This window comes from Alloprevotella tannerae ATCC 51259, from assembly GCF_000159995.1.
GTDB classification, from domain to species: Bacteria; Bacteroidota; Bacteroidia; order Bacteroidales; family Bacteroidaceae; genus Alloprevotella; species Alloprevotella tannerae.
This window is the reverse complement of record NZ_GG700642.1, coordinates 192,376-236,728: the sequence shown is the minus strand read 5'-3', so window position 1 is coordinate 236,728 and position 44,353 is coordinate 192,376. Positions and strand designations below refer to the sequence as shown.

29 protein-coding genes, 1 tRNA gene and 2 pseudogenes are annotated in these 44,353 nt (G+C 46.9%); 18 read left to right on the top strand and 14 right to left on the bottom strand.

The genetic code is table 11. The features are described 5' to 3' along the window. Together GCWU000325_RS00980 and GCWU000325_RS00975 are read right to left on the bottom strand one after the other, a co-directional pair. Nucleotides 1–840, bottom strand: an 840-nt coding sequence (locus GCWU000325_RS00980; RefSeq protein WP_040598724.1) for a DUF4372 domain-containing protein, incomplete at its 3' end; no start/stop codon positions are given. A gap of 186 nt (nucleotides 841–1,026) precedes the next feature. Then, entirely contained in the window at nucleotides 1,027–2,256 is a 1,230-nt protein-coding gene (locus tag GCWU000325_RS00975) for a site-specific integrase (RefSeq protein ID WP_006254035.1), read from the bottom strand. A gap of 284 nt (nucleotides 2,257–2,540) precedes the next feature. On the opposite strand from GCWU000325_RS00975, the pseudogene GCWU000325_RS12605 reads away from it, so the two are divergent. Next, nucleotides 2,541–2,648 (top strand): annotated as a pseudogene (locus GCWU000325_RS12605) (tyrosine-type recombinase/integrase); the annotation flags it as partial. Between the two features lie 33 nt (nucleotides 2,649–2,681). On the opposite strand, the gene GCWU000325_RS00970 reads toward GCWU000325_RS12605, so the two are convergent. After that, on the bottom strand, nucleotides 2,682–3,584 hold the full coding sequence (locus tag GCWU000325_RS00970; protein WP_006254032.1) for a DUF6268 family outer membrane beta-barrel protein: 903 nt from the start codon (nucleotides 3,582–3,584) through the stop codon (nucleotides 2,682–2,684). A 142-nt stretch (nucleotides 3,585–3,726) separates the two neighbouring features. Here GCWU000325_RS00970 and GCWU000325_RS00965 point away from each other — a divergent pair, with 142 nt between their 5' ends. The 3 genes from GCWU000325_RS00965 (at nucleotide 3,727) to GCWU000325_RS00955 (ending at nucleotide 8,925) form a co-directional block, all read left to right on the top strand. Beyond that, nucleotides 3,727–4,752 carry a sensor histidine kinase gene (locus GCWU000325_RS00965; RefSeq protein ID WP_006254031.1) on the top strand — a complete coding sequence of 342 codons (1,026 nt, stop codon included), beginning with the start codon at nucleotides 3,727–3,729 and terminating at the stop codon, nucleotides 4,750–4,752. A 4-nt stretch (nucleotides 4,753–4,756) separates the two neighbouring features. Then, nucleotides 4,757–5,497: a LytR/AlgR family response regulator transcription factor gene (locus GCWU000325_RS00960; protein WP_006254030.1), complete on the top strand. Its 741-nt coding sequence runs from the start codon at nucleotides 4,757–4,759 to the stop codon at nucleotides 5,495–5,497. A gap of 701 nt (nucleotides 5,498–6,198) precedes the next feature. After that, on the top strand, nucleotides 6,199–8,925 hold the full coding sequence (locus tag GCWU000325_RS00955) for a KAP family P-loop NTPase fold protein (protein ID WP_006254028.1): 2,727 nt from the start codon (nucleotides 6,199–6,201) through the stop codon (nucleotides 8,923–8,925). A gap of 96 nt (nucleotides 8,926–9,021) precedes the next feature. Here the strand turns inward: GCWU000325_RS00955 and sufB are convergent, their stop codons facing one another. The 5 genes from sufB to rimP all read right to left on the bottom strand — a co-directional run bounded on the left by sufB (nucleotide 9,022) and on the right by rimP (nucleotide 15,927). Continuing rightward, nucleotides 9,022–10,461 (bottom strand): Fe-S cluster assembly protein SufB, encoded by a 1,440-nt coding sequence (gene sufB, locus GCWU000325_RS00950; protein WP_040598721.1) that lies wholly within the window; start codon nucleotides 10,459–10,461, stop codon nucleotides 9,022–9,024. A gap of 4 nt (nucleotides 10,462–10,465) precedes the next feature. Beyond that, the gene (locus GCWU000325_RS00945) at nucleotides 10,466–11,023 is read right to left on the bottom strand and encodes a CvpA family protein (protein WP_169303805.1); all 558 of its coding nucleotides are present in this window, start codon (nucleotides 11,021–11,023) and stop codon (nucleotides 10,466–10,468) included. A gap of 204 nt (nucleotides 11,024–11,227) precedes the next feature. Continuing rightward, the gene (infB, locus tag GCWU000325_RS00940) at nucleotides 11,228–14,086 is read right to left on the bottom strand and encodes a translation initiation factor IF-2 (RefSeq protein WP_006254025.1); all 2,859 of its coding nucleotides are present in this window, start codon (nucleotides 14,084–14,086) and stop codon (nucleotides 11,228–11,230) included. 38 nt (nucleotides 14,087–14,124) lie between these two features. Then, nucleotides 14,125–15,384: a transcription termination factor NusA gene (nusA, locus tag GCWU000325_RS00935; protein ID WP_006254024.1), complete on the bottom strand. Its 1,260-nt coding sequence runs from the start codon at nucleotides 15,382–15,384 to the stop codon at nucleotides 14,125–14,127. A 75-nt stretch (nucleotides 15,385–15,459) separates the two neighbouring features. Then, on the bottom strand, nucleotides 15,460–15,927 hold the full coding sequence (gene rimP / locus GCWU000325_RS00930; protein ID WP_006254023.1) for a ribosome assembly cofactor RimP: 468 nt from the start codon (nucleotides 15,925–15,927) through the stop codon (nucleotides 15,460–15,462). A 286-nt stretch (nucleotides 15,928–16,213) separates the two neighbouring features. On the opposite strand from rimP, the gene GCWU000325_RS00925 reads away from it, so the two are divergent. Further along, nucleotides 16,214–16,287: transfer RNA gene (locus GCWU000325_RS00925), tRNA-Arg, on the top strand. 627 nt (nucleotides 16,288–16,914) lie between these two features. On the opposite strand, the gene GCWU000325_RS00920 is transcribed toward GCWU000325_RS00925, so the two are convergent. Beyond that, the gene (locus GCWU000325_RS00920; RefSeq protein ID WP_006254020.1) at nucleotides 16,915–18,600 is read right to left on the bottom strand and encodes a putative transporter; all 1,686 of its coding nucleotides are present in this window, start codon (nucleotides 18,598–18,600) and stop codon (nucleotides 16,915–16,917) included. 278 nt (nucleotides 18,601–18,878) lie between these two features. Between GCWU000325_RS00920 and GCWU000325_RS00915 the strand changes: the two genes are divergently transcribed. Next, the gene (locus tag GCWU000325_RS00915) at nucleotides 18,879–19,349 is read left to right on the top strand and encodes a hypothetical protein (protein WP_006254018.1); all 471 of its coding nucleotides are present in this window, start codon (nucleotides 18,879–18,881) and stop codon (nucleotides 19,347–19,349) included. Nucleotides 19,350–19,567: 218 nt separating this feature from the next. Here GCWU000325_RS00915 and GCWU000325_RS00905 read toward each other — a convergent pair whose 3' ends face one another. Beyond that, nucleotides 19,568–20,122, bottom strand: coding sequence for an outer membrane beta-barrel protein (locus tag GCWU000325_RS00905; protein WP_006254016.1), 555 nt, complete (start codon nucleotides 20,120–20,122; stop codon nucleotides 19,568–19,570). A 2,099-nt stretch (nucleotides 20,123–22,221) separates the two neighbouring features. On the opposite strand from GCWU000325_RS00905, the gene GCWU000325_RS00895 reads away from it, so the two are divergent. Together GCWU000325_RS00895 and GCWU000325_RS00890 are read left to right on the top strand one after the other, a co-directional pair. After that, nucleotides 22,222–22,632, top strand: coding sequence for an HU family DNA-binding protein (locus GCWU000325_RS00895; protein WP_006254013.1), 411 nt, complete (start codon nucleotides 22,222–22,224; stop codon nucleotides 22,630–22,632). Between the two features lie 334 nt (nucleotides 22,633–22,966). Then, a complete protein-coding gene (locus tag GCWU000325_RS00890) occupies nucleotides 22,967–23,221 on the top strand; it encodes a hypothetical protein (protein ID WP_006254010.1) in 255 nt (84 codons plus the stop codon). Nucleotides 23,222–23,243: 22 nt separating this feature from the next. Here the strand turns inward: GCWU000325_RS00890 and GCWU000325_RS00885 are convergent, their stop codons facing one another. After that, nucleotides 23,244–26,036 (bottom strand): M16 family metallopeptidase, encoded by a 2,793-nt coding sequence (locus GCWU000325_RS00885; RefSeq protein ID WP_006254009.1) that lies wholly within the window; start codon nucleotides 26,034–26,036, stop codon nucleotides 23,244–23,246. A gap of 583 nt (nucleotides 26,037–26,619) precedes the next feature. After that, the gene (locus tag GCWU000325_RS00875; protein ID WP_006254006.1) at nucleotides 26,620–26,925 is read right to left on the bottom strand and encodes a hypothetical protein; all 306 of its coding nucleotides are present in this window, start codon (nucleotides 26,923–26,925) and stop codon (nucleotides 26,620–26,622) included. 321 nt (nucleotides 26,926–27,246) lie between these two features. On the opposite strand from GCWU000325_RS00875, the gene GCWU000325_RS00870 reads away from it, so the two are divergent. The 10 genes from GCWU000325_RS00870 (at nucleotide 27,247) to GCWU000325_RS00820 (ending at nucleotide 43,510) form a co-directional block, all read left to right on the top strand. Continuing rightward, nucleotides 27,247–28,422, top strand: coding sequence for a T9SS type A sorting domain-containing protein (locus tag GCWU000325_RS00870; RefSeq protein WP_006254005.1), 1,176 nt, complete (start codon nucleotides 27,247–27,249; stop codon nucleotides 28,420–28,422). Nucleotides 28,423–28,665: 243 nt separating this feature from the next. Next, entirely contained in the window at nucleotides 28,666–29,883 is a 1,218-nt protein-coding gene (locus GCWU000325_RS00865; protein ID WP_006254003.1) for a T9SS type A sorting domain-containing protein, read from the top strand. Nucleotides 29,884–30,038: 155 nt separating this feature from the next. Next, entirely contained in the window at nucleotides 30,039–32,267 is a 2,229-nt protein-coding gene (locus GCWU000325_RS00860; protein WP_006254002.1) for a TonB-dependent receptor, read from the top strand. A gap of 12 nt (nucleotides 32,268–32,279) precedes the next feature. After that, on the top strand, nucleotides 32,280–36,911 hold the full coding sequence (locus tag GCWU000325_RS00855; RefSeq protein ID WP_006254001.1) for a cobaltochelatase subunit CobN: 4,632 nt from the start codon (nucleotides 32,280–32,282) through the stop codon (nucleotides 36,909–36,911). A 12-nt stretch (nucleotides 36,912–36,923) separates the two neighbouring features. Further along, a complete protein-coding gene (locus GCWU000325_RS00850; protein ID WP_006254000.1) occupies nucleotides 36,924–37,631 on the top strand; it encodes an NfeD family protein in 708 nt (235 codons plus the stop codon). A gap of 8 nt (nucleotides 37,632–37,639) precedes the next feature. Then, on the top strand, nucleotides 37,640–38,239 hold the full coding sequence (locus GCWU000325_RS00845; protein ID WP_006253999.1) for a MotA/TolQ/ExbB proton channel family protein: 600 nt from the start codon (nucleotides 37,640–37,642) through the stop codon (nucleotides 38,237–38,239). Continuing rightward, nucleotides 38,236–38,568, top strand: coding sequence for a DUF2149 domain-containing protein (locus GCWU000325_RS00840; RefSeq protein WP_006253998.1), 333 nt, complete (start codon nucleotides 38,236–38,238; stop codon nucleotides 38,566–38,568). The genes GCWU000325_RS00845 and GCWU000325_RS00840 overlap by 4 nt, the downstream gene beginning before the upstream one ends. Nucleotides 38,569–39,336: 768 nt before the next feature. Then, nucleotides 39,337–39,768, top strand: coding sequence for a helix-turn-helix domain-containing protein (locus GCWU000325_RS00830; protein WP_006253995.1), 432 nt, complete (start codon nucleotides 39,337–39,339; stop codon nucleotides 39,766–39,768). Between the two features lie 70 nt (nucleotides 39,769–39,838). Next, nucleotides 39,839–41,131 (top strand): L-cysteine desulfidase family protein, encoded by a 1,293-nt coding sequence (locus tag GCWU000325_RS00825; RefSeq protein ID WP_006253994.1) that lies wholly within the window; start codon nucleotides 39,839–39,841, stop codon nucleotides 41,129–41,131. A gap of 198 nt (nucleotides 41,132–41,329) precedes the next feature. After that, on the top strand, nucleotides 41,330–43,510 hold the full coding sequence (locus GCWU000325_RS00820) for a S8 family peptidase (protein ID WP_006253993.1): 2,181 nt from the start codon (nucleotides 41,330–41,332) through the stop codon (nucleotides 43,508–43,510). A 261-nt stretch (nucleotides 43,511–43,771) separates the two neighbouring features. Here the strand turns inward: GCWU000325_RS00820 and GCWU000325_RS12485 are convergent, their stop codons facing one another. Beyond that, complete coding sequence (locus GCWU000325_RS12485; protein WP_262480462.1) at nucleotides 43,772–43,900, bottom strand: hypothetical protein; 129 nt, start codon at nucleotides 43,898–43,900, stop codon at nucleotides 43,772–43,774. A 299-nt stretch (nucleotides 43,901–44,199) separates the two neighbouring features. Beyond that, a pseudogene (locus GCWU000325_RS12310) lies at nucleotides 44,200–44,353 on the bottom strand (IS4 family transposase); the annotation flags it as partial.

Below are 44,353 nucleotides of genomic sequence, written 5' to 3'. Positions count from 1 at the left end.
GACGATGCGTGCGTGATGGACAATGCTGGAACCGCCCTTGAGTTTCTTTCGGAAAGTAACCCGTTGTACACGAACCTGCATCACCCCTTCCGGCGTTTGACACATGACGTCCTCCTCTATCGTGTATTGCAGGTTCTTCTTCATCTTCGTGACATAGACGACGCCGCGCTCCGTCATCTGCTGAAACTTCGCATAGTCGATGTAGGCACGATCCAAGGCAATGATATCCCCCCTGTTCAACGTGGCCGGCAAGAGCATAAAAGAGTCGTTGGTGGCTGCGGAAGTGAAGCGGATGTCCGATGGAACTCCCTCGTTGGCTTGGATTATACTGTGCACTTTGATACCCCCTTTCTTTTTACCTGTTTTGGGATGTCTGCCCACGCCTTTGAAGAGCAGGTTGGAGAAGAGGGTAATCGTTGTGGAGTCAATTATCTTCAGCCGTTTCATCCATTTCGGTTCATTTTTTCTTGTGCACAGCCGGCTGTCCGAAGAAAGAAGATGACGATGCTTGGCGTATAAATCCCTATAAACGGCCTCAAAGACCGCCTCCGAACGCCTTTTGTTTCCATCCGCCAAAGTGCTCCTTGAAGTCATCATGAAGATGCCGAGATGGCGCAGCTTACAGGCCTCGGCCTGAAGGGACGCGGTGATTTCACGTAGAGAGTCGAAACGCATGATGACGGCATAAAGCATCACAAGCAGATGAGTCCAAGCGTCAAAGCTCTTGACATAGCGTTCTGCGCCCTGTTCGCTGCTTATGCGGAGGATTTCGGACTTGTTCAACAATTTTATGATCTGAGAATAGAGCGGCTGTCCGCTAAAATGTGTACTTTTACCCATGGTTAAATGTTTTTTTGTCGAATACAAATTAACCATTAAGGGCTGACTTTACAAAACGAAATCAGCCCTTTACTTTTTGCCCTCTCCAAAAGAACGGCATATCAATCAAAAAACTTTTATCGGACAGCAATAATAGAGTAATAAAGAGAATGTGCTACGCATAATTCATTCGTTATTTATGGGTGTTTATAATATGAGTTTCAAATCCTTTGTCGCTTCGATATATTTGTCCATATCCTCGAAGAGTTTCTTGGGAGTTACCTTCGCATATACCTGCGTAGTTTGCAGGTTTGAGTGTCCCAGCATCTTGCAGATAGTCTCTATGGGTACTCCGACTTCCAGAGTGATCAACGAAGCGAAGGAATGCCTGCCGGCATGGTAGGTCAGGTCTTCCTTGATGTCGGCAAGAACTGCAAGGCTTTTCATCAGGCGACGTAGATTGGGGTGGTACAGCATTGGAAAGAGTGTCGGACGCTCATCATCCCTGTACTTCTCTATCAGGGTAAGAGCTTCGGGCAGCAGCTTGACACAGGCACGAAGCTCGTTTTTCTTGCGGCGGTATTTGAGCCATAGACTTCCTTCATCATTGGTGAAGAGATTGTTTCGTGTAACCGATACCGCATCAGCATAGGAAGTTCCCGTATAGCAGGCAAAGAGGAAGAGGTCTCTTGCCAAGATATGGGAGGTACGATGTTCGGGAATAACCAAGTCACGGATTTTCTCAAAGGATTCCCGGCTTAGGGCTTTTGGTGTATTTTCCTTTTGTTTGGGAAGACTGAAGTGTGCGAAGAAGCATCTGTCGGCATAACCTTCCTTGTAGGCTCTACGGCATACCTTCTTGACGATAGCCAAATAGTGTCGGCAGGTCTCTATGGCAAGTCCTTTATCGTCCAAGATGAAACTCTGATAGTCGTGAATGAACTGCTCCGTCATCTGACCGAAGACAATGTCTTTGGTGCGAAACTCCTTTTCGATGAACTCTGCCAAGGTTCTTCGGGTATAAATATAGGCAGGGTAGGTTCCCTTTGCCCGGTTTATCCCGATACGCTTCCTCAAATCTTCACAGACCACATCCGTCATTCCAAGCAATGTTACCTGTGTTTCGAGGCTTCCCTGAAACAAATTCTTGACCGCTTCTGCATCAAAATCCATCTTGCGTTCCACCAAGGTGTCGAATGCCGCATGAATGGAAAGCAACAGTTTGTCCAATTTGGCATTGACCTCCACGGCTTCATTGCTCTTGCCGTTCAATCGACTCTCACGAGGATTCCATAAATCGGGGATGCAGGAGATTTTGCAACTGAACTGCACCATTGAACGATTGACGGTGATACGCCCCATGATCGGAGCCTTGCCCGACTTGTCGGGTCTGCTCTTTTTCAGGTAGAGCAACACCTTGAATTTCTCTATCTTCATACGCTTTAATTTTATGGGCAAAATTATTCCTTATCAAAGCGTTCTTTGATAAGCAAAACATTGATAAACAGACAGAAAGAAACGAGATGAGAAAATTCTTCCAATAATCGTCACCTCAGTTTGTTCGGGAAACAACAGGATAACGATTTGGTAACTGAAAGGTCTCAATATCCCATACTGTTTTGCCTATCTCTATCTGTCGCAGAATATGGAAAAACGACTAATTCACAACCGGTTACCATATTTTCACCTATGTTCCTCTTACGCCTGCTTAGGCTTGTATTTACCACCTGGCGCGCCATACATTCGGTACGCTTGCTTTGAGTGCGGAAATTCCTATTGAGAGTATCGCCAAGATGATGGGACACGCTTCAATCGCTAGCACACAGATATAATTGCATAGAAAGGCAACTTCTTATCATCGGCTAAAATTCGATATTCAAACCGGCAGAAGCATAAGGAGATACTTGGAAATAGCATGACCTGTCCCGAAACATACTCTTTAAGCTCCTGTCAGTGATTTCCGCAGGGCGTATGACATGAATGCCGGCCGTGAGGGGAATAGAGATGCGTTTGCCGAGTTTTATTTCGGGGCGGAAGCCAGCGATAATGTATTGGTGGGAGAAGATTTTGTCTTTTCCGTCCTGCACTATCAGCGCCATTTGTCCCTTCATTTCCGCCACGATGTTCAGACTTAAATGCCTGTTCGCATTATATCCCGCCGACATTTCCACACCGTCCATCATCGAGATTTTTACGGTATATTTTCCAGCCGTCGCCCAGTTCAGGTAAAAGGCGGGGAACAGCATCGGATAGCCGAAGGAGTTATTCAAAACAATCCCCCCGCCCAATTCAAGATTCGGTTTCAGATGATAGATGAAAACCACTCCCACACTGCCCAAAACGTTCTTGAACCTGATTTTGGAAAGCTTAGTGCTCGGCATATAAATGCCGCCTCCGACGGTGGCGAGCATCGACCATCTGTCATTCAAAGGCCTTAAATGATTCAGGCTCAGGCCGAGGTTCATTATCTCGTCGATGACCAAAGGCTCCGTGAAACCTTTGTTATCGAGCCTTACATATGCTCCTCCCACACTGAGTGCCCACATGGTAGGGCGTTTGTTTTCATCGAGTTTCATCGACAGCGGAATATTGACACCGCCCTGATAAACAACCGCCGAACCTTTGCTGTTTCCCACTTTCCTGTCCGTATCGCCTTCTGTCATTCGATAATCCGATTCTCCGAAATATTCGGTTTTGAACATGATTTGGGCATTTAAGCCCGTGCAGGCAGCCATCATTAATTCTAAAAGCAATATTTTTTTCATCTTGGTATTTATGAATGAATAATAATAATCTGCCACAAAGTTATATGTCCGACCGCCATTTGCCAAAATCTCTTTGACGAATCACAGCCTTACCTTTGACGAATAATAATATATCTTTCATTTAATCCGTTAACTTTGCAGTATGAATATCGACTTGATAAAAAAAGACCGATACATTATTATCCCATTTTGGATATTGATGTTTTTTATTTTCTGGCTTCAGGTGATGCCGCAAACGGCGTCGGCACTCGAATCGGTGCTGTTTGCTGCACTTCTGATCATTACGATGTGCCCTGTTGCCAACTACCTGAGCGGACCTTTGCTGCTGCGAGCCATGAAACAGAAAGAAGCAGGGCGGTTTGCCGGGCAGTTTGTCGCGTTATCGCTGGTTGTGGGACTTGTCTTTGTGAGCTGCATCGAACTGTTTTCCGGTTTGGAAAAGGCGGGAGTGTTTCTCGTGTCAGGCTGTTTCAACTTGTCAGCAACGCAACCTTACGCCTTTTTCGTACCTGTTTCGGCGGGTGTTATCATCAATATCGCCATTTGTGGACTGCGTTTCTTTTTGGAATATGTCAGGTCGCAGCAGCGGCTTGCCGAATATCGGTTGTGCACGCTCAGGCATCAAATGACGCCTCACTTCATGTTCAACGTGCTGAACGACATACACGTGCTGATGCAGACCGATGTGGAACTGGCGTCGGAACTGCTGATAAGGTATTCCGAGATATTGCGTTATCAGCTGTATAGCGGAGACAGGCAAAGCGTAACGCTCGGCGAGGACGTGCAATTCCTGAAAGATTTCATTGCCGTGGAGCAGTTGCGCCGGGACGACAAGCTCACGTTGTCGTGTTCGTGGGAGATTGAAAACGCACAGGTGGAAATCCCGGCATTGCTCTTCATTGCGTTTGTGGAAAATGCGTTCAAGCATGTTGCCGGTGCTGATATGGAAAAGGGATATATCGATATTTGTCTGCGGCAGGCGGGCAGTACCATCTTTCTTGAAGTAAAAAACTCTAAACCGGCATTGCCTGCAAGAAGAACAGATACGGGAGGGAGGGGACTTAAAAACATAAAAGAGCGGTTGGATATACTCTGTTTCGGAAAATATGACTTGACAATCGATGAAACGGAAAACTGCTATCATACAAAACTTGTAATTGATTTCTAAACCGATGGTGGAAATGATATTGAAAACGAACCCGTACAGGATGAAATGTTTGGTGGTGGACGACGAGTCAATTGCCGTAAAAGGAATTGCGAACTATATCGGAAAGTTGGATTTTCTGGAAGTTGCCGCTTCCTGTTCGTCGGCGTCGGAGGCTGCCGAAATCCTCCGAAACAAAGAGATTGATCTGATGTTTCTGGATATTAACATGCCCCGTCTTTCAGGATTGGACTTTTTGGAGTCGTTGGATAAACCGCCATTGACCATCATCACCACGGCATATTCGGAATATGCGCTTGATGGTTTCCGATTGCACGTTACAGATTATCTGATGAAACCCATTGCCTTTCAGCGCTTCTTTCAGGCGGTATCGAAAGCACGGGAGATGTTTCTCCTGCAAAGCGGACGCGAAGAAACAACGGCTCCGGGCATGTATATCAGGCAGGGAGATTCCTTCAAGCGGATTGCATGGGAAGACATTCTTTACGCGGAGGGTATGCAGAACTACGTAAGACTGCATTTCGAGGACAGGGTTTTGACCATTCACCAAACCATGACGTCTTTAGAAGAAATGTTGCCCCGAGAAGCCTTTTTCAGAATACACCGATCCTTTCTTGTCAACATATCCCATATAGATACCATTTCGGGAGGGCGGATTTTCATGGGTGGGAAAGAACTTCCCGTCTCAAAGCAGCGAAAAGACGAGCTGTTGCGGTCTGTTGTGTATAAGAATCTGATAAGTAAATAGCAATGACAGTACGAGAAACTCATTGAGAGTTCTTTTGTATGTGTACCAAAGGCAGTCGATATGGGAGCAGAATCCTTTGCAGAGTATGAATAATAAAAAAAATCAAGTATGTATGGCAAACTTCCGAATAAAATGGGATCACTCAATAAGAACGAGAGTGTGTCCAAATGGTCATATTCTCTTTTTCTGCACAAAGCCCCGACTTTCTCAAGCCAGGGCTTTACTATTTCCTAAAGTTTTTATACCTTTAGGCATTCAAAATTGTCTTGTTATCGCGCATCTGCGTCCACAAATACCCCCATCGCCGTCGGCCGCACTTATGTATGCGATGAATTTCTACCTAAATCTACCTGATTTCCGCATAGTTTCATCCACAAATAACCCCATCGGGGTTAGTCTTTTGGTAGGGCAGGGTTGACGCACAGCGTCAACCCTGCATCAGATGGTAGGTTAATTTTCAACCCCTTAGGGTTGGTCTTTAAAAATATTGTTGTATATGAATTGGGGCGAGTAGAAAAATCAGCTTTATGCTCAATAGCGTATACTGCTCTTATCTTATATGGGGATGCAATGGTGTTATCATTGATATAAGATACGATGTAGTGCAAATGTTTTCAAAGAGAATTTAACTTTGACAGCTTAAAAGTACAAGTTTTCAAAGAGATAAACTAATTTTGTACTTGCTATTGAATCCTATAATCATGATAAAAAACATACTTCAGGTTGTTCGGAAGAAAGCACAAGTTATTTGGAAGAAAATACAAGAGCCAAAAATGGTTAGATTCATTTTAACCGCTTTGCTTATTCTCCTTATTACCTTGGCCTACCATAAGCCTTTAATGGAGTTGTACGAGGATTATATCATAACTCCTCTTCTCAAGCCCTTTGAATCAAACATAGGCGTTGGTCTCATAACTGTCGTTTTTCTGTTGGCTTGTTCGTGGGATATTGTAAAGCGATGCAAGATAAGATACCAGTTTAGCAAATATTGGATAGGCGGATTGTGTTTTGTCACAACTCTGTTGCTGATTTGTCGTCTATGTAGCAGTTATGAATATGTTATTTGGACCTGGATTTTTGCTTATGTAGATGTGATAACTTTTGTATGCTTTGCTTATGTTGTGCTTGCACTCTTTAATTGTTATAAAAAAGAGAAAGCAGCAAAAGATGAACCTATAGGAACCTTGTTGGAGGATAATCCCATAGAAAGGGAAAAGGAAGACGTTTTCAGTTTGAAGGGGGAAGCCCAAAAGATTGCTAAGGAAATAAGGGCTCGCAACAGAGCGAAGACGAGTAGCATAGCAATCACTGCACCTTGGGGTGGTGGTAAAAGTTCATTCTTAAATCTTATACGAGAGCAGATCAATGAGGACGAGTTTGAAATAGTATATTTCGTACCTCGTGATAGTAAATCGGTTCAGACGATTCAGGAAGATTTCTTTTCTATGATAGCCTGCGTATTGGCTAAATACGATTCCAGATGCAGCCATATTATGAAAGATTATATGGCTTCACTGCAATTGATAGATAACCGCAGTATAGTAGAGAGAGTTCTTAGTATATACCGAATTTGGGATAAAGACAGTCTAAAGGATTCTATCAAAGAGTCCTTTGCTGCTCTTAAAAAGAGGGTATTGGTTATAATAGATGACTTTGATCGATTGTCAAAAGAAGAAATTCTTGAGGTGCTGAAATTGATAGACGGCAATGCGGCATTTACCAATCTTATATTCCTTACGGCTTATGATAAAGAACAGGTCAATAGGGTATTAGGGGATACTTATCAGACTCCGGATGCTTGCTTTGTAGACAAATTCTTTGATGTAGAGTTTGCTATACCTTTTCGCAAATGTGAAGTCATTTCAGACTATATAAAAGCGACACTATGCAAACAATTGGCGGCAAATGATAGTGAGGGAGAGAATATACGACGAGTACTCACTGATCAAACTTCTATATTTGAGGAATACATACCAACACTTAGAGATGCCAAGCGTTATATCAATCAAGTAGTGCTTGACTTCGAACCAATAAGGGGAGAGGTCTTTGTTAGTGACTTTTTGTTGCTTCAATTGGTGAAGTATCGTTATCCAGAACTTTACAAGGGTATATTTAAGCAGAAGTATCTTGAAACAGGGGATGAGTTCTCCCTATTTGGAAATAATATATTATATCTTAAAACGGATGATGATCTAGAAAATGGTAATGAAGTAGACAAAATATTATCTGTGCTTAAATTGTCATTTACTCAGATGGATGACAATGATAAAAATACCTATCGTCGTATTTGTGAAAGAAAAAGTTTTTATAACTACTTTGCAAACCAAATATATAGTGCACTCAGAATTTCAGAGATGAAAGTGCTCTTTGAAATGGAATTGACTGAGGCGAAAATGAAGATTGATAAATGGGCTGTAAGTAAAGATGAGATAGAAGACTTCGTTCAATACTTGGCTAATCAGGATATGGGTAGTTTTAATGAAGCATCCTTTATAAGATATGTAGATCTGGTTACATATACTGCGGATAAAGTGCCTAATTTACAAGCTTATGCGTTATTTTTAAAGCTAATTGCTTTGCAAAATGTCGAAAAATATATAAGTAAGTACAAGTTAGATAAAGAATCTTATAAGAGTAGGTTGCTCGAGATTATCAAAAGCGAAGGGTCAAAACTCTATATCGCTAAAGAGCTTCATGTTGACTATACGAACGGTAAACCCAAAGAAGAGGAGTATCTGATAAAAGATGCAGACATATGGCCTTTTATAATAGATAAATTTAAAGCGGCAGCTAATGATCCTGCAACTGATGAACAATGGTTGCAAGAGCTGTTGTATAGATGCATTGAATCTAAAAAAGATGCTTTTGGAGAAGTAGTATATAATCAAGAATGCCTCTGTGCATATCGCGAAAGAATCGAAAAAGCCCCTGCTTTCTATATAAGCAATTTTATTGTTCCGCGTTGGTTTGAAGGTTCGAACTATCATTGCTTTACTTGTGAGCATTGCTGTCGAGAGATCTTTGGAGGTGAAACTCAGTTGGAGGCGTTCTTAAAGAAGTGTAAGAAAGATGAGTTAGCAGGTTCTCTTCTAGCTTGGAATTGTTGGCAGCTTTACAAAGCTAATAATTATATGCCGATAGATTACAGAAATATAGGTCCTGTGAATGAGATGATTAAGAATGATTTAGTTGAAGAGGTAAAGATGCTTGATAAGATGAAGCAGATAGAGATAGTTATATCTGAAATCAATATAGAGGATCAAACGTTAACATCTGAAGAGCTGTCAAAGCTTTCAGGACTACTTAGTAAGAATAAAAAAGAACTAAAAAACATTCAACTGCCCATAGCCTTAAAGGAAAAAATATTGAATGAGATAGATTTCAAGTTAAAGACACTATCACAAATAGAGAAGGCACAGGAAAGATAATTTATTAAAGCACTTTCTTTGAAAAGATACATACAACAATGGCCGGTATTTCAATTGAAATGCCGGCCATTGTCTTGGTTGTTTATAAAGAAGCTATTATCCTACACTGCCTTCGAGGGAAAGACTGAGGAGCTTTTGCGCTTCTACGGCAAATTCCATTGGGAGTTTGTTGATTACTTCTTTGGCATAGCCGTTGACAATCAGATCTACGGCTGCCTCGGGGGGGATGCCGCGCTGGTTGCAATAGAACAACTGGTCTTCGCTGATCTTTGAAGTCGTGGCTTCGTGCTCTACGATGGCGTTGTTGTTGTTGACATCAATATAAGGGAAAGTATGTGCGCCGCACTCGCTACCTAAGAGGAGTGAATCGCAGGAAGAGTAGTTGCGCGCTCCATCAGCGCGGGAAGAGCATTTTACTAAACCGCGATAAGAATTTTGACTCTTGCCGGCGGATATGCCTTTGGAAACAATCGTACTGCGCGTATTCTTACCTAAATGGATCATCTTAGTGCCCGTATCAGCCTCTTGGTGATGATTGGTCACGGCGACACTGTAAAATTCGGCTTGCGAATTGTCGCCCATCAATACGCAGGAGGGATATTTCCACGTGATGGCCGAGCCTGTCTCCACTTGCGTCCAAGAGAGTTTGCTGTTGGCGCCACGCAATTGTCCTCGTTTGGTAACGAGATTATATACGCCGCCGCGGCCTTCGCTATCGCCGGGATACCAATTCTGTACCGTACTGTATTTTACTTCTGCCTCTTTTTCCACAATGATTTCTACAATGGCGGCGTGCAATTGGTTCTCGTCGCGCTGTGGCGCAGTGCAACCCTCCAAATAAGAGACATAGCCGCCGTCTTCGCAGACGATCAACGTGCGCTCAAACTGTCCGGTGTTGCGTGCATTGATGCGGAAATAAGAAGATAGTTCCATTGGGCAACGGATGCCTTTGGGAATGTAGACAAACGAACCATCAGAAAAGACGGCACTATTGAGTGCGGCAAAATAATTGTCGCGATAGGGCACAACGCTGCCTAAGTATTTGCGCACCAAGTCGGGGTTTTCGCGGACAGCCTCTGACATACTGCAAAAGATGATTCCTTTCTCCTGCAACTTGTCTTTGAAAGTCGTCTTCACCGATACGGAGTCCATCACAGCATCGACAGCCACGCCACTTAAGGCCAAGCGCTCTTCAAGCGGAATGCCCAGTTTGTCGAAGGTCTTCATCAACTCCGGATCGATCTCTTTCTTGCCCGACTTTTTCTTTAAGGGGTCGGCATAATAAGATATTGCCTGATAGTCGATAGCCGGCAGATTCACGTGGCCCCATTCAGGTTGCGCCAGCGTTTGCCAATAATGAAAGGCACGCAGGCGGAATTCTAAAAGCCACTCGGGTTCTTCCTTTTTATGAGAGATAAGACGAATGACATCTTCATTCAGTCCGGTAGGGATGATTTCAGTTTCGACGTCGGTCGTAAAGCCGTATTCGTACTTTTTATCAAAGGTCTCCCGTATAATATCTTTCTCGTCTGCCATAGTTTTAATGCTTTTTGGAAGATTGCTTTGCAGCATCGGCTGCAGGCTGCATGTCTACCCAAGTTGTATCAGCAGTTTGGCCTTGCTTATCATCGCTCTGCGTAATGCCGTGCTCAAAAATAAAAGAGACGATGCTCGTCGTCGGTTTGTAAAGGTGCGACCCCGCTATCTTCTCTTGGCTGAGGAGTCCGAGTGCGTTCATAGCGCTTAGTAAGCAACTGAGCAACAAACCATATTTGAGTACGCTAACGAGCAAGCCTAAGATCGAGTTGGGCGTACCGAGTTTCATCCCTTTCAATGTCTTGGTAAGCATAGTTGCCACAAAGCCTAAAGCGATGGGGACGATGATCCACAGAATTAAGAACGCGATGAGGCTGGTCAGCATATTTACCTGTGAACCATTGACTGCTAAGTATTCTCCTAAGGTAGAGTAGCAGGTGGCTGCAATTAAGAGGCCAAGCAGAAAGCCGCCCATAGAAATGAGTTCCTTAAGCAAACCTTTCTTCCAGCCGTTGAAGCCTGCCCAAAGCAGAATAGCAATTATAAATATGTCTAATGTCATAGCTGTTAGTATTTGGTGGGCACGGAAGTGCACCGGATAAGAAACAAAGGCAGACTGCATAACATCTCAATGGATGTAACTGCGCGTCTGCCTCTTTTTCTGTTTATAGCTGGTGGAGCTGCGAAGTCAATCGAATATCAGGCCTCATACACATTATATATATAGTGGCGCACACTTCAACCGACGATGGCAGCTGCAAGCAGTTTATAGCTTCTGTTTAACTTCTACTTCTTGGTAAGTCTCGATGATGTCGCCTTCCTTGATGTCGTTGCAGTTTACAAGACTTATACCACACTCAAAGTTTGTACCGATTTCTTTCACATCGTCTTTGAAGCGCTTCAAGGCGTTAATGCCGCCGGAGAAGATGACGATACCATCGCGGATAAGGCGAGCCTTGTCGGTGCGGTGCACTTTACCATCAGAGACATAAGCGCCGGCCACGTAGCCCACTTTGGAGATATGGTAAACTTGGCGAACGTCGAGCGTTGCGGTAACTTCTTCTTTGAGGATCGGCTGCAACATACCCTCCATTGCCTTCTTCACGTCGTCGATCGCATCGTAGATGATAGAGTATTGACGAATCTCTACGCCGTCGCGATCTGCGATCTTGCGTGCTGCTTGACTGGGACGCACTTGGAAGCCAACAATCACGGCTTGTGACGCTGCGGCGAGTGTGACGTCGTTCTCGCTAATCTGACCTACGCCTTTATGGATTACATTGACGGCGATTTCCGGTGTAGATAGTTTGATGAAAGAATCGGAAAGCGCTTCGACAGAACCGTCCACGTCACCTTTGACGATGATGTTCAATTCTTGGTAATTGCCCTGCTTGATTCTTCGACCCAGTTCGTCGAGCGTCAGCATCTTGTGCGTACGCAAGTCTTGTTCGCGCTGCAATTGTTCGCGTTTAGCGGTAATCTCACGCGCTTCTTGCTCAGTATCCATTACGTGGAACTGATCGCCGGCTTGCGGGGCGCCGTTGAAGCCTAATAGCGTAGCCGCCATGGAAGGCCCTACATTATCTATACGCTGGCTGCGCTCATTGAAGAGAGCTTTGACGCGGCCAAAGTTGGTGCCGGCCAATACGACATCGCCTTGATGCAGCGTGCCGTTGCTTACTAAAATCGTAGCTACGTATCCGCGCCCTTTATCAAGCGCTGATTCGATAATCGTACCCGTAGCTTTGCGGTTAGGATTAGCCTTCAAATCAAGCATATCTGCTTCGAGCAATACCTTTTCAAGCAGCTCTTTTATGCCGAGACCTTTTTTGGCAGAAATATCCTGACTTTGGTATTTGCCTCCCCATTCTTCCACAAGGAAGTTCATAGCCGCCAAACTCTCCTTGATCTTATCCGGGTTGGCCGTAGGTTTATCTACTTTGTTTATAGCAAAGACGATGGGCACGTTAGCTGCTACTGCGTGGTTGATTGCCTCTTTCGTTTGCGGCATAATGTCGTCATCGGCCGCAATGATAATAATGGCGATGTCGGTTACTTGTGCACCGCGTGCACGCATTGCCGTAAAGGCTTCGTGACCCGGCGTATCAAGGAACGTAATATGGCGTCCGCTCTCCAACTGTACATTATAAGCACCGATATGTTGCGTGATACCGCCGGCCTCACCAGCGATGACGTTGGCTTTACGGATATAGTCGAGCAATGAAGTCTTACCGTGGTCAACGTGACCCATTACGGTAACGATCGGAGCGCGTGGCTCGAGGTTTTCTTCATCATCCTCTTCCTCTTGAACGGCATCTTGCACTTCGGCACTCACAAATTCGGTCTTGAAACCAAACTCGTCGGCAACAATGTCAATGGTTTCTGCGTCCAAGCGTTGGTTGATGCTGACCATCACGCCGATACTCATACACGTACCAATGACTTTCGTCACAGGCACATCCATCATCGTTGCCAATTCGTTTGCCGTAACAAATTCCGTTAGTTTCAGAATCTTGCTCTCGGCACGCTCTTCGCGGCGGAGCTCTTCTTCGCGTTCGCGCACTTGTTCGCGCTTTTCCTTGCGATATTTAGCGCCCTTCGTGTTCTTGTTTGACTTATTCGTCAGGCGTGCGAGTGTTTCTTTTACTTGCTTTGCTACATCTTCCTCGCTAATCTCAGTCTTAACCGCTTCTTTCACCTTACGGTTACGTCTGCGGTTGTTGCTTTGTGATGTCTGCTGATTGTTGCTGTTGTTGCCAGGCTTGCGACGCTCATTGTTTTGCAGTTGATTCGCTGTAGCGTTGATGTCGACACGCTGTGCGCCGATGCGGCTGCGTTTCTTTTTCTCGCGCTCTTTGCGGCGCTCATCTTTGCCTTTCTTCTTCGGGCGCGTCGATTGATTAAGCGTTGAAAGGTCAATCTGTCCGACAACTTTTGGCGCACTCAATTCCGGTGTTGAGCGCAATTCAAATACACCGTTTTTCGTCTCGCCAATCTGCTGTTCACGTTCTTCTTTTGTCGGTTTAGCAGGCTTTTTCGGCTTTTCAGTCGCAGTACCGGCTTCGTTCGCTGCGCTTTTTGGCTCTGAAAGAGTTTCCTTTACGGGCTTATTGACCGTTGGTTCTTCCGGCGTTGTTGCTGCTTTTGCCGGCTCTGCCGGTTTCGCTGTCGTCTCTTTTACAGGCGCACTAACAGCTTCTTTCGGCGATTCAGTAGCTATGGGCTTTGCCGCTGCAGATGTCTCAATCGGTTTCTCTTCCTTTCTTTCCGCCTCAGGAGCCGCCTCTACATTAGCAGGTGCGTCAAGATCTACTTGCCCTTTTATCTTGATTTGCGGACGCAAGTCCTCCGGAACGACAGTTTTTACCTCTTCTGTCGCCCGTCGTTCTGATTTCTGAGCCTTTTTCTCTTTCTTTTCTTGCTGACGGCCTTGGCTCAGCTCCGTAGCCTTGCGGCGCACCTCTTCATCTTTCTTAAATTCGCGACGCAACAAATCGTATTGCTCGTCTGACAATTTAGTGTTGGGGTTCGACTCTATTTCATGGCCTTTTTTGGCCAAGAATTCTACAGCCGTATCCTTGCCTATGTTAAACTCTTTGAGGGCTTTATTTAATCTTATGCTCATGCTTCGGTGGTGAAAGGGGAAAAACGGATTATTAGTATTTATTGCTCAAACTCTGCGTTCAATATACGGAGTACTTCATCTACGGTACTCTCTTCGAGGTCGGCTTTCTCAATCAGCATTTGGCGCGGAGCGTTCAATACATCCTTTGCCGTTTGCAGGCCGATTGACTTAATCGCGTCGATGACCCATTGATCGATTTCATCAGCAAACTCATCGAGGAAGATGTCGTCTTCCTGATCATCGCCCTCTACTTCGCGGAAGACGTCGATCGTATATTCCGTCAGCATAGAAGCCAATTTGATGTTCTGACCTCCCTTACCGATGGCCAGCGATACTTCTTCAGGGCGCAGATATACTTGCGCTTTGCGGTTTTCTTCATCCAATTGAATGCTGGAAACTTGTGCCGGATTGAGCGCACGTTGAATAAACAGCGCAGGGTTAGACGTGTAATTGATTACGTCAATGTTTTCGTTGTGCAATTCTCTTACAATGCCATGAATGCGGCTGCCTTTCACGCCTACGCAAGCACCTACGGGATCTATGCGGTCATCGTAGCTTTCTACGGCAATCTTTGCACGTTCTCCGGGTATGCGTGCAATGCGCTTGAGTGAAATTAACCCATCGCCGATCTCCGGAATTTCTTGTTCGAGCAAGCGACGCAAAAACTCGGGGCTTGTGCGACTCAAGAAGATCTTGGGCGTGCCGTTTAAGTTGTCGACGCGGTCGATTACTGCACGGACATTATCTCCCTTGTGGAAGAAATCGCGCGGTATTTGTTGATTCTTGGGCAAATAAAGTTCATTGCCCTCATCGTCCATCAGGAGCGTTTCCTGCTTCCACGTCTGATATACTTCAGCCGCAATGATTTCGCCCACACGATCTTTATACTTATTGAAAAGCGCATCGTGATCCAGCTCAAGCAGTTTGCTCGCCAGCGTTTGGCGAAGCGTCAGGATAGCACGGCGGCCAAATTTTGCGAAGTTAATGGGCTCGCTCACTTCCTCGCCCTCTTCGTAGTCAGAGTCGATCTCGCGTGCTTCAGTCAGACTGATTTGCGATTTGTGGTCTTCAACAGCATTGTCAGCCACGACTACACGATTGCGATAGATTTCGCAGTCGCCTTTGTCCGGGTTGACAATCACGTCGAAGTTTTCATCTGAACCGAAGAGTTTTGTAATAACGCTGCGAAAACTCTCTTCAAGCACACTGACCAACGTCGTGCGATCTATGTTTTTGTTCTCTTTAAACTCAGCAAAGGTATCGGTGAGGCTGATCACCTCGGCTTTCTTTCTGGGCATTGTATATTGTTTTTATTATTTACGTGAACTAAGTTGCGTCTGCCTATGATCGGTGTGCCATAGCTGTCCGTACGTTTATTTTGCGTCTAAATCGTACTTCGTATATTTAACGTCCTCGAAGCGGAAGGTGAGGTCCTTGTCTACCCATTGCGGGCGCTTTGCCCCTTCGGGTCGCACTTTTTCCTTAATCGTCAGGATAAAGTGGTCGGACTCGACGGCCGTTAATATGCCGCGCAACTTCTTACCTTCACCGGTTAGCACTACGACCGGTGAGTCTACGTGAATCTCATATTGGCGATGCACTTTAAAAGGTTGGCCGATGCCTGCACTGCCCACTTCCAGCTCGTAGTCTTCTTCGTCGCGATTCAAACGTTCTTCGATATAACGGCTTAGGTCTACACAGTCTTCAATCCAAACCCCCTCTACGTGATCCATCTCTACGACGATGCGATCGTCCGGGGAAACGGTCAGGTCCGTCAGAAAATAATCTTTTCCATCGAGCCATTCCTCTACCAGTTGTTTTACGACGTTTTTATCTATCATACATTATATAAAGATATGAGAATGCGCCCCATCTGCTCTTGTTTTTTTGGACGAGATGGCGCTTCCCCTTGCGGCTGCCGTTTGCGATCTGTAAAGAAGCGTGATGCAAACAGACGTAAACGGTTAAAAACAAATGAGGAACTTCAAAAAGTCCCTCACCCTTTTATGTCCGCAAAGATACGAGTTTCGCAAGTAATTACCAAGAGATTAAAAAGTTTTTTCGCTTTGTCAGCATCAAATTTTGCTTGTTGGCCTTTAATGCCTATTTTTGCACCGGAAAAATATAGGCCCCGTAGCTCAGTTGAATAGAGCATCAGATTCCGGTTCTGAGTGTCGCGGGTTTGAGTCCCACCGGGGTCACATTGAGAGAAAGGCAGTTTTGTCTTTCTCTTTTTTTATGCCCTTATGTGTCGCGCAAGGTTTAGCATTGTTCAGTGCCGGTTTGCCCTCTCTCGATTTTGATGCAAACTGGTTCAAGGCGTAAGGACTTAATCTTCTTCTTTGTCTCGCCTTTTGCGGGTAATACGAGAAACAGTGAGGTGTTCTGGTTTCTTTTGAATTTATTTCCGCCGGTTTTGTGACTATTTTTGTCCGAGGTGTTTATTGTTTGCCGGCACCAAACGATTGTTGGGTGGGAGCAAACTATGGTTTGGTGGGGTCAAACGATTGTTTGGCGGGAGCAAACAATGGGCGTTTGAGCGTAGGGCGGGATTTCTTGACTTGTTGGCGGCTTTTCGTGCGTGTTTTTTGTAGTGAGATTATGAGTTGATGATGGTGATTCTGATGGGGCGTTTATTTGCTTGCGGGCGGTCGTGTCCTTTGCTGAAATTGATGCGCAAGGAAGTGGAGTCGGGAATGTGGAAACAGGATGAGAATAAACTTTCAAAGGGGTAAAATGAGCGCACCCCCGTCCCGATAGGGGCGAGGGTGGATATAAGGAAGCGGAAAGGCCGCTAAAGGATACAAGATTGTGGCGTCGCGGGCTTATCAGACGGCCAGGAAAGCCAGAACGATAAACTGGGCGCACAGGACGCGGAGGAAGGTGATGAGCGGATAGACTGTAGAGTAGGCCACGAGCGCCGCATCGTTGTTGCCTTCGCTATCGGCATAGGCCAAAGCGGGAGCATCGGTGTAAGCTCCGCAGATGAAGCCGAGAATAGTAAAGTAGTTGATCTTATATTTTATGCGCGCGAATGTGGCTACTACGACTAAGGGAATGGTTGTAATGAGGAAGCCCCAGAAAACCCATTGTGCGCCGTTGGCGCTAAAGACAGACTCGACAAACTTCGGGCCGGCGGCGAAGCCTACTGAGGCTAAGAAAATGCACATACCAAATTCGCGAATCATCAATGCGGCCGAGGTGGAAGTATAGGAAACCAACTTGAGTTTGTAACCATAGCGGCTGATTAGGATTGCAATGATCAGTGGGCCGCCGGAGAGTCCCAGGCGCAGCGGCATGGTCATTCCAGGAAAAGCAATGGGCACGCTGCCAAGCAAAATGCCGAGGAGTATGCCGAAGAAGAAGGTAAACATGTTGGGTTGCCGCAGGTGTTTCTGCGAATTTCCCAAGCGGCCGGCCAAATGATCGACGTCGGCTTCGCGACCTACGACCGTCAGTTTGTCGCCGACCTGCAAAGTGAGATGGCGAGAAGCCAAAAGTGAGACGCCGGCCCGCGTTACGCGCGTGGCATTCAGTCCGTAACCGTTGCGTATGCGCAGTGCGCCCAGCTGTTTCCCGTTAATCTTTGGATTGGATATGAGAATGTTGCGCGAAACGACCTTTCCCGGCTCCTTATCCCAGTTGCGCTCCACCGTAGGCCCCACAATCTGCCGGAAAGCCTCGACATCTTCGGGCGACATTACGACTAAGAGCAGGTCATTGACGCCGATTTGCGTGTCGTAACCGGGTATTAAGATTTGCCCGTCCGGCTTTAGTATGCGCGAAACGACATAATCGTGGTCGTAAACGTTGTGCAACTTAGACACCGTTATGCCATCAATCAGCGTATTGGTTAACTTAAATGTGCCGATAAATGGTTCTACGTGAGCGTCGGCCTCTTCTTTTTCCACGGCTGCTTGCTCTGCTGAAGGATTGATGCGAAATATCAGTTTGATAAACGCCATCACGAGAACCGAAGCGATGATCGTGACAGGATAAGCTGCGGCATAGCCCATCGTCATCTGCGAGATTGTCTGCGCATAGTCGCCCGGTGCTTCCTGCAAAACCTGCTGCGCAGCACCCAATCCGGGCGTACACGTCACGGCGCCCGACATAATGCCGACCAATTGGTAGATGCTCGTCTTATCGCTATTGAAAAAATAGATCGTAAACAAGACGATGAGGTTCAGCAGGACGACAAAGATGGCCAAGACGTTGAGGCGAATGCCGGATTGCCGAAAAGAGGAGAAGAAGCTCGAACCCATCTGTAAGCCTACCGTGTAGACAAAAATCAGAAGTCCGAAGTCGCGCATAAAGAGCAAGACCTGCTGGTTGATGCGAAAGTCTAAGTGGCCCATCAATATGGCAATGAAAAGCACGATCGTCATCCCAAAAGAAAAACCTCGGATCTTTATCTTACCCAGCAAGATGCCTAAAGATATGACAACTGCATAAAGAGCGATAGTATGCGCCACCGAATCTTGGTTATAAAGTATGTCGTTAATCCATCCCATTGTAGAATAGTGATAGTCTTGAATGTGTTAAATAATAAATCAACTATAGATTGCTGTGCAAAAGTACGCCCTTCTCCGTATACAAACAATTAAAAAGGAGAGAATCAACCGTTGCAAACTCAAAAATAATGAAAGATGCAAAGTGGAGTAGAGAAAAGCCAAGATAGAATAGCCTCGCCTAATTTTCTTTAATTTCATGATGTAAGCCAAATAGATTGTGTATTTTTGCGCCGTGGAGTAATATTGCTCCATATAAATTAAACTTGATAAAAACAGCAATGAAAAAGACATTTATCTTGGCTGCAGCGCTCGTAATCGGTTTGGGCTTTACGGCTTGCAAGCAACAGACGAAAGAAGCTACACCTGCAACAAACGATTCTACGCAGGTGGCAAATGATTCTACTGCAACGGACGGCGTGAAGGCGCTCTTTTCTACCAACGACGGCAAAACGCCGACAGAAATCAACCTCTTAGACAATGCAGACCTCAAGGCTCGTATGCAGAAGCTTGTTGGCGGCGAATATGATAACGTGGTGAAGAATTTCAATACGGTTACGCCGATCGTTTCTGAAAATGGTATTTATAAGACAACGGGTGGTAAAGCGCACGAAGTGCCGGCTTATCAGACGACAATCTATTATGATGCTAACAACGACAACTTGAATGTCGTTATATCTCAAAACGATAAGGATAAGACTTACGTTGAGAAGGATACAATCAAGGTGACGGAAACGCTGAAATCAAAGTAAAGCGGTCGTTAGTTTAATGCTATAAATGCTCCGGAAGTTATTATGCTTCCGGAGCATTTTCTTTTTGTAACAATCAAAGACTTGGGTGGCGCTATTACAAATCTGCGGCGCGATACGAAGAGTACTATTTCTCCTGTTGCGTACAAACAAGGAAACGCCCCATTATCGCTAAACGATAACGGGGCGCTGTTTATAAAGCGGACAATGTCCGGCTATTTTTAGAAGTTGTAGACGAAACCAAATTGGAGCGTAGAAGCGTCGAGATTGAAGCCGAAGCCGTCTTCACCCAATACGTTGGTAACACCAATGCCACCGTTCTTGGCATCAGAATCACGATAGCCTAAGAAACCGAAGTGCGTGATGAAAGAAACACGTCTGTTCAGATCTACAGAAAGACCCGGCGTGATACCGATTTGCCAAGTAGAATATTTAGGATCGTGGCTACCCGGTTTATCTAATGTTGAAGAAAAGAAGCTAAAACCGCCGTCAGCAAAGAACTTAACGGGGCCAAGCTTTGCGAAAGTGTAGCGTGCATAAGGCGCAACGTTAACGGTATTGACATCATTGCCGCCTACGTAATCGTATTGGTAGCCTACTTGCAAACCAAGCGACCAATCGCTATCGAGCTTGTAACCAATTTCCGGTCTCAAAGAGAACTGTGTGTGGTTGCCATCAGGGTTACGCCAAAAGCCGCCTTCACCACCAAGATAAACTTGTGCGCTGGCTGCGATAGTTACTACTGCGAATGCGAATGTTAGGAATAACTTTTTCATTGTCTGATAATTTAGTTAAACATACGGAGGCTTACGCCTGCCGATTTCCTTTTTATAAATGATTTGTTTTTATCTCGTTTGCTGTTATCGTCTCTTATGGTCGCTCTTTTGTTCTTTTAATGTCTAAAGCGTTGAGCCGAAAGGCGGAGGGAGGCAACACAAGTGCAGCTTTTCTCGCGCCGTTATGTTAATGACGGGACAAAGATACGGATGTTACAGACGATAAAGATTATTTCCTACACAAAAAAAGCTAAAAGTAAGCTTCAGTCCCTTTAATACCGTGTATTATGATAGTATTTTCACCGAAATAGAACAATAAATTCTTGAAGGAACCCATTTTTAGACCCCAATAAACGGACTTAAAATTCGCTGAAGACGTGGCAGGAAAAACTCAATCATTCCTTTTTACGTGTGATGTTGCAAGAATCTATCCTTATATCCCATCTGACATCTATTTATTATTTAATGTACGTTCAATATAAGGGAGATCCTCTAAGAACTGTAGGAGTGAACTCTTTTTGCAAATTTATGATGGACCATAAAGCAATTGCCCGATGCATATTTGCGCCTAACATAGCTGCGAGAATAGTGGAACGTTGCTATATATTCGATGGGTTTCGCAAGTGTTTTACATCAGCATAGAAAGCACACTCTTTGTAAGTTTCCGATAAAGGACAACGTAATATATTCCTCTCGTTGTACGGCTGAAATCGCCTTACCTCAACGGGCAAAGCAAGATTAGATAACGACTTATTCAATTAAAAAACACGCGCACAATAAGCCCTTAGGTTTGGACTTTCAAGGTACGCCGGCGGGCGTTGGTTTGTTTTGAAAGACCAACCCTAAGGGGTTGTCATTACTGCTACTTGCTGATGCAGCGTTGTCGCTTCGCTCCAATACCTACCCTACCAAAAGACTAACCCCGATGGGGTTATTTGTGGACGAGCGTACGCGATAGTTGGACGACTTTGGGAGGATTTTACCATTTGTATAGGTGTGGACGACAGAGATCAGGGTATTTGTAGATCAGTTGAACGGAGAGATAAATAACTTATATTGTACTTTTTGAAACAACCATAACCTCGCCCCAATCTTCAGCAGGCATATTAGGATCATATGGAGTAATACGCACAAAACAACCCCTTTAGGGTTGGTCTTTTGGCAGGGCAGGGTTAAGGTGTGAAGCGGCTTAACCCTGTCGCAACGCGCCGCCAAGTGCACCCCCTTAGGGTTGGTCTCTCAAAACGGCCGCTTATCTCCGTTTGAATATGTTGATAAATTAAACTACCAAAGTTCACATCCGCAACAGCAAGCCTAAGGGGTTGTCAATTTAGCTATGCTCCGAGGCAGCGTTGACGCTTTACGTCAACACTGCCCTACCAAAAGACTAACCCCGATGGGGTTATTGGCGGACGGAAGTGAGCGATAGTTGACGATTTTAGGCGTGCAAATGTTAGCCTCATATTTATATTATGTCAAAGGTAACACAAAATTAAACCGACAAAACCACACCCTCAAAAACAACCCCTTAGGGTTGGTCCTTTGGCAGGGCAGGGTTAAGGTGCGAAGCGGCTTAACCCTGCCGCAACGCGCCGCCAAGTGCAACCCCTTAGGGTTGGTCTTTCAAAATCGTCCGCATATAGCCGTTTGTATATGCTGATAAATCAAACCACCAAAGCCCACCCCGGCAACACAAGCCCTTAGGCTTGGTCTTTTGGCAGGGCAGGCGTTGGAGCGAAGCGACAACCCTGCCATAGTTCGCCGCAAAAATGCAACCCCTTAGGGTTGGTCTCTCAAAATATCCGCATATAGCCGTTTGAACATGCTGATAAATCAAACCACCAAAGCCCATCCCTGCGATACAAGCCCTTAGGCTTGGTCTTTTGGCAGGGCAGGCGTTGGAGCGGAGCGACAACCCTGCCATAGTTCGCCGCAAAAGGGCAACCCCTTAGGGTTGGTCTCTCAAAATATCCGCGGATTGGCTTATAATCAAGCGATTATTGTGCGTTTTGTCGGCTCGCCGGAAATGCTTACCTTTGCATACGCAAGGGCGGGGAGCGCTCTTGGCTTAATTATTCACCAATTAAATCTATACCACAATGATTAAATTCGTTATCAGAGCGAAGAAAAATCCGCTCAAGAGAGATCAAGTGAAATTTTATCCGCAGATGGCGCCGGGCGTGCCCGTGATGTTGCGCACGATTGTCGGGCGCATCGAGAAACGTTCGGGCGTATCTTCTGCCTCCGTCAAGGCGGTGTTGGATGCCCTGCAATATGAGATTCTCCAAACACTTGCGGACGGTAATTCGGTTCGCTTAGGTGATCTCGGTTCTTTTCGCCTGACGATGCACGGCGAGGGCGTAACGACGGCGAAAGAGGCCAAGGAAAAAGGGGCAAATCTCATTAAGCGCGTGAGCGTGCGGTTCACGAAAAGCAGTACGATGCGTATGGCTCTCGATAAGCGCAACTTAATCTTCGGTGCGCAGGATGATATTCGGAATGCGAAGTAGTTGAGGATTGAGGCACAACTTAGTGCCGGCAAAAATCACAAGTAGCAAAGGCCGCGTTTCCGTTTTCGGGGGCGCGGCTTTTTCGTACCTTGTTGAAAATGGGCCGTTTTTTGGTGATGCGGGGATAGGGATTGTTCCAACTTTCACCTATGATCGGAAAAATTGTCTTATAGGAAAGTTGAAACGGTCTTATAGGAGAATTAAAATTGTCTTATAGGAGAGTTTTTTCGATCATAGGTGAAAGTTTGGCGGCGGTGGCACGTTCAATGTAAACAGTCAGGAACAATGTGGAATCTACACAAGTGAAACTGATTTCACTATCAACAACTATATCGTGAATGCCAAGGTACAAAACGGAATCGCGGGATATAATGGTTCAAAAGAAAAGTTACTTATCAGAAATGCTACGGTAACGGCAGAGGGAAAAGATGGTTCTATTTGCGACTTCGCTTCACTCACGCTAGAATATTATAACATCACGCAGCCCTCAGGAGCAACTTTCGATGAATCAAAGCATGCTGTCGTACTCAACGGCGAGGTGGAAGATTTTCTTTGTAGATGCGTCCGTTTAATCAATAAGGGTTGCTGACGATGTCTTAGGGCGGACGCGATTATTTCGCTTCAAGCGGCAACATCGTTACCTCTATGCGCCGTTTTTGAGCCAGTAGTGCCTTGCAAAGTTGCTGTACGTCCTGTGCAGAGACCTCTTGCGTCATCTTTTCATAGTCAGCATCAAAATCTACTCCGCTATACACTATATTATATAAGATGTGTAGCCAATAATGGCAAGAGCGCGCTTGCTGTTGATGCGCTTTCAGCAAGAATTCCTTTGATTTTTGCAACAACTCTTGCGCAGGTCCTTGCTCCGCCAAGCGTTTTAGCTGCTTGTAGACCAAGGGAATTAACTCCTCATAGCGCTGTGGGTCCGTGCAGAATGCGATTTTTAAGAGCGCATTAGGCGTTTTCAAGTTATCTAATTCTGTAATTACGCTGACGTGATAGGCACCTCCCGATTCTTCGCGAATGGTATCTGTGTACATCATCTGAAGAATGTGCTTGAAAGCATTGAGCGTTATGCTGCTCTGCGGTTCATAGAGCAGTTCAAAATCGTAGAAGATTGAAACAGACGCGTATGGCGTAGCTTGCCGACGCCGATAAATGTACGTTTCGTCCACATCTCTCACCGCCGGAAGAGTCTCACTCCGTTGCGTACCTATGCCGGTTGCCGCAGGTAAAGAAGCCACGTAACGACAGAGTAAGGGACGCAAAGTTTGTAAGTCAATATTCCCCACAAGAATCACGTTGCAGTCATTCATCCCGCAGAAAAGTTGGCGATAGATTGCCTGCATACGCTCGTAGTCCGCTTTTTCTAACGTCTCCATCGTGGTTGGTGCGGTGCGTGGGTTGTTTCCGTAGCGCGCTGCCGCAATTGAGTCGTTGTAGGTTACGTTTGGGTTTGCCTCGCGATTGATCAAGAACGACTGCATCCGCTCTTTGAAACCGTCGTAAGCAACTTGATCTTTGCGCGGCTGCGTTACATATAAATAAGTCAACTCAAAAAGTACCCTCAAGTCTTTTATCGAAGCCGTACCCTCAACGCCCTGCGTCCGTTCATGGATAAAAGGCGCGACCCGCATCGACTTTCCGGCCAGCCAACTGCGTAAATCTGCCGCTGAGAGCTGTCCCCATCCGCCGGCATCCATTGCCCCTTTGAGCAAAGCCAGGTTGGGTGCATCTTCATCGGGAAAGAGCTGCTTCCCGCCTTTGCCAAAAAGTTTGAAACTCACTTGATCGGCGCCGAAAGTCGTAAGTTTTACGTAGACGTTTATGCCATTGCTCAACTTAAATACGCGCCCGCCCGCTTTCGTATGATCATATTCTGCCAAGATCTTGCCCGGTTTCGGGAAAGTCGTGAGTGGCATCTTCGGGCGTGCACTTTCCTGATAAGCCGGATAGATTTGCTCTTGTGCAGCACGCACACAGCGCTCCAACTGTTCGGTCGAGGGTACGCGGAAGTCCGCCTTTTGGGGTGCATAAAGCAGCAATACTTGATTGCGGTCCGTTACCAATTCTTTAATGGCTGCATTTACATCAGCCAAGGTCAGTTCCGCATCAAACTTACGCCGTAAATGCAATTCTTCCGCCGCAGAAAGTATCGGCTCACCATAAAGATAATGATCCAAACATTGCTTTACGTAATGATGATTGGCCAATTGTCCGCGCTGTTTATCGCAGCGCTCGGCCTTGTTGCGCAAGATGGCTTTCGCCCGCGTCAGTTCTTCGGTCGTGAAGCCCTTTTGCCGCGCCTGCTCAATCAAGCCTACGGCCGCCGATAGTCCTTCTTCAACCTGATCACCTTTGCAAGAAACGCTTAGCGAAAAGGCATTCTTTGTCTGAACAATCAAAAATTTTCCATCTTTCACTGATGCCGCGGTAAAAGGCACTTTCGCTTCGCTTTGCCGCTTCGACAAACGCTCGTTAAGCATCAAGCAAATCAGGTCTTTCTCATAGATTTCTTTCCGGTAGTGCTCGTCAGATCGCGCCGAAGTTGGCTTCGCGTCGCGCTTCATATAGAGATGCGCCAAAGCGATCGGCTGTTCGGCGTCACGCATCACGTGCGTAATCATACGCTCGTTGTCAGCCACGGGATAATATCGGCGTTGGGGCGCATTGGGCGGCAGAGAGATGTCACCAAATAGCTGTTTGATTTGGTTTTCTATAGCATTTACATCCACATCTCCCACAATGACGACCGCTTGTAGGTCCGGCCGGTACCATTTGTTGTAATAATCCCTCAACGCATCGGGCGAAAAATTATTGATGACGTCCAAATGACCGATCGGCATCGCATCTTCATATTTTGAGCCTTTGAAAATGACCGGAAAAGCGTCTTCCATCATTCGCGCCACAGCCATTCCGGTGCGCCTCGTGCGCCATTCTTCACGCACGACGCCGCGCTCTTTGTCGATGGCCTTCTCTTTGAGTAAAAGCCCATCGCACCAATCTCGCAGGATCAACAAGCACGTGTCTGTTACGCCCTGACGCTGCACGGGAGCGGCCGAGATGTGATAGACCGTGCGGTCAACGCCGGTGCAGGCATTCAGGTTTGTGCCAAACTTAATCCCGACGCTTTCGCACCAAGATACCAAGCCGGGCGATGCCCCCTCGCCGCGAAAATGGGTCGACCCATTAAAAGCCATGTGCTCGAGGAAATGAGCCAAGCCGCGCTGGTGTGGCATCTCCAAAATAGAGCCTACGCGCTGCGCCAAATAGAAGCTGGCCAAGCCCGGTTCAGCTGCGTTGTGGCGGATATAGTAAGTCAATCCGTTGGATAAGCGCCCTTGCCGGTAGGTCGCTTCCTGTTGCGCCGGTAGCGCTGATATGAGTAATGGCTGTAGACTCATAAAGTAGAATATCCTTTTAGGGTATTTGAAAAGAACGCTTTCGAAGTGCCGTGCATCCTATATAATAGGCCGGTCGCGCGATTTTTCTTGTCGGTTTTGGGGTTTGAGCGGAGCAACTTCGCCGTTTGCGTTGCGCCCATCGGCTTATTGAAGGCTTGTTGCAAGGAAATGAATCGGATTGCCCCAGCTGTTGTTGCCCCAGTTTTGGTATAAACTCGGTGCAGCGGCCTTTTGTCTCGGCTTGCATTGAAGTCGAGTGGCAAGAAATCGATTGAGTGTGGACGCAGTTTCATTTTCCGCTTGATTAGTGCGTGCAAATGTAGAGGCACAACGCATTTTCGACAATACCTAAAAGAGGGGATTTTGCAGGATGGCAAAAAGATGAAAAACTAATTTTAGGATATAAGGTGCTTAATCGTAAATTGGAAGTGACAAACTCCGGGCTTATGACGCCCAAACCCCTTTTTAGATGCAGCAGCATCAAGCGATGCCCAATAAGCTTTGCGCCGCCGTTCCGGACCTCCACCGTAAATGCCGCTTGTGTGTTTGTGCGCTTTCGGCCGGCGCTTTGCAGGGCGCGTAGTTAAGGCCCTCCGTCAGCCGGTTTTAATGTATGATAGAGGCGGTCTCCGTTGGACGAAAGTTGCGCTCCTTGCGCTCCTATGCCGCCTTGCTTTGGTGAGGCCTTGCCTTGAATTTCGATGAGTTTATGTGTGGAAATAGATTCGGCAAGTCGATGAAAAACAGTGCATTCCTTGTTTTTTAGGTGCAAACAACCGCCCTTCTCTTTCATTGTCGGCATTTGCGAGTTGCGCATTCGCAGCGTTTTATCGTTTGGCGGCAGCAAACCATCGTTTGGTGGGAGCAAACTATGGTTTGCCAGGAGCATACTATCGTTTGGTGGGAGCAAACGAAGTGCAAACAAATGGCGATGAAGGACCAACCCAATCCGCACGTGAAAAAATGCGTGCTACGCCCCTAAACGGTGTGCGAGAATGTAGAATAAACATTTCGTCGTCGGTATATAATAGGACAAGTGTAAGGGTGGGTAGGTGATGATGGACCGTAAATCAGTTGTGAAAATAGAAAGAAGCAAGCTGCGCGTTCAAAATACCGTAAAATAGGTATTGTTGAGCCGAGAAGGCCCCTCTAACTTTGCACCCGGTTTTACGACCATATACAACAACAATCTATAATTAAATTTTTCGCAATGAAAAAGACAAGCTTTATACTCTCAGCATGGGCCGCGTGCTGTTTGCCATTGGTCGCCATGGCGGATATTCCGCCGGCGCCCAACTTGTTTCGAGCCTCGCCGGCGCAATATGACTTTCGCATAGCCGAAGTGCGAGGCGATTACGGGCAAGATTTCCAATTTCAGTATGACAACTTCGGCTGTCTTCTACGCCAAGTAGGCCTTTCAGACGACGGCGTTGAAGTTGAGCAGAATGTCTACACCTACGACGCCAATCATTACTTGGTTCAGCATGAAGAATGCGTAGGACTGAAAGACGACGGCACACCCGTCGTCGACTTACGCCAGATCTATACGCGCGATGCCAAAGGCTACATCGTCGGCTATAACCGCTGGAAGCGTAGGGCACAGGAGGAGACCGACTACGAAATGTTTGAAGATATTCGCGGGAGCTATACGTACGATGAAAAACAGCGACCTACGCACGCTGTTTATATGTATTATGATGGCGAGAAGGCGGAATGGTATGAAGGTCTTGTAGTCGATTTGACATATACAGAAGATGGCAAACTCGAATCGCTGACAAAGACCGTGGACAACGCCTTGTTTGAAAAAGAAGAGTTGACTTACAACGAACAAGGTAAGATCGCCGGGTTGACACTTACTAAGCCGGGTGCGAACGACGTCGTTTGGATGTATACCTACAATGCTGCAGGCGACATAACTCAATCGGGCCGCCCCGGATACTATTTCAACTATACGTATTACGAAGACAAGACGCTGGATAAGACGTTCATTCCGCGCAAAAACATTGTCGACAAGTCGCTTTTTGGCTTGCGCAATGCCATCACGTGGTATGCTGCGCCTACGGAAAATAGCTACGTACACGCCATTCAGCACGAAGAAACGACCGGTGCAACGATGGTCTACGAACCGATTGACCAAACGAACGTAGAGCGCGTGATGCTTGGCGATAAAGTCGAGCAAGACGCCCTCGTCGTCGAAGGCCGTTGGCTGCGCATAAAGCCGAGTGCTTCCGAACGGGGGAGTGTGTTGCGCATCTTCGACTTGTCCGGCCGCTGCATTAAGATGCAGCAGGTGGATAAAGCCCTTGAACGCATTGATCTGACGACTTTGCCCTCTGGAAACTACATCGTAAAAATCGCTCAGCACGAAGCAAAAATCGTGCGCTGAGCTCATTTTAATAGATACCTTTTTCTCAATGTGGCGGCTGGGGACTCGCGGAGATTTTTCTCCGCCCCCGCCTCTGCCGTCACAATCAAAATGATAACACAACCCAACTCGCCTCGTATCCACAAGAGAGCTGCGCGTTCAAAATACCGTAAAATAGGTATTGTTGAGCCGAGAAAGCCCCTTTAACTTTGCACTCGGTTTTACAACCATATACAACAACAATCTATAATTAAATTTTTCGCAATGAAAAAGACTACCTTTATGCTGCCACTTTTAGTTCTTGGCAGTTTGTTCTTAAAAGCCGTTGCACAACCTGTGATGGCAGAACACCGCTTTTGCGCCGACCCCGCTCGGTATCAATATCGTCTGACCGATATGAAAAACTGTTATGGGCAGGATATGCATTACGATTATGACAATGCCAACTGCTTGGTGAAAGAATCAGTCTATGAATCGGGCGGTGACTTGGCAGAGGAAACACTTTACACGTATGATGACCGCCATTATTTGATTAAGATGGAGATGCGCGAGTATCCGAGAGGCGGCGGTGATCCTATCGTGAGTTATCGCCACCTCTATACACGCGATGATCAGGGATACATCACGCAGTACACACGCCTTCGCCGTCGCGCTTTGACGCCCCAGGATTTGGAACTTATCGAAGACGTGCACGGAAAGTACTTCTATGATGAGCAACATAAACCGATACGTGCTGAATATGAATTCTGGGATGAGCAAGCGAATGATTGGTATGAAGGAAAAACGTGCAAGCTCGCCTATAACGAGAAGGGACAACTCGAAACGGTGACCATGTTCGCCGATGGCTCGACTTTGGAAACAGAATATCTGATGTACAACGAGCAAGGGAAGGTTACCAGCCTTAAGCTTGTAGTCCCGGGTAAAAATGATCTGATAGAGGACTATACGTATGATGAGCATGGAGATATTGTTAAAGCCGGACGCACTGATTTTATGTTTGAATATACGTATGATCAGGATAAATTGGCCGAAAAGACCTTTTTCCCGCGCCATACATTGCGCGATCTGACGTATTTCGGAAAGCGGAATTGTGCAGCCTTTTTCGGTTTGCCGGAGGAAAACAGTTTTACGCACGCCGTGGCAAGCATAAAACTACCGGCACCGGACGATGAAGGCGAAGAGGATGAGGGGGAAAGCGAAATTGCTACAATGGTGTATGAGAAAATCGAAACTACCGGTGTACACAACGCAGCAACGCAAGCCGGCACGAACGCAGTGAAGGTAGAGATCAAAGCCGGTCAGCTCATTCTCAATGTGGACAAGTCGCTCGTAGGCGGCGAATGGCAACTGTTTACAACGGCGGGACAATTGTTGCAACGTGGAAACATAGCCAATGTAACAACGACGGTAAATATTGCTACGCTCACGCCTGGAACTTATGTTATCAGACTTGGCCATGCAGCTTTCACGTTTACCAAATAAGACATTCTACTATTGTCTTGTGATAGGTGCGACTTCCGAATAAATCGGAAGTCGCCTTTCACGCATTCTGCTATTCGGCTAAGAAAATGTAGCCTTTTCAAGATTGCTTGAGGGCGAGTAGTAACTACAATATATAATGTATAGTTTACCCCAGTATGATGAAAAATATAGCTTTACTCCTGCTCTTGCTTGTCGTGACGGCTTTGCCAAAAGAGGCCGCAGCCGATAACATTGCTGAAGTCGTACGTCATACCATTCGTGGCATTGTTGTCGACGAAGATCAGAAACCAATAGCCGCAGCTTCCGTGCGCTTGGTCAACACAACGCTTGCCAGCGGTACAAACGCGAAGGGCGAATTTGTGCTCCAAGTGAAGCAAAGACCGAAGTATACGCTCGTCGTTCAGGCCTTAGGCTACACATCAAAGACCATTGATCTCGAAGGCACGAAAGATACGCTGCTAAAAGTGGTGCTCGAATTGACAACAGGCAGACTTAATGAAGTCGTCGTAACAGGTTCGCGCATAGAAAAGCCGCTGAAGGACGTTCCTATCATTACCCGCGTGATCGGTAAAGATGAGATAGCGGCTGTGAACCCCATAGATGTGAATAGTCTACTCGAATATACGCTGCCCGGCATACAGTTTTTTTACAATTCAATGAGTCAGACGCAGGAGATAAGTTATCAGGGGATGGATAGTAAGTCGGTACTCTTTCTCGTAGATGGCGAGCGCCTTAGCGGCGAAGGCGCCGATCACAACATAGATTTTAACCGCCTGAATGTAGACAACATAGAGCGTGTAGAAATCGTGCGCGGTGCGGCTTCAACGCTTTATGATAGCCGAGCGATCGGGGGGGTAATCAACATTATAACGAAGCGCGCCGAGCGCCCAATAAACGCAAACTTCACAGCGCGCTATGCCGGTGTGAATGGGCAAAAATATGGCGCTGAATTTGGATGTCGTAGTGAGCGATTTTCTTCTTTTACAACGCTTGGATTCAGACATAGAAGTACCTATAAAATAAAAGATGGCACAGGAAAGCGTGTGGATATTATCAATCCGGATGGCACGACCGATACGCGCGAACTGCCGCCTTCGCAAGCGGCGATCTACGGCTACCGCATTTGGGACGCATCGCAACGTTTTAATTATGCCTTTACCGAACATTTGAGCGCGCAGCTGTCGGGCTCATATTACGGTAATCGTCGTCCGCCCAAGAGTGGCCGGAAGTTTTATGATAAATACGAAGATTGGGTCATAGGCAGTAAAATCAAGTATATCTTCGACGATAACCATACCCTCGATTTCAACTATAGCTTTGACAACTATACTAAACGAGCCGTATATTTCCAAGCGGGTAGAAGTGTGCGCAGCTATGGCAATGTTAATAGTGTGGGACGCCTTAATTATACGGGCAACTATGGAACGCATACGCTAAGCTTTGGCGGTGAATGGCAGTATGAGCGCCTGAAACATTATATGATGAAGGATACAGGGACGGTTTCCGGTTCACACTATGCCGCTTATTTGCAAGAAGATTGGCGAATTACGCCCCAATTGAATATTGTGGCCGGCGTGCGAGGCGATAAAGCCTTTCAATATAAATTTCATTTGACGCCGAAGATTTCAGTTCTTTACCGCCCGTCAGCAAACCTAACCTTGCGCGGCGGGTATGCGCGGGGCTATCGCGTACCTACGCTTAAAGAGTTGTATCAAGAGTTTAATATGGCCGGAATCCTTATGCTTTATGGTAATAAAAACCTCAAACCCGAGAAGAGTCAGCAATATTCTTTGTCGGCAGAGTATAATAAGGGCGGTCTAAACTTGACGGTGTCAGCCTATCATAATCGCTTCAAGAATAAAATCTCGTATGAGTATCTTGAGCCCGGGGTTTCTTATGATATGCATTACGTCAATGCGGAAAATGTTAAGACAACGGGCATCGAAGCTACGGCAGATTATCGGCTGCCTTGGGGATTGAAGGTTACCACGGCTTATGCTTATGTAAATAACTATGAGAAAGTGAATGGTTATAACACGTCGTGGGTTCGTCCGCATAGTGCCAAACTCAATTTACAATACAAACACAGTTTTCATAAAGTGCAGGGTACGGTGGCCTTTAATAGCCAATGGGCGTCGCGCATTACAAGATATTCTTATGACGCCAAGTTGAAAGGCTATCGCCAATACGTCTTTGATGCTCGTGCTATCTGCTCGCTTAATTTAGGCGTGCAATTTTTGCGGGGCGTAAAACTGGGCTTGATGGTGGATAATTTGTTTAATTATAAAGATAAAGCCGCTGATTCTACCGTGCAAGCGCCACTGAATGGCGTCAGTTATGTAGCTACGTTGGCGCTTAACATCTCTGATCTTGTGAAATTCTAATAGTAACCCTCTATGAAAAAGAAAAAGTTAATCTTGGGCGGGTTGGCCGTTGCGCTTGTCGCAATTCTGCTCGCTTTTGTGTGGATAAAATGGTGTAGTGCGACGAGGATAGGCTTCCTCCATTACCAAGCTATTGATCTCGGACAAATAGCTAAGGCCAATGATAACGGATTTGTGAAACTGGAAGAAGTAAGTCTGGAGCAGCTCGGCGACTTAGACGACTACGACATGGTTTTTGTGAATGGCATGGGCCTACGACTTACGCAAGAACAACGTGAACAAATCCAAAAAGCCGCCGATAAAGGCTTGCCAATGCTGACGACGATGTCCACAAACCCGGACAACAATTTTAATACGCTCGATTCCTTGCAAACGGATACGCTTCAAAAGTATTTGGGAGAGGGAGGTTATGAAAACTATCGCAGTGTGTTGAATTACGTGCGTCGATATATTGACAAGAAATTCCTGTCTAATCCTGAGCCGAAGCCTCTTGTAGCTCACGCAATGGGCGTATTGTATCACCCAAATTTGGATGATAAGGACGGAGAAGATTTAGAATTCAAGACGGTTGCCGAATACAGACAATTCTTGCAGAAAAACAAACTTTGGAAACCCAATGCGCCAGCAGTTGTTCTCACAGGTGTGATGGGAGATCCCAGAGATTTGATTGCGAAATTAGAAGAATCGGGCAAGGTCGTTTATCCTTTGCATAATCTGCCTAAATTCTTGCAGAGCGAAGCGGCGGATAGTATCTTGCCGGCCGCAGTTGTGAATATGGCCCACGGGCGTTTGGGTGATGCCGTCGTAGATTATCTTACGCAAGCCAATATTCCTCTCTTCTCGCCCTTGAATGTCAGTCGTCCGGTCGAAGACTGGGAGCAGGACAAAATGGGAATGAGTGGCGGCTTTTTGTCGCAGAGTGTTGTGACGCCGGAGATTGATGGCGCCCTCCGCCCCTTTGCTCTCTTTGCTCATTATAAAGGGAAAGATGGTGTTCCTTACGTGGCTGCAATTCCTGAGCGCTTAGCAACTTTCGTTGAAACCATCACGCGTTATATCGATTTAAAGCGCAAAGCAAATCAAGATAAGCGCGTAGCCATTTATTATTATAAAGGTCCGGGCCAAAACGCTCTCACCGCCGCTGGTATGGAAGTCGTACCATCTCTATATAATTTGCTGAAGCGCCTACAGCAGGAGGGCTATAATGTATCCGGCCTTCCCGCCTCTCCGCAAATACTTGGTCAGATGTTGCAAGCGCAGGGCGCCGCCTTTGGTTTGTATGCGAAAGGTGCATTTTCTAACTTTATGCGTACAGGTAAGCCCGAACTGATCAATAAGAAACAATACGAAAGTTGGGTTAAGCAAGCCTTGCGTCCCGAAAAGTATGCTGAAGTCGTCAAAGCAAACGGCGATTTCCCCGGAGCGTATATGTCTACCGCCGATGGGCGCCTTGGCGTGGCTCGTTTGCGTTTTGGCAACGTCGTCTTATTGCCACAAAATGCGGCAGGAAAAGGCGACAACGCTTTCAAAATCGTTCACGGAACGGATGCCGCTCCGCCGCATACCTATATCGCTTCCTACCTTTGGACGCGCTTTGGTTTCAAAGCAGATGTACTCATCCATTTCGGTACACACGGCAGCCTCGAGTTTACGCCTCACAAACAAGTTGCTTTGAGCTCGCTTGATTGGCCCGATCGCTTAGTCGGTCCTTTGCCGCATTTTTATATTTACTCTATAGGCAATGTCGGGGAAGCGCTCATTGCCAAGCGCCGCTCCTATGCCGGACTCATCTCCTATTTAACGCCGCCTTTCTTGGAGAGCAATACCCGCAGCATCTATCAAAGTTTGGAAGAAAAAATCAAAATCTTCAATGCGAGAGTGGCTGATGGAAACAAAGCGGCTATTGATCGCGCCTCACTTGACGTAAAAGCGCTTGCGATTAAGTTAGGCATACAGCGCGAATTGGAGTTGGACGCCGATATGAAAAAGCCCTATACGGAAGATGAAATCTTGCGTATAGACAATTATGCCGAAGAGATTGCTACTTCCAAGATTATTGGCCAGCCTTATACCTTGGGCGTTCCCTACGAACCTCAACGTATTCAGAGTAGCATCTTTGCGATGTGCACGGATCCTATAGCTTATTCCCTTTTAGCCTTGGATAAGATGCGTGGTAAAGCCGATGATTCCACGTTAAAACATAATGCGCTTTTCACACAACGCTATTTGAATCCGGCCCGTGCTCTTGTCGGCCGTATTTTGACCAATCCGGCTGCGGCTACTGACGCACTTATCTGCAACGTAGCTCATATTACGCCCGCTGAGTTGCAGCGTGCCCACACTATATATAATGTATTGTCTGCCCCCAACGATCGTATGGCGATGATGATGGGCGGTGGAGGCGGTGGTAAGCCGAATGCTAAGATGATGCAGGCTATGCAAGCTATGATGAAGCAAGCGCAGCAGTCGGCGACTCAACCATCAAAGCGTCCGGCTCAATCTTCGTCGGCGCGTGGTAAGCAAAAGACCTCTTCTAAAGCTCCTCAAACGATGGGCAAAATGCCTAAGGCAGGCGGCAAACCTGATGCAGAAGCGATGAAGGCAATGCATGAAATGGCTGCAAAAGGCGAAAGACCAAGTCCGGAAGCTCTTGCGATGATGAGAGCAATGGCTGCAAAAGGCGGGAAGCCCGACCCCGAGGCAATGAAAGCGATGAAGGCGATGATGTCTGGTGGAGATGCGGCAGAAGCAAAAGAAGCATCTGCGCAGCATTCATCAGCGTCAACGCCGACTAAATCACAGCGCGCGAAAGACGGCAAATCTAACCGTAAGTCTCAGGCCGCTGCTGCCAAAGTTCATCCTATGGCAGCCAATAAGCAAAAGTCGAAGACCGCTACTTCCTCACAAAGTTCCGGTGCTATGATGTCCGCTATGATGAAAGCATCGCAGCGTCCGAAATTCACGAAGCAGGAGAAAGACTTCGCCTATGCTGTGATGGAAGTCGAGCGTACGATCAAAAACATCCAACGTTATAAGCAAGCCTTATGGGAATCTCCTCAAATGGAGTTGAATGCACTCCTCAACGCAATGAGCGGCGGCTATACGAAACCTTCTCCCGGTGGCGATCCTATCGTGAATCCCAATACCTTGCCCACGGGGCGTAACCTTTTTGGTATCAATGCTGAAAACACGCCTTCAGAATCTGCTTGGGAGAAAGGAAAAGAGTTGGCCGAGAATACAATTTCGCTTTACCGCAAGCGCCATAAAGGAGAATATCCACGCAAAGTCAGCTACACGCTGTGGAGCGGCGAGTTTATAGAGACCGAAGGCGCCACGATAGCCCAAGTACTTTATATGCTTGGTGTCGAACCTATTCGCGATAGTTTCGGTCGCGTCACAGACTTACGCTTGATTCCTTCGCGCCAATTGGGCCGTCCGCGTATAGATGTCGTTGTGCAGACCTCAGGTCAGTTGCGTGATTTGGCTGCGTCCCGTCTCTTCCTTATCAATCGGGCTGTGGAGATGGCCGCTGCCGCTAAGGACGAAGCCTATACCAATCAGGTCGCAGCTGGTGTTGTCGAGGCCGAACGCACGCTGACGAAGAAAGGCGTTTCGCCAAAAGCGGCGCGAGCAATGGCTACCCGTCGCGTATTTGGCGGCGTAAATGGAGGCTATGGAACGGGAATTCAAGGAATGGTAATGAGCAGCGATCGCTGGGAGAAGCGTTCTGAGATTGCTGATACTTATATCAATAATATGGGAGCTTTCTATGGCGATGAGAAAGAATGGGAAGCTTTCGATCAGTTTGCCTTTGAAGCTGCCTTAACGCGGACCGACGTCGTTATTCAGCCGCGCCAGAGCAACACGTGGGGAGCTTTGAGTCTCGACCACGTATATGAATTTATGGGCGGTTTGAACCTCTCCGTCAAGCAAGTGACGGGCAAGGAGCCTGACGCCTATCTGAGCGACTACCGCAACCATAACCGTATGCGGATGCAGGAAGTGAAAGAGGCTATCGGCGTAGAGAGCCGCACGACCTTGTTCAATCCTACTTATATCAAGGAGCAGATGAAGGGAGAGGCGAGTGCGGCCAACGGCTTTGCAGAATTGGTGCAGAACACCTTTGGCTGGGAGGTGATGAAGCCGGGCGCCATCGACGAGGAGATGTGGACGGAGATCTATGACGTATATGCGAAAGACAAGTTCAACTTAGGCTTACGCAAGTACTTTGAAGATCGCAACCCTGCCGCCTTGGAGGAGATCTCGGCCGTGATGCTTGAAGCGGCGCGCAAGGGGATGTGGAAGGCCAACCCGACGCAGGTGCGCGAACTGGCCAAACTGCATACTGATCTTGTGAACAAATATAAGCCGTCCTGCTCCGGCTTCGTCTGCGACAATGCTAAGTTGCGCAACTTCATAGCTTCCAAGTCCGATGCCGCAACGGCTAAGGCCTACAAAGCAAATATTGACGATATACGTGCTGCGAAAGGCAAAGACGGCAAAGTCTTGAAGAAGGAGGAGTTAACCCCGGAAGAGCAAAAGCGTAGTCAGTGGATCAACGGTGCACTGATGGTGGGCTTGATCATTGTTATCTTCGGTGGACTCCTATGGATTGTGCGCCGCAATCGGAAGCGTCGCCAATAAACGCTTGTTACGATGGAACAATTGTTCACTTTATTGCTACTATTGGTTTGCTTCAATTTCGTGTTGAAGCAAACCTTTGTCTCCGTGCGGGCTATGCTCTTTACGACGGTCGCAGTTTGTAGTTTTACTTACGCAATGTGGCCTTATGCAATCGAGCAATCGAGCACGCAGATTGCTACGTGGTTAGCCACGCCCACGCTGATGCGCGACCTGGCTGTAGTGCTGAGTCTCGACGTTTTGATTCAAGCAGCTTTCTGTTTGCGCATCGCCCGAAGAGATCGTTCGCGCGCTCGCGACAATCGATGGCAGCGCTATTTGGATGTGTTTCTACGCTTCTATCCCGGCTTTTTTATCTTCCCCGCCGCGTTTAGCCTGCTCACAGCTTGCATCTTTGCCTTTCCCGGTGTCGACTTCACCCTCGTTGCTGCGGGGGTGAGCGGCACGCTGCTGATGTTGCTTATCGCAGCATCCTTTGGTTTGCGCCGCATGCTGATTGATCGCGATACGCGATTGGAATTGCTCTTCCTGACCAACGTCTTGGTGGCACTTATCGGTGTCATCGTGACGGTCAATGGTGCTACCGGTGCCGTCTCGACCAACAATGTCGATTGGCGAGCTTCGCTGCTCGTTCTCTCAATCGCAGCCGGAGGCGCTGTAGTCGGATGCTTGCTGCGCCGATTCAAGATTAAATATGATCACAATAAATTTACTCGTAAATAACTCGTTATATGAATTACATTTCAGACATACTTTTTTGGATTTCTACCGGTCTGCTCATTCCGGTTATCGTCTTACTAATTCTTTTGTTTGGGCGAGCACTCCTGCTCATCGGGAGCTTCTTCGGTCAATACTTAAGTGTGCGCAAGGCGCAGGCCACGGTCAATGCTGCCCTGAAAGATTTAACGCCGGAAAGCTTGGATGCCGTAGCCGAAAAGCTTCCGCACAATTCTACAGCTCCGGTCATCTGCTCTCTCTTGGCCATCTTGGAGCATCGCGATCAGCCTGCCGAAGTGCAGCGGCTGATTTCCGATTACGAACTGCTCATGGAGAAGGAACTCAATGCGCCCAAGACGCTGGCTAAGATGGGCCCTATGCTCGGTTTGATGGGAACGCTCATCCCGATGGGGCCGGCTTTGGTCGGCTTGTCCAAGGGCGACATCGCCTCGATGGCTTATAATATGCAGGTGGCCTTTGCCACGACCGTTGTCGGTTTGTTTGCAGCCGCCATCGGCGTCATTACGCAACAGACGAAACGGAGATGGTTTATGTACGACTTGACCCGACTCGAATATGTAGCCGATCTCATTCATCAAAAGTCTGAAAAATGAGACGCCGAAGAAGATTTATGGATACGGAGGAAGAGGTTAACCCGATGAACGTTGTCGGTAATCTCTTCGACGTTGCCATGGTGTTTGCCGTGGCTCTGATGGTAGCCCTCGTCACGCGATTTAATATGACCGAAGTCTTTAGTCAGTCCGACTATACTATGGTAAAAAATCCGGGCAAGGATAATATGGAAATCATAACCAAGAAAGGCGATAAGATAGAGCGTTATACGCCTTCGCAGGATCAGACAAACAAAGACGGAGCGCGAGGAAAGAAAGTGGGCGTGGCTTATCAGTTGGAGAATGGAGAGGTAATTTATGTGCCTGAATAGGCCTTGCCGGTTCCTTATGTCCCATTGATGAGCGGCCATTATTTGTTGAGGTTAGGTAACGAGGGGGAAGCAATGCGTTTGCTTCTCCCTCGTTGTTTGTTGGCACTTTTTTCGTTCGCGCCGGTCTGCCGCGCCGCGCTTTAATGCTTCCGATTGTCTTATAAGTATTTGATTGTTTGTTGCTTTAAGTATAATAAATAAGGGCGTCCTACTGATTGCCTGACGCATCGATCCTTTGTCGTCCATTGTTTGCCGGCAGCAAACGATAGTTTGCTCGCGCCAAACGATGGTTTGCCGGGACCAAACGATGGTTTGGTGGGGCCAAACAATTATCCAATCAACTTTCGAGTTTCAAAAACACTTCTTTTTGCCCGCTGTTTCCGGTTTCGCTATTCATAATTGGCGAGATCCTTTACCTGAGTTTGCTACGAGCTAAGCCTGAATGCAATATGCTCGGTCGGTTTTGAATTTTCTGTCATAATTTTTCGCGCACTTTTGCCGTCAATCAGTACTTGCTCAAATTGTAGCCTGATCTTTATTCCTACATACTGAGGAAGTCGAATTTTTACATAAGATTTTTCTAAAATAAGATGCGTAAATGGTGCTCTGCGGCTTTAGCATTCTTTGTATTTTGTAAGTTCAGAGTGAAAAGACTACTAAACAAAAGCGCATTCAAAGCGTTTGGGAGAAAATATTTATAGAACTACTTGCGCAAAAAAAAGAGAAGCTATATCTTTGCGCTAATCCAACTTACACAATAGTAATATCATGAAGGATTCAAATACTTCAAAGTCGAAAGAGAGAGCTTCCTACGCGAGGATACGTGACGAATTATCTGACAAGCTTTTTGTCCAAATCGTTGAAAAATTAGGCGTCGAAAAACGCTATTTGGATCCGGATTATTCTGCGAAGAAACTGGCGATTGATTTGCACACGAATCCGCGCTACATCTCTGTGGTCGTAGGGCTGCACACGGGGGATAACTACAATGCACTGGTAAACGGCTATCGCCTGCGCGATGCTTGCCGAATGCTACGCAGCCCAAGATATAGTGAATATACAATTGAGGAAATCGGTCTGATGTGTGGCTTCTCCTCGCGCCAAGCCTTTTATCTGGCTTTCCATCGCGAGCGGGAAGTAACGCCCAAACAATATAGAATGGACGAAGACGTCGATCAATGGGAGGAGGAAAAAGTTTGAACCCAACCAAAATAGAGCGGCGATAATCGCACTGCAGGGCCTACAACAAAGCAACTTGTTAAAACCATTTATGATCAATAAAGAAGAACGCGAAGCGATTATTCGCATAATTAAAAAAGGAGTAGTGCCGGCCATAGGCTGTACGGAACCGGTCTGCGTGGCGCTGGCCACGGCTAAAGCCACAGAGCTGCTGGGGCAAAGACCGGAGCGCGTAGAGGTAAGGCTTAGTGCCAATATTCTGAAAAACGCGATGGGCGTAGGCATACCCGGGACGGGAATGGTCGGACTGCCGATAGCCATAGCCTTGGGTGCACTTATCGGAAAGTCGAGCTACGGACTCGAAGTTTTGAAGGACTGCACGCCGGAAGCGGTGGCAGAAGGTAAAGCTTATGATGAGGCGGGGCATATCCAAATCTCCTTGGCTGAAGATGCGCCCGACAAACTTTTTGTCGAAGTAAAGGCCATCGCCGGTGAACACAGCGGGACGGCAGCCATCGCGCGCCAACACACTAACTTCATTTTGGAGAAGAAAGGGGAGGAGGTCTTGCTCGAAAAGCAGTTGGGCGCTGTGGAAGCAAAAGTCGACGACGATGATACGCCCGAACTTACGCTGCGCAAAATCCACGAGTTTGCCACGACAACTCCGATAGAAGAACTCGAATTCATCAACGAAGCAGGTAAAATGAATCTCCAGGCAGCCCAAAAGTCTTTGGAGGGCAACTATGGACATAAGCTCGGCAAAATTCTTTCGCGCCCGATGGGCCGAGGAATAATGGGGGATAGCATCTTTTCACATATCCTTTCGAGCACAACCTGTGCTTGCGATGCGAGAATGGCGGGCGCGATGATTCCTGTTATGAGCAACTCGGGCAGTGGTAACCAGGGAATCTGTGCAACTAACCCCGTAGTTGTCTTCGCACGGGAAAACCATAATACGAACGAAGAGCTGACACGCGCCTTAACGCTTTCTCATCTTACGGCAATCTATATAAAGATGCGTCTTGGCGCGCTTTCAGCGCTTTGCGGATGCGTTGTGGCTGCCACGGGATCAAGTTGCGGTATTACATATTTAATGGGTGGTGAATACAGACATATGACTTATGCCATCCAAAATATGATTGCGAATCTTACAGGTATGATTTGCGACGGTGCGAAGCCGAGTTGCGCGCTCAAACTCACGACCGGCGTCAGCACAGCCGTATTGTCGGCGATGATGGCTATGCAGGAAGAATCTGTAACTTCAGCTGAAGGCATTATCGACAAAGATGTGGAGAAGAGTATCCTGAATCTCGTCTCCATCGGATCGGGCTCAATGAACGAAACCGACCGCTGTGTGCTCGATATTATGACTAGTAAATCGTAAACAACAAGCCCGCGCCGGCGGCCGGCAAGCCGGCCTGCCGCGCAGGCTCAACATAAGAGGGCAAAACTTAAATCTTTTTCCTTCGAAGCAAAATTTGGCGAAAAAAACACGTATTATATAATAATATTGTTACATTCTTGTTGGCTGTTAAAGAAAAGTTTTTCTATCTTTGTGCCCGTCTATAATCCAAAAAGAAAAATGAAAGCTAATTATCTCCTTACCGGGGCCTTTCTTTTGTTTGCTGCAGCAGCGCAAGCTCAAGTGCCCAAATTCAATACTGGTAAGAAAATGAATGGTGTCTTGGAGCAGCTTGTCTCTAACGGCACTAACGTCGTAGTAAATAAAGAAGGTAAGCACATTCTTACAAAGCAAGCGAGCGACGCTCCCGTTGCTGTGATCATCAGTGCTTCAGATGCGAAGAGCGTAGCAGACAAAATTGAAGCTGAAGGCTATGTTTCTACCGTGATTAGCAATACACTGTTGACGGCAAGTGTGCCTGCCGCTTACTTAACTCAGTTGGCAGCAGACGAAAATGTGCTTTACATCAACCCGACACGCGTTTTAAAGCCCACAATGGACAATACTCGTAAGGTTACGGGTGTAGATAGTGTTCACCAAGGCAAAGATTTGGAAACGCCCTTCAAAGGTGCCGGCGTTTTAGTCGCAGTTATCGACCAAGGCTTCGAGTATAAGCACATCGCATTCAACGATGCGGACGGCAAAACTCGTATTAAGCAGTTGTGGAATCGCACAAATTACTACACGAATCCTAACGCAACGGTGCCGACAGAAAACATCCCTTCAGGCGGTGACGGAATGGCGGCCAATGGTCACGCAACTCACGTGACGAATACTGCAGCCGGTTCCGACGTAGGTAATGGTTTGTATGGTAATGCTCCGTTGGCAGATCTCTATCTCATACCTTCCAGCTTTATGGACGGAGAGTTGATCGAGGACGTTAAGAAAATCAAGGAGTTTGCTAAGAGCAAAAACATGCCTTATGTCATCAACATGAGCTTTGGCTCGCAACTCGGCCCGCACGATGGTTCGCAGCCGACTGATCAGGCTATTAATAACTTCTTGAAAGAAGGAAAAGGATTCGTTTGTGCCGCGATGGGTAACGAGGGCGACTTGGCTATCCACGCGACTCACGCATTTACGAGCGACGGCGAAACGAAAAGCGTCCTCGTGAAGACGCCTAACAAAAACATGGGTGCATATTCGCAGATCATGGGTCAGCTTTGGGCGCAGAATACCGATGGTACGAAGCACATAACCTTTAAGCCTTTCTACTTCTTAAAGGGAAAGAAGACTTATATCACGTCTGCGCAGCTCAAGCAAATGCAAAATGCAGGCTTTGCAGTCTTCTCTGATGAAGTAAACCCCTACAACGGTAAGCACCACTTCGATTTCCGCTTGGTTGTAGAAAGCATGGGTCGCCTTTTAGGTGCAACCGGTGCTGAGTTCGGTGTAGAAATGGAAGGTAATAATGGTGATGTCGTTCACGGATGGTTGAATGACGGCTACGGAACATTCAAGCGTCCGGCCGGAGCAGTTGCAGAATTTATCAATCCGGATCATGATTATTTGGTTGGCGAAGGTGCTGCATCCATCCCCCACGCATTTGGTGTCGCAGCTTTCGCAGCTACGAATAAGTACAAGTCAGCTATCAACAACCAAACCTATACGCAAGGCGGCCAAGACGTAGGCGACATTACCTTCTTCTCAAGTCCCGGTCCTTGGCTCGGTCCGATCGACAAACCAACTATTGCTGCGCCGGGCTTCTTGGTTAAATCTGCAATTTCTCAGTATGACAAGGCATTCTCTTCGACTGATTATAGCATCGTAGACATCCAAAAGAAAGGCCTCAAAAAGTACTATTACGGCCAAATGAGTGGAACTTCTATGGCTTCTCCCGCAGCTACGGGTATCGTAGCCCTTTGGTTGTCCGCCAACCCTGATTTGACGTACGATCAGATGATAGAAATTTTCAAGGAGACCGCAAATCACGACAGATATGCTAAGCCCGGATGGAACAAAAAGTTCGGTTATGGTAAGATCAATGCTTACAAAGGTTTGAAGAAGGCTTTGCAAATCAAGACTGGTGTTGGCGTTCTTGACATCCCGACCAACTCTACGACGCCGATCTCCATCTCTATGCAGCCGGATGCTTGGCAACTGCTCTTCAACAACAACGAAACTTACGCTAACATTGCCGTATATACGATCGATGGTAAGCAAGTGCTGCGCCGCACGCTGAATGACGTTCGTTGCGGTCAAGAAGAGACGATCAACCTCAACGAGTTGAATGCCGGTGTTTACATCTTGCGCGTCGATACTTCAAATGCAAACATCACACGTAAAATTTCAGTTCGCTAATCTTCGTCCATAGGATTAGAATATATTTATCCTGCCGCCTCGATGTCCTCGAGGCGGCTTTTTTTTGTAGGTCACGGCCGGCTGCAGTCCTTATAGCCGACCCTGCCATCTTCCCCCAAGCCGACTCCGACTACCCCTAATTTTCTACATGCCTCTACCGGGAAGCGTCGCATCACGAAGGCGGCCATACAGGTTGATATTTTCACCCTGTTAGGCAAATTTTGTTTCTGTAAATTGCTGTTTTTCTGTTTCTTGCTCTCTTTATCTTGCTTGGTGCGTCAAGTCCGTTTTCGTCTGCATCTTATAAGATAAAGAGAAACGACGAATATTAAACGCTTCGTTGCCAATGCTTCCTTCCCTTTGCTCCATCGCTCTGTTACGAGCGCTCATTTATCGCTGATCATTTCTTGCTAATTTATGGTTTGGCTGCAGCAAACCATCGTTTGCCGCGACCAAACCATCGTTTGCCGGCAGCATACTATCGTTTGGTGGGAGCAAACGATACGTGGGTAGGATTAAATGAGGAAATAAAACGCTTCTTGTTTTGAAAATGAATTGGAACAGAGTTGGTTAATGCGTTCTGTAATCTTTATTATTGCTGTCCGATAAACGTCAAAAAGAGTAGGAAAGACCGCCTCAATCGCTGAAACAATGCGGTTGAGGTTCTCTTTTTGGCATTCCAAGCCCCCCTAATCAAAAAGCGAAGGCATTTGAGGGCTTTCGGCCGCTTCTTTCAGGCATGCTTCCCAATCTTTTTCGGGATGATTAAAGAGGCTGTAGAAATCCACATAGTACATCAGTGTTATCCTGACCATTGTGGCCAACCCCGAAAAGCTCCAAGAG

Excerpts from the sequence above, each read along its gene's own strand:
- infB (WP_006254025.1), bottom strand. The coding sequence starts at position 14,086 with ATGAGCATAAGATTAAATAAAGCCCTCAAAGAGTTTAACATAGGCAAG.
- GCWU000325_RS00885 (WP_006254009.1), bottom strand. The coding sequence starts at position 26,036 with ATGAGTCTACAGCCATTACTCATATCAGCGCTACCGGCGCAACAGGAA.
- GCWU000325_RS00965 (WP_006254031.1), top strand. The coding sequence starts at position 3,727 with ATGAATATCGACTTGATAAAAAAAGACCGATACATTATTATCCCATTT.
- GCWU000325_RS00920 (WP_006254020.1), bottom strand. The coding sequence starts at position 18,600 with ATGGGATGGATTAACGACATACTTTATAACCAAGATTCGGTGGCGCAT.
- GCWU000325_RS00860 (WP_006254002.1), top strand. The coding sequence starts at position 30,039 with ATGATGAAAAATATAGCTTTACTCCTGCTCTTGCTTGTCGTGACGGCT.
- GCWU000325_RS00830 (WP_006253995.1), top strand. The coding sequence starts at position 39,337 with ATGAAGGATTCAAATACTTCAAAGTCGAAAGAGAGAGCTTCCTACGCG.
- GCWU000325_RS00875 (WP_006254006.1), bottom strand. The coding sequence starts at position 26,925 with ATGCTCCTGGCAAACCATAGTTTGCTCCCACCAAACGATGGTTTGCTG.
- GCWU000325_RS00955 (WP_006254028.1), top strand. The coding sequence starts at position 6,199 with ATGATAAAAAACATACTTCAGGTTGTTCGGAAGAAAGCACAAGTTATT.
- rimP (WP_006254023.1), bottom strand. The coding sequence starts at position 15,927 with ATGATAGATAAAAACGTCGTAAAACAACTGGTAGAGGAATGGCTCGAT.
- nusA (WP_006254024.1), bottom strand. The coding sequence starts at position 15,384 with ATGCCCAGAAAGAAAGCCGAGGTGATCAGCCTCACCGATACCTTTGCT.
- GCWU000325_RS00895 (WP_006254013.1), top strand. The coding sequence starts at position 22,222 with ATGATTAAATTCGTTATCAGAGCGAAGAAAAATCCGCTCAAGAGAGAT.
- GCWU000325_RS00945 (WP_169303805.1), bottom strand. The coding sequence starts at position 11,023 with ATGACATTAGACATATTTATAATTGCTATTCTGCTTTGGGCAGGCTTC.
- GCWU000325_RS00855 (WP_006254001.1), top strand. The coding sequence starts at position 32,280 with ATGAAAAAGAAAAAGTTAATCTTGGGCGGGTTGGCCGTTGCGCTTGTC.
- GCWU000325_RS00840 (WP_006253998.1), top strand. The coding sequence starts at position 38,236 with ATGAGACGCCGAAGAAGATTTATGGATACGGAGGAAGAGGTTAACCCG.
- GCWU000325_RS00915 (WP_006254018.1), top strand. The coding sequence starts at position 18,879 with ATGAAAAAGACATTTATCTTGGCTGCAGCGCTCGTAATCGGTTTGGGC.
- GCWU000325_RS00960 (WP_006254030.1), top strand. The coding sequence starts at position 4,757 with ATGGTGGAAATGATATTGAAAACGAACCCGTACAGGATGAAATGTTTG.
- GCWU000325_RS00970 (WP_006254032.1), bottom strand. The coding sequence starts at position 3,584 with ATGAAAAAAATATTGCTTTTAGAATTAATGATGGCTGCCTGCACGGGC.
- GCWU000325_RS00845 (WP_006253999.1), top strand. The coding sequence starts at position 37,640 with ATGAATTACATTTCAGACATACTTTTTTGGATTTCTACCGGTCTGCTC.
- GCWU000325_RS12485 (WP_262480462.1), bottom strand. The coding sequence starts at position 43,900 with ATGAGCGCTCGTAACAGAGCGATGGAGCAAAGGGAAGGAAGCATTGGC.
- sufB (WP_040598721.1), bottom strand. The coding sequence starts at position 10,461 with ATGGCAGACGAGAAAGATATTATACGGGAGACCTTTGATAAAAAGTAC.
- GCWU000325_RS00825 (WP_006253994.1), top strand. The coding sequence starts at position 39,839 with ATGATCAATAAAGAAGAACGCGAAGCGATTATTCGCATAATTAAAAAA.
- GCWU000325_RS00905 (WP_006254016.1), bottom strand. The coding sequence starts at position 20,122 with ATGAAAAAGTTATTCCTAACATTCGCATTCGCAGTAGTAACTATCGCA.
- GCWU000325_RS00820 (WP_006253993.1), top strand. The coding sequence starts at position 41,330 with ATGAAAGCTAATTATCTCCTTACCGGGGCCTTTCTTTTGTTTGCTGCA.
- GCWU000325_RS00870 (WP_006254005.1), top strand. The coding sequence starts at position 27,247 with ATGAAAAAGACAAGCTTTATACTCTCAGCATGGGCCGCGTGCTGTTTG.
- GCWU000325_RS00865 (WP_006254003.1), top strand. The coding sequence starts at position 28,666 with ATGAAAAAGACTACCTTTATGCTGCCACTTTTAGTTCTTGGCAGTTTG.
- GCWU000325_RS00975 (WP_006254035.1), bottom strand. The coding sequence starts at position 2,256 with ATGAAGATAGAGAAATTCAAGGTGTTGCTCTACCTGAAAAAGAGCAGA.
- GCWU000325_RS00850 (WP_006254000.1), top strand. The coding sequence starts at position 36,924 with ATGGAACAATTGTTCACTTTATTGCTACTATTGGTTTGCTTCAATTTC.